This window comes from Methylobacterium mesophilicum SR1.6/6 (assembly GCF_000364445.2).
Lineage (GTDB): Bacteria > Pseudomonadota > Alphaproteobacteria > Rhizobiales > Beijerinckiaceae > Methylobacterium > Methylobacterium mesophilicum_A.
This window is the reverse complement of sequence record NZ_CP043538.1, coordinates 336,338-392,263: the sequence shown is the minus strand read 5'-3', so window position 1 is coordinate 392,263 and position 55,926 is coordinate 336,338. Positions and strand designations below refer to the sequence as shown.

The window sequence follows — 55,926 nt, the reverse complement described above, 5'->3', positions numbered from 1 at the left end:
TCGACCAGAACGGGACCCGGGTGGCGGTGGTCGAGACAGAATCGGACGGGCGCGCGGTGGCGCGGATGCGCCCGGTCACGATCTTCCGACAGACCCGCTCGGCCCTGGAGCTGCGCTCCGGCCTCACCGGGGACGAGCGGGTCGTGGTGGGGCCGCCGGCGTCCTTGCGCGACGGCGACCGGGTCGCGCCGCAGCCGGAGGGCAAGGCGGGGGCGTGAGGCCGCCGAGGCGGTGACGGAGCGAGACGAACCGGCACCTTCGCTCCAACCCGCTCCCATGCGGAGGGAGGCCTGGCCTCAGCCCTCCAGCCGCGCCCGGCCGTCGGTGCGGGCGAGGCGCGCCAGCAGGTACTCGACCTCGGCCTTCGCCTGTGCGGTCAGCGCCTGCGAGGGTTTGCGCTGCGCGTCCGATGAAAAAATCCCCCGGCGCATGAACACGTACTTGCGCACCGCGAGCCCCAGCGGACCCTGCTGCTGCTCGTAGCGGAGATAGGGGAGGTGGGCGTCGAACAGGTCATGGGCGGCGTCGCGCTCGCCCGCCCGGCCCAGGCGAACCACATCGACCAGCATCTCCGGGAAGGCGTAGCCGGTATTGGCCCCGTCGGCACCGCGCTCGGTCTCGAAATCGAGGAACAGGCCGCCGTTGCCGACCAGGATCGAGATGTGGCGCATGGATCCGTCACGCTCGAAGCCGCGCAGCGTCGAGATCTTCTCCAGGCCCGGCCAGTCCTCGTGCTTGAGCATCACGCAGGACGCGTTCTCGGACACGATCCGGCGGATCACCGCCGGACTCATCTGCACCGAGAAGGTGAGGGGATAATCCTGCAGCACGAACGGCACGTCCGGGCCCACCGCCTCGGCGGCATTCCGAAAATAGCCGACCACCTGATCGTCGGTGCGCAGGGTGTTGGGCGGGGCGATCATCACGCCGGCCGCGCCGAGATCCATCACCTCCCGGGCGAGGGAGCGCATGGCCGCGAAGCCCGGCGCCGTGACGCCGACGATCACCGGCAGCCGGGTGCGCCCGAGGACGCGCTTGGCCACCGCGATCCCCTCCGCGTGGTCGAGCTTTCCGGCTTCGCCGAGCTGGCCGAGGATCGTCAGCCCGTCGACCCCTGCGGCACCGAAGAAGTCGGTCATGCGGTCGAGGGAGGCCTCGTCGATCCGGCCGTCCGGGTGGAACGGCGTCGGGGCGATCGGCACGACGCCGCTTATGTCGCTGGTGAGGGGCATTCCGGTCTCTTCCTCCGTCGCAGGACGATGCGGGCGGGGACCATAGGCCGGGCTGACGGGAAAATCTTTAGGCTGTCACGCGATGGCAGGGCCACGGGCCGGGATGCCACGACGGGCACCGCGCGTCTTGGCCCCCCCGCTGAGCTACGGATCCACACATCTCGGCTTGGGGCTAACACATTGAAGGGTGGGCGCTTTTCCCCTCCTCCTTATGGGGATGGGATAGGGGTGGGGGTTGGTTCAGAAGGAACCACCGCGCCTCATCCGGCACCACCCCCACGCGGGATCTGCGATTCCCAAACTCCTCCCCACAAGGGTAGGAGAGCGCGCCCCGGCCAGAGATGTGTGAATCTTGTAGCCCGCAGATGGGGGAGGGTGGGTGCCTCGCAGATCGGGAGCGCCAGTCCTGGCAAACGGCCGCGGAAGGCTGCGCCTCAGGCCCGGACCTTCGTCGGGCGGACAGCCGGTGCGCTGGCGGCAGCCCGGCCCCGCCGGCCCGAGCGCCCGGCCAATGCCACCGAGCCCTGCTGGAGCGCGATGAAGGCGAAGAGCAGCAGGCCGGTGGCGATCTTGGTCCACCAGCTCGACAGGGTGCCGTCGAAGGTGATGGCCGTCTGGATCAGGCCGCCGATCATCACCCCCAGGAAGGTGCCCGGCAGGCCGCCCTGGCCGCCGGTCAGCAGCGTGCCGCCGATCACCACGGCCGCGATCGCATCGAGTTCCACCCCCACCGCCGAGAGCGGCGTGCCCGAGGCGGTGTCGAGGGAGAACACGATCCCGGCGAGCGCGGCGAGCAGGCTCGACAGGGCGTAAACCGCCACGATGTTGCGCCCGACCCGCACGCCCATGAGCACCGTCGTCTGGCGGCTGCCGCCGAGGGCGTAGACCCTCGCGCCGAAGCGGGTCGCGTGGAGCAGCACCCCGCCCGCCAGGAACACGGCCAGCATCACCCCCGCCGTCAGGGTCAGCCGGCCGCCGCCGGGCAGGTGCAAGGCGAGGTCGGAGACCGCGCCGTAGAGGGGCGCGTCGATCGGGACCGACTCGGTGGACATCAGGAAGCCGGCGCCCCGCGCTAGGAACATTCCGGCCAGCGTCACGATGAAAGGCGGCATGTCGAAGACGTGGATCAGCGCGCCCATCGCGGCTCCGAACAGGGCCGCCGCCAGGAGCACGATCCCGAAGGCGGCGAGCGGCGGGATCCCCCAGCGCTGGATGGCCTGCGCCAGGAACACCGTGGTGAACCCCACCACCGAGCCGACCGAGAGGTCGATGCCGCCCGCGATGATCACGAAGGTCGTGCCGACCGCCACGATGCCCAGGAAGGCGCTGTCGGTGAGCAGGTTGCCGACGACCCGGGTGGTCAGGAAGGCGGGGTACTGCGTCGCGCACAGGCCGTAGCCCGCCGCGAACAGGAGCGCGGCGACGAGGACCGGGAGATTGCGGCTCATCGCGGGCTCCGCAGCAGCAGGGTCAGGCCCGCGAGGCGCGGCGATTGCAGCAGGAGCACCGCCAGCACCACCGCGGCCTTGACCACGAGGTTGAGTTCCGGCGGCAGGCCGGAGAGCAGGATCCCGGTGTTCATCGCCTGGATCAGGAAGGCCCCGAGCACCGCCAGCCACAGGCTGAACCGGCCGCCGAGGAGCGACGAGCCCGCCACCACCACGGCCAGGATCGCGTCGAGTTCGAGCCACAGCCCGGCATTGTTGGCGTCCGCTCCCAGGATGTCGGCCGCCGCGACCACGCCCGCCAGCGCCGCGCAGAAGCCGCTCCAGACATAGACCGCCAGCGTCACCGCGCGTGTGTCGATGCCGGCGAGCGCGCTCGCCCGCGCGTTGCCGCCGGTCGCCTCGATCATCAGGCCGAAAGCCGTGCCGCGCACCAGCGCGAGGGTCACGAGCAGCATCCCGAGGGCCAGCACCACTGGCATCGGCACCCCCAAGAGCGCGCCGCCGCCGAGAAACGCGAGGTCGGGCGAGGCGAAGGTGACGATCCGCCCCTTGGTGATCAGCTGGGCGATGCCGCGGCCCGCGACCATCAGGATCAGGGTGGCGACGATCGGCTGGATGCGCAGCACCGCCACTAGGAGGCCGTTCCACAGCCCGCAGAGGAGCCCCGTGGCCAAAGCCGCCGCGAGCACCAGGGGCAGGGGCTGGCTGTCGGCGAGGCTCGCCGCCACGGCGCCCGCGATCGCCATCACGGCGCCCACCGACAGGTCGATGCCCCCGGTGGCCACCACCAGCACCATGCCGAGCGACAGGAGTGCCACCGGGGCGCCGCGGTTGAACACGTCGATCAGGCTGCCGAACAGGCGCCCGTCCTGCCAGTGCACGTCGAGGAATTGCGGTGCGACCAGCCGGTCGGCCAGCAGCACGGCCAGGAAGGCGAGGAGCTGGGGCGCCCCGGCGCGCAGCGCGCGCATCAGACGGACTCCGCCATGACCGCAGGCGCTTCCGCCGCGATGGCCCGGAGGATGGCGGTGACGTCGATCGCCCCGTCGGCGAGTTCGGCCACCTGGGCGCGGTCGCGCATCACGATCACCCGGTCGGAATAGGTCACGATCTCCTCCAGCTCGGACGAGATCACCAGCAGGGCGAGGCCGGCGTCGCACAGGCTCCGGATCAGCCGGATGATCTCCGCGTGCGCCCCGACATCGATGCCCCGGGTCGGCTCGTCGAGGATCAGCAGGCGCGGCTCGGTGGCGAGCCAGCGCGCCAGCAGCGCCTTCTGCTGGTTGCCCCCGGACAGGAGCCCGATCGGCCGCTCCGGATCGGGCGGGCGGATGTCGAGCTTGGCGATGAAGGCGCGGGCGATCCGGTCCTGCGCGGCCCGGCCGAGGGGCCGGAACGGGCCCTTCCGAGCCTGGAGAGCCAGCACGATGTTCTCCCGCACGGTCAGGTCGGCGACGAGGCCGTCGGTCTTGCGCTCCTCCGGGCAGTAGCCGAGGCGGTGGCGCAGCGCGTCCCGGGGGCCGGCGATCCGGGTGGGCTTCCCGTCGAGGAGGATGCGGCCCTGGTCCGGCCGCTCGGCGCCGAACAGCAGGCGGGCCGTCTCGGTCCGCCCGGAGCCGAGGAGGCCGGCGAGGCCCACCACCTCGCCGCCCGCCACCGACAGGTCGACGGGCCGGAGATAGCCGGCCTTGCCGAGTTTTTCCGCGCGCAGGACCGGCGGCCCGGCCTTAGTCCGCCGGCCCCCCGGCCCCGTCTCCACCCGCTCCTCTTCCTCGGCGAGGTCGCGCCCCAGCATCGTGTGCACGAGATCGAGGCGCGGGAAATCCGCGGTCTCGCGCTCGGTTACCAGCCGGCCGTTGCGCAGGACCGTGATCCGGTCGGTGATGGCGTAGACCTGCTCCAGGAAATGGGTCACGAACACGATGCCGATGCCTTGCGCGGCCAGCCGGCGCATCACGCCGAACAGCACCGCGACTTCGTGCGCGTCGAGGCTCGCGGTCGGCTCGTCGAGGATCAGCGCCCGGGCCGAGAGGTCCACCGCCCGGGCGATCGCCACGAGGTGCTGCACCGCCACCGGATAGCTGCCGAGCGGCGCCCCGACATCGATCGCGAGGCCGAACTCGGCCAGCCGCGCGGCCGCGCGCCGCCGCATCGCCCGGGCGCGGACGAGGCCGAACCGGGTCGGCTCGCGGCCGAGAAAGAGATTCTGCGCCACGGTGAGGTTCGGCAGCAGGCCGACCTCCTGGTAGACCGTGGCGATGCCGGCCCGGCCCGCTTCCTCGGCCGAGCGCGGCGCGATCGGCCCGCCGTCGAGCCGGACCTCGCCGGCATCGCGCCGGACGATTCCGGTCACGGTCTTGATGAAGGTCGATTTGCCGGCGCCGTTCTCGCCCAGCAGGGCGTGGATCTCCCCCCGGCGCAGGGTGAAGTCGACCCCCGCGAGGGCCTGGTGCCCGGCGAAGCTCTTGGAGAGCCCGCGGACGCTGAGAAGGGGCGTGTGGGACACGGGCCCGCTCGCAGGGATCACGGCGCCGGGCGCGTCAGTAGCCGAGGCCCTTCTTGCTCTCGTAGACCTTCAACGGGTCGTCGGCCGCCGTGTAGAGCCTCGACTCGGTCTGGATCCACTTCGGCGGGACGGTGCCCTTCTCCTTGTAGGCCTTGAGGGCGTCGAAGGCCGGGCCGGCCATGTCGGGAGTCAATTCGACGGTGGCGTTGGCCTCGCCCGCCGCCATCGCCTTGAAGATGTCGGGCACCGCGTCGATCGAGACCGTCAGGATCTCCCGGCCGGGCTTCAGGCCGGCCTCCTTCATCGCCTGGATGGCGCCGACCATCATGTCGTCGTTGTGGGCGTAGACCGCGCAGATCGCGCGGCCGCCCTCGGCCTTGATGACGCTCTCCATCACCTCCTTGCCCTTGGCGCGGGTGAAGTCGCCGGTCTGGCTGCGCACGAGCTTGAGGTTGGCGTGGGGCGCGAGGGCGGCGTCAAACCCCTTCTTGCGGTTGGTGGCGACACTGGCGCCGACCGTGTCCTGGAGCTCGACCACGTTGCAGGGCTTGTCGCCGACCGTCCTGGCCAGCCAGTTGCCGGCGACGCGGCCCTCCGCGACGCTGTCGGAGGTGACGGCGGTGAGGTAGAGGTCCTTGCCGGACGGGTCGATGTCGCGGTCGAGCAGGATCACCGGGATCTTGGCGTCCCGGGCCTCCTTGAGAACGGCGTCCCAGCCGGTGGCGACCACGGGGGCGAGCAGGATCGCGTCCACCCCCTGCGCCACGAAGGAGCGGATCGCCTTGATCTGGTTCTCCTGCTTCTGCTGCGCGTCGGCGATCTTGACGGTGATGCCGCGCGTCTTGGCCTCGGACTTGGTCACCGTGGTCTCGGCGGCGCGCCAGCCGGATTCCGAGCCGATCTGCGAGAACCCGACGGTCAGCGAGGCCGCTTGGGCCGCACCGCCGCAGGCTAGAATCAGACCCGCCAGCATGGCCCGGATGGAAACGGTTCCGCTCATGGACATCCCCCCTCGATTGCGGCCGTCGCCTCTTCAGAGCGATCGGCCGGCATATGTACGACATATGCGCGGGAGAACGGATAGCAGGGTGCGGCTTATCTGTCACCGCTGGAGCCGGCGGAAGCCGACGGCGCACCGGATCGGAACGGATCAAATTGTCTGATTTTTTGAGGCATGCCTGCGCGTGACGTGCGTCTCCCTCCCCTTCTGTGGGGGAGGGAGAAACGCTGAGTCGGTTGCGTGTCCGAGCTAGGCTCCCGCTCCCCCGTTCAGCCGAGCAGCTTATCCAGCGTGATCGGCATCTCGCGCACCCGCACGCCGGTGGCGTGCCAGATTGCGTTGGCGATGGCTCCCACCGTGCCGGTGATGCCGATCTCGCCGACGCCCTTCACGCCGAGGTTGTTCACCACCGCGTCGTCCTCGTGGACGAGAATCGCCTCCATGGCGGGGACGTCGGCGTTCACCGGCACGTGGTACTCGGCGAGGTTGTCGTTGAGGAAGCGGCCGGTGCGCGGGTCCATCTCGGCCCGCTCGTGGAGCGCGAAGGACAGGCCCCAGATCATCCCGCCGTAATACTGGCTCTGGACGAGGCGCGGGTTGATCACCCGGCCCGCCGCGAAGGCGCCGACGAGGCGGCTCACGCGGATCTGGCCGAGATCGGGGTCGACCTTCACCTCGGCGAAGACCGCCCCGTGGGCGTGCATCGCGTAGGCCGCCTGCGCGGCTGGGTCGGCCCCGGCCTTGCCCTGGCCCTCGATGCTCGACCGGCCCGCCCGCTTCAGGATGTCGGTGACGGATTCGCCCCGGCTCGGGTCATCGCGCCGGGTGAGCCGGCCGTCCGCGGCGGTCACGCCGGCATTGCCCGCGCCGTAGAGCGGGGAGGCGGGGTCGTTGGTGGCGAGATCCGTGAGCTGGCGTATCACGTCGGCCGCGGCCGCGTGGATCGCGCCGCCGGCGGTCGCGGTGTGGCCCGAGCCGCCCGCAATGCCGGCATTCGGCAGGTCCGAAGACCCCATCCGGAAGGTGAGGGCGTCCATCCCGATCCCGAGCCCGTCGGCGGCGATCTGCGCGAGCGCCGTCCAGGCGCCCTGGCCCATGTCGATCGCCCCGAGTTCCACCGTGCCGGTGCCGTCGGCACGGATCTCGGCCCGGGCCATGCCTTCGAAGATCAGCGCCGGGAAGGTCGCGGTGCCCATGCCGGTGCCGACCAGGAACCCGTCCCTGTCGCGGGTCTGGCGGGGCTGCAGCGGCCGCCCGGCCCAGCCGAACGCCTCGGCGCCGCGGCGGTAGCACTCCCGCAGGGCCTTGGAGGAGAACGGCTTGCCGGTGATCGGCTCGACCTCGGCGTAGTTGGCGAGGCGGAACGCCAGCGGGTCCAGGCCGAGTTCGTGGGCCATCTCGTCCAGCGCGCTCTCCAGGGCCACGCTGCCGGTGGCTTCGCCGGGCGCGCGCATGAACAGCGGCGTGCCGGTGTCGAGGCGCACCGCCTCGTGGCGGATCGAGAGGGCCGGGCTGGCGTAGAGGGTGCTGGTCGCCCGTCCCGCCGGCTCGAAGAAGTCGTCGAAGCTCGACGAGGCGGTCAGGATGTGGTGGTCGAGCGCCGTGAGCTTGCCGGCCGCGTCGGCGCCGAGGCGCAGGGTCTGCCGGGTCGGGCCGCGATGGCCCATCGGGCCGTACATCTGGGTCCGGGTCGGCACGAGCTTCACCGGCCGGCCGACCAGCTTGGCCGCCATGCAGGCCAGCACCTGCGGCCCGGCCGGCACGCCCTTCGAGCCGAAGCCGCCGCCGAGATAGGGGCTCTCGATGTGGATGTCCTCGGGATTGATACCGAACAGCCCGGCGAGCCGGCCCTGCGACATGGCGAGCGCCTGGGTCGGCATGAAGAGCGTCAGACGGTTCCCGTCCCAGCTGGCCACGGCGGCGTGCGGCTCCATGGCGTTGTGGTACTGGGCCGGCGTCTCGTAGGTGGCGGCGATCCTCTTGGACGCGGCCGCCAGCCCGGCCTCGACATCGCCCTCGGTCTCCACCGGCGGGGCGCCGACGCCGACCGAATCCGGCGTGAAGGCCTCGCCCGCGTCGAGCCCGATCCGCGGCGTCTCGGCCGCGTAGGTCGGGGCGAGCAGCCGGGCGCCTTCCGTGGCCGCCTCCAGGGTCTCGGCGATCACCACGGCGATCGGCTGGTTGGCGTAGCGGACCGTGTCGTTCTGCAGGAGGTCGAGGCGGAACGTGAACGGCCCGTCCTTGGCGTCCGGGTCCTTGGCGAGCTTCGGGGCGTTCCGCGGTGTCATCACCGCCACGACGCCCGGATGGGCCTCGGCGGCGGCCACGTCGAGGCCGGTGACGCGGCCCTTCCCGATCCGGGCGACGCAGAGCGCCGCGTGGAGGGTTCGGGGGGGCAGGTTGTCGGCGGAGAAGCGGGCCTGGCCCGTCACCTTGAGGGGCCCGTCCCGCCGGGTCAGCGGCTGGCCGATGCTGGAGCCGTGGCGGATCGCACCGGCGGGAAGGTTCGAGGCGGGCGTGGAGGTCGCGGTCATGCGGGACTCCTCAAGACGGGTTCCGGTTGGAGCTTCCGGTCAACGTGGCTCCCGCGGTCATCGCGAGCGGAGCGAAGTGACCCAGGGCAGCGCGACATCGCAGGTCGTGACGCCGACTGGGCTGCTTCGCTCCGCTCGCAGGGACGGCGGTGCCAAGCCATCGACCGCGTGTCAGACGATGCCGAACGGAGAGGCGGGGAGCGCCGGAATCCGGGCGGGCGTCCCGGCGGCGGCCTGGGTCAGCGCGCGGATCGCCACCCGTCGGGCGAGCTCGACCTTGAAGGCGTTGGCCTCGCCGGTGGGCTTGGCACCCGCCAGCGCCGCGTCGGCAGCCTTCGCGTAGGCCTCAGGGGAGGGCGCCTGTCCGGCGAGCGCCGCCTCGGCCTCCGCCACCCGCCAGGGCTTGAGCGCCAGCCCGCCGAGGGCGAGCCGCGCTCGGTCGATCGTGCCCCCCTCGAGCGTCAGGGCGGCCGCCGCCGAGACCACCGCGAAGGCGTAGGAAGTGCGGTCACGGACCTTGAGATAGCGGGCGTGGCCCCGGAAGGACGCCGCCTCGGGGGGCAGCCGCAGGGCGGTAATCAGCTCGCCCGGTTGCAGCGCCGTCTCCCGCTCCGGGTGGTCGCCGGGAAGGTGGTGGAATTCCGCGAGCGGAACCTCCCGGGCGCCGTCCGGCCCGGCGATCTCGACCACCGCGTCGAGGGCGGCGAGCGGCACGCAGAAGTCGGACGGGTGGGTGGCGATGCAGTGCTCGCTCCAGCCCTGGACCGCGTGGATGCGGGTGGCGTGCCCGAGCGCCGCGCAGCCGGAGCCGGGCGCGCGCTTGTTGCAGGGTGAGACGGCGTCGGTGAAGAACTGGCAGCGGGTGCGCTGCATCAGGTTGCCGCCGACCGTGGCGGCGTTGCGCAGCTGGGCCGAGGCGCCGGCCAGCAGGGCCTCGGCCACCATCGGGTAGGCCTTGGCGAAGGCCGGGTCGTAGGCGAGGTCGCTGTTGCGCACCAGGGCGCCGACCCGGGTGGCGCCGTCCGGCAGCCGCTCGATGGCCGACAGGCCGGGCAGGCGGGTGATGTCGACGACCCGCTCCGGAGTGGCGACGCCGCCCTTCATCAGGTCGACCAAGTTGGTGCCGGCGGCGAGGTAGGCGGTGCCCGGAACCTGCCCGGCCGCCACGGCCTCCGGCACGTTCGCAGGGCGGATGTAGTCGAAGGTCCTCACGCCGCGTCCTCCCGCTGCTCCGTCGTCCGGGCGGCCGCGTCCTGAACCGCGTCCAGGATGCCCGCGTAGGCGCCGCAACGGCAGAGATTGCCGCTCATGCCCTCGCGGATGCGCTCGGGATCGGTTCCGGCATGGCCCTCGCGGATCAGGCCGACCGCGCTCATGATCTGCCCGGGGGTGCAGAAGCCGCACTGGAAGCCGTCATGGGCGATGAAGGCCGCCTGGACCGGGTGCAGCCGGTCGCCCTCGGCCAGGCCCTCGATGGTCAGCACCTCGGCGCCGTCGAGGCTCGCGGCGAGCGTGAGGCAGCTGTTGATGCGCCGCCCGTCCACCAGCACCGTGCAGGCGCCGCACTGGCCGCGGTCGCAGCCCTTCTTGGCGCCCGTCAGGCCGAGGCGCTCGCGCAGGAGGTCGAGGAGGGTGACGCGCGGATCGTCGAGGGCGATCTCGCGCTTCTGCCCGTTCAGGGTAAGCCTGAGGGGAATGGTCATGCGGGGGTCCCGGCTTTCTAAGGCTGGAACCGTTACAGATAGCCGGAGCCCCGACCTCGGCGAGACCAAAACACAAGGCGATGTGCGCAACATCACGGCATGTGCAGGTTGCGCCCTTATGCGGACTTGACCGTGACCTCCGCGGCCGACTTGAGGACGGTCTTGCCCTTGGCGGTCTTGATCTCGACGGCGGGCTCGCTCTTCGAAGCCGCGCGCTTGACCGTGTTCCCCTTGATCGTCTTCTTGACGTCCTGGGTATGGACCTTGGTCACCTCCCCCGAGACCGTGCCCTTGCCCCACGTGTAGGTGACATCGTCTCCGGTCTTCACCTTGGCGGTCATCACAACCCTCCGTCTGTGGTGCGGTGACAAGCGGCCCAGGGAGGGCGCGTTCCCGGGTTTCCACGGCCGGAATGCCGCAGCCGCGCATCTCCGAGTCTTTCCACGTCCATTCCAAATCGAGGTGATGCGCGCGCTCGGAAACTGCCCGCGGGATCGTGGCGAGCCCCTGCCAGTGCCGGGGACCCGCGGCGATGCCGGGGAACGCCGGGCCGCCCCGGACCAGATCGGCGACACGACCATGCGCAGCGTCCCGTTCCGCGACCAAGTCGCCTCATTCCCGGCTGCGCGACGATGGCTCGAGGGTGGGGGCGACATCCTCCCCGCCTCGCGACGTGCCGGAACGCTTCGCGCTCCCGGACGATAGGGGAGGCTTCAGCGCCCGACTTCGCGGCGCAGCGCCGCGACCATCGCCTCCACCGTGGCCTGCGCAGTCTCGCCCAGATCGATGCCGGTCTCGCCGGCGGTGACGAGGCCGCGCGCCTCCAGCTCCTTCACACCCTCCGGATCGGCCTCGTGGCCGGCACCGTCCCTGCGGATCACCGAGGTGACCCGCTCGCCGCTGACGAGACGGTGATAGGCCGCGAAGGCGAAGATCGAGAGAGCCTTGTCGGAGAGTCCGTTCACGGCGTCGGCCATCGGTGCAGTCCTCGCGTGCAGGGTTCGTGGCGGGTTCGTGTGACGAACGCCGCGCGGGGAGCCACGGCTCCCGAAAACCCGTCCGGGTGCGACGACGGGTGCGACCCGCCCGCCGGCGCCGCGTCGCGCCGGGCCCGCCTTCCTGCTAGTCTCGCCATCTCCATGACCGCCTCCATGACAGCACAGACCGACCAGACCGAAGTGGAACCCAGCCCGGAGCCGGCCCGCGGGCCCATGCCCCCCGACCTCGACTATCGCCTGCGTCAGCAGGCGATCCTGTCGGAATTCGGCGTCGAGGCCCTGCGCGGCACCGATGTCGACCACCTGCTGCAGCGGGCCGCGGAACTGTGCGCGCAGGGCATGGGCGCCGAATTCTGCAAGGCGCTGGAATACCGTCCCGGCGCCGACACGCTGCTGGTGCGGGCCGGCGTCGGCTGGGGACCGGACGTGATCGGCAGGGCTTGGATCGGGGCCGACCTCGCCTCCCCGGCGGGCTTCGCCCTCAAGACCGGCCGGCCGGTGATCTCGAACCACCTCGCCGAGGAGACCCGGTTCCGCACGCCGCAGCTCATGGCCGACCACGGCATCCGCCGGGCGATCAACGTGCTGATCGAGAACCGGGACGGTGCGTTCGGGGTGCTGGAGGTGGACGACACCCGCGAAGGCATGTTCGCGGAGGCCGACATCGCCTTCATGCAGGGCTTCGCCAACCTGTTGGGCGGCGCCATCGAGCGCCAGCGCACCGAGAGCCTGCTGCGCGCGGCGCTGGCCCGACAGGACCTGCTTGCCCGCGAGATGAGCCACCGGGTCAAGAACAGCCTCGCCATCGTGGCGAGCCTGCTGGCCCTCCAGGCGCGCGCCGCCGACGAGCCCGCCGTGCAGACGGCCCTGACGGATGCGCGCAGCCGGGTCGAGGCGATCGCGGGCGTCCACGACCAGCTCTGGCGGCAGGGTGACGGGACCGGAGACAAATCGGCCGATGATGGGGAGGGGGTGCCGGGCGAACTCGATCTCGCGCCGTTCCTGGAGAAGCTGGTGGCCAACCTCGCCAGCGGCGCCCCGGATCGACGGCTCGCCTGCACGGCCGCGCCGCATCGGATCTCGGCCGACCGGGCGATCCCGATCGGACTCCTGGTCAACGAACTCGTCACCAACGCGCTTAAATACGCCTATCCGCCCGAGACCCACCCGCAGGGCGGCGAGATCCGCGTCAAGGCCGAGCACCAGCCCGGCGGGCTCGTGGTCGAGGTGTCCGACGACGGCGTCGGGCTGCCGGCGGACTTCGAGATCGGGCGCGCCTCGAAGAGCCTCGGCATGCGGGTGGTCGGCAGCCTGACGCGCCAGCTCGGAGGCAGCCTCACGACACCGGCCCGAGGACAGGGCGCCTGCTTCCGACTGGACGTACCGTTGACCGAGTGAGCGCGCGGGACGCGCCGCTCATCGAAGCCAGGACTGGACAAAATGTCCCGCGCCATCGCGATCTGCGCGACGGGCTCGACGAGACAGAGCGGATGCAGTGACTGAGACCAGGGATGCGGCGACGATCCTCGCCGAGCGGCTCCACGCCTTTCGGAGCCTGGGCGACAATTGCGAGTTCGGGTTCGTGCAGCGCTACGGCGGAGTCGAGCCCTCCGGCCTGTTGCGCTTCTCCTACACGCCCCTGGAGGACCTGATCCGCGGGCTGCGCTGCGGCTTCTCGGATTTCGGCGTACCGGGCGACCTGCGCCTCTCCGTCAGCGCGGGCGGCACCTATTACTGTCACAGCCTCGCCTACAACATCTGGGCCAATACCGGGCACCCGGACGGCTCGATCGAGCCGGAGGCGTTGCTGGAGCGGGAATACGGCCGGCTCGCCTATCTCAAGCGCAAGTTCCTGGACGATCTCACTGACGGCGCGAAGATCCTGGTGCGCAAGACCGGCCCCGAGACCTCCGAGACCGACTTCGCGCGGCTCGCCGCGGCGGTCCGGGCGCACGGCCCCTCGACGCTGCTGCGCGTGACGGAAGCGGGGCCGGGCTGGCATCCTGAACCGGTCCGGCGCGTCGGCGACCACCTGATCGCCGGGACGGTGCGCCGGTTCGCTCCGGTGGAGCAGGCCTGGGAGGTCGATCTAGAGCCCTGGATGCACCTCGTGGACAGCGCCTACGCGCTGGACCGCGGCGCGGTGCCGACCCGTCTCGACGCCGCCACCTTCCCGGAGGCGCTGCCGCTGCGGGGCGGTCTGCGCCACCATGTCGGCCGGCACCGCGAGACGGCGCTGAGCGCCTATACCCGGGCGGTCGACCCGGCGGGCTTCCGCCGCGACGCGGTCCACGTCTTCTCGAGCTGGGTCTGGATCCCGGAGGATTTTTCCGGGACGCGCATCTTCGCGGCGGCGGGCTACGCGCGGCTCGGTTGGCAGGACGCCGACCTGTCGCGGCGCGGCTGCTGGCAGCGGGTCTGGGCCGCGGGGCGGCTGCGGGCCGAGGCGGCGCAGGAGCCCGTCGGGCTCGGCATGATCGGCACGCGCCGGGACGGCTTCTGGTCGGTGGGCGCGCGCTTCGCCGAGGGACAGATCCCGGGGGAGGAACCCGCGCCGACGCTGCCGATGCCGCCGCGCCGGTTCCCGGGCCGGGCTCTCCTCGGCCGGTTGGTGCCGCGGTTCGCGTGAGCGGGCTCCCTCACGGGTGCTTGTGGATCGGATCGACCCAGTAGACCGTCTCGGGAGCCTCGGCGGCCGCGACGTCGGGCAGGTTGACCACCACCGCCTCGTTGTCGGAGCGCACCAGCACGCAGTGCAGGGGCTCGTCGGTCGAGGCGTTGATCTCCTGGTGGGGCACGTAGGGCGGCACGAAGATGAAGTCGCCGGGGCCGGCCTCCGCGACGTATTCCAGCCGCTCGCCCCAGCGCATCCGGGCGCGGCCCGAGACCACGTAGATCACGCTCTCCAGGTCACCGTGATGGTGCACGCCGGTCTTGGCATCGGGCTGGATCGCCACCGTGCCGGCCCAGATCTTCTGGGCGCCGACGCGCGCGGCGTTGATCGCCGCCTGCCGGAACATGCCGGGCGTCTGCGCGGTGTTGGCATCGAGCCGGTCGCCCGGGATCACCCGCACGCCGTCGTGTTTCCAGCGCTCCGCTGCGCCGGGCGCGTCGCCGGGCGGGGGTTCGTGGGTATGGGTGTGATCATCATCGCTGTCGTGCATGTCGGATCCTCCGGCGCCATCATGACACGGCGGCGCCGGTTTGCGAGGCGCCCGCCGGCCGCCCGGCCTCTGACGAGACGATGATTCGCCTGGGAAAGATGAGCGTCAGTAGAACTCGTGTTCACTTTGGATCACGGGCAGAACACCGATCTTCATCCCCAGGAAAATCGAACACTTCGTTTCCTTGAACGGCATCCGGTCGGTCAGTAAGACCCGTCGCGTGTCCTCCGCCAACAGGCCATCGAACACGCCCATGACCGCTCCGTCCCGTCGCGTCGTCCTGGCCGGATTCTTGGCTGGATCCCTGGCCGAACTCCTGATCCTCGCGGCCGGTGGGCGCGCGGGTGCGGCCGGACAGGCTCTGCGCGTCGTGGCATCATCGGTCCCGCACGCGGAGATCCTGCACTTCGTCAGCGAGACGCTGGCGCCCGACATCCCGCTCAAGGTCATCGAGATCAGCGGCGACCTGAGACCGAACGCGCTCCTGCGCGACGGCGACGCCGATGCCAACTTCTTCCAGCACGTGCCCTTCCTGCGAGCCGAGGAGGCTGCGCTGGGGACCCGCTTCGCGGTCGTGGCGACGGTGCATGTCGAGCCCCTCGGGCTCTACAGCCGGCGCGCCAGAGCCCTCGCCGAGCTGCCGAAGGGCGGCCTCGTCGCCATCCCGAACAACGTCACCAACGCGAGCCGGAGCCTGACGCTGCTCCAGGAGAACGGGTTGATCCGCCTGCGGCCGGGCGGGGAGGGGGCCTTCGCGAGCGTCGACGACGTCGCCGAGAACCCGAAGGGGTTCCGCTTCGTCGAGATCGTGCCGCCGCAATTGCCGCGCTCCCTCGACGACGTGGCGCTCGCGGTGATCAACGGCAACTACGCCCTGGAGGCCGGGCTGGAGCCCGCGCGGGACGCCCTGGCGCTGGAGCGCGCGGAGGGCAACCCCTACGCGAACGTCCTCGTCACCACCGAGGCGCTGGCGCAGGATCCCCGAATCCTGCGGCTGGCCGCGCTCCTGACCTCGGCCGAGGTCGCGGCGTTCATCCGGACCCGCTACCGCGGCTCCGTGGTGCCGGTGCGGGCCTGAGCGGTCGGGAACCGATCCGGAGCCCCGGTCTTGCCTACCGGGCAGCACGGGAAGGCGCCCTTCGCGAGGGGCCTCCGCAATGCCCGACCTTCTGCCCGACCGCCGATCCCTTCTCCTCACCCTGGCCACGACCTCGGTGCTCCTGTCGGCGCGGGGCGCGGATGCCGTCGGGGCGCCGGAGCGGATCCCGCTCTGGCCGGGGGAGCCGCCGGGCGGCGGCGGTCCGCAGGGCCCGCTGGTCCGCGACGACAGCGGTGCGGTCAAGAACGTCGCCACGCCCGTGCTGGAGGTCTACGCCCCGGAGACTCCCACCGGCGTGGCGGTCCTCGTGGCCGGCGGCGGCGGCTACGCCCGGATCGGGATGGTCAAGGAGGCCCTGCCGGCCGCGCTCTGGCTCGCCGCGCAGGGCATCACGGCCTTCGTGCTCACCTATCGCCTGCCGCGCGAGGGCTGGGGGGCGGGCCCCCTCGCGCCGCTCCAGGACGGGCAGCGGGCCCTGCGCCTGATCCGCGCCGAGGCCGGGCGCTTCCGGATCGACCCGGCTCGCATCGGCGTGCTCGGCTTCTCGGCCGGCGGCCATCTCGGCGGGATGATCGCGGCGCGCTCCGCGTTCCGGGCGTACGACCCCGTCGACGCGGCCGACGACCTGTCGGCCCGGCCCGACTTCGCGACGCTGATCTACCCGGTGGTGAGCCTGGAGCCGCCCTACGACCGCACGACCACCCGGCATTCCCTGGTCGGCGAGGCTCCGAGCCCGGAGGCGAGCCGGGACTGGTCGCTCCACACGCACATCCGGTCCGGCTGCCCCACGCTGTTCCTGGTGCAGGCCGACGACGATGCCGTCATCAGCCCCGAGCACAGCCGCGTGCTCGACGAGGCATGCCGCGCCGCGCGGGTGCCGGTCGAGTACCACCGTTTCGCCGTCGGCGGCCACGGCTTCGGGATCGGTCGCTCGGAGGCGCCGGTCGCCCTCTGGCCGAGGCTCTGCCGGCTCTGGCTGACGAGCGTCGCGGTGATGCGCTGAGCTTGCCGATCAGCGGATGAATCGGCGGCCTTCGGTCCGGCGTCAGCGGACGCAGTGTATCAAGGACTTAAGGTCATTCCCGATTGCACGTCGATCGAGAGCGCTCCTAACCTGCGCGGTGACCGGCCCCGTTCAACGATGGGCCGCGCGGGAGAGAACGCACATGGCACCCACACCCTCGTCCTCCTGGTCACGCCGCTCGGTCATCGGAGCGGGCCTCGGCGCCGGCGCGGCGCTGCTGGCCCGGCCCGCGCTGGCGCAGACCTACCCGACGCGTCCGATCCGCTTCGTCGTCGGCTACGCCCCGGGCGGGACCACCGACGTGCTGGCCCGCCTCATCGCCGAGCCCCTCGGCCGGCGCCTGGGCCAGCAGGTCCTCGTCGAGAACCGGCCGGGGGCGGCCAACAACATCGGCACCGACGCCGTCGTCCGCGCCGAGCCGGACGGCTACACGATCCTGCTGGCGAACCCGGCCAACGGCATCAATGACAGCCTGTACAAGAAGCTGAATTTCAACTTCCAGCGGGATATCGCCCCCGTGGCGGCGATCACGCGCTCACCCAACATCATGGAGATCAGCCCGAAGCTGCCGGTGAAGTCGGTGGCGGAGTTCATTGCCTACTGCAAGGCGAACCCCGACAAGGTGAACATGGCCTCCTCGGGGGTCGGCACGTCGGTTCACATGTCGGGCGAGCTGTTCAAGGCGATGACGGGCGTGTCGATGGTGCACGTGCCCTACCGGGGCGCCGGACCGGCGATCACCGACCTGCTGGCCGGCAACGCCGACGTGCTGTCGGTCGCCGAGACGGTGCCGGGCTACGAGGCGAGCGCGTGGTTCGGGATCGGCGCCCCCCGCAAGACCCCGCCGGAGCTGATCGCGCACCTCAACCGGGAGGTGAACGAGGTTCTGGCCGACCCGGCAATGGCCAAGAAGCTCGCGGATCTCGGCGGCGCCCCCCTGCAGCTCACCCCCGAGGCGTTCGGCGCGCTGATCGCCCAGGAGGTGGAGAAGTGGCGCAAGGTCGTGGCGTTCTCGGGCGCGACGGTCGACTGACCAACCGGACGGGCGCGTCCGCGCCAGACCTCAGGTCGGGCCGCCCGTCAACGATCCGGACGCCTCCGGGGCGGTCGCGGTCCGTGCTTTGCGCCGGGACAGCACGCGGATGAGTTGCCAGACCACCATCGCGGCGATCAGCGCGAGCAGGCCCCCCGCGATCGGCCGTGTGATGAACACCGTGAGGCTGCCGCGGCTCAGGAGCATGGCGCGGCGGAAGTTCTCCTCGAGCATCGGGCCGAGGATGAAGCCGAGCATCAGCGGGGCCGGATCCAGGGCGAGGCGCATCATCACGTAGCCCAGGAAGCCGAAGGCCGCCGTGATATAGATGTCGTCCAGGTTGTTGTTCACGCTGAACGTGCCGATGCAGCAGAAGAACAGGATCGACGGGAACAGCACCGCGTAGGGGATCTTGAAGACCGACAGCCAGAACCGCACCAGCGGCACGTTGATGATCAGCAGGAAGCAGTTGCCGATCCACATGCTGGCGACAAGACCCCAGAACAGGTCCGGGTGCTTGGCGATCATGTTGGGGCCGGGCTGGATGCCCTTGATGATGAAGGCCGCCATCATCAGCGCCATCACGGCGTTCTCCGGGATGCCGATGCTCATGAGCGGGATGAAGCTCGTGCGGGCGGCCGCCTCATCGGCCGCCGCCTGACCCGCCACGCCCTCGATCGACCCGGAGCCGATCTCGTGGCGGTACTTGCTCACCTTCTTGTCGACGGCGTAGGCGGCGAATTGCGCGATGGTGGGGCCGCCGCCGGGCAGGATGCCGAGCAGGGAGCCGACAGCGCTGCCGCGCAGCGCGCTCGGGAGGATGCGCTTGAATTCCGGCCAGGTCGGCATGAGGTTGATCCGGCCATTGAAGGGCGTGCGCTCCGAGCCGCTGTCGAGATTCTTTGTGATCTCGGCGATGCCGAAGCAGCCGAGCGCCACGCTGACGAGGCTGATCCCGTCGACCAGGAAGGGCAGGTCGAAGGTGAAGCGCGGCGTCCCGGTCTCCAGGTCGGTGCCGACTTGGCCGAGCAGCACGCCGATGAGGCACATGGACAGGCCGCGCAGGAGGCTGCCGCTGCTGACGACGCTGACGCAGACGAAGCCGAGCAGCATCAGCGCGCAGTAATCGGCGGGTCCGAACAGAAGCGCCACCTCCCCCAGGCTCGGCGCGAGCCCGGCCAGCACTACGATCGCCACGGTGCCGCCGATGAAGCTCGACACGCCCGCGGTGAACAGCGCCAGGCCGGTCTTGCCCTTCAGCGTCATCTGGTACCCGTCAATGCAGGCCACGATGCTGCTCGCGTGCGGGATCCGCATGGTGATGGCGCTGACGCTGTCGCCGTACTGCGCGCCGTAATAGATGCCCGCCAGCATGATGAGCGCGCCGCCCGGCGGGATGGAGTAGGTGAGGGGCAGGAGCAGGCTGATCGTGGCCAGCGGCCCCAGGCCCGGCAGCAGCCCGACCAGCGTGCCGATGACGCAGCCCAGCGCGCAATAGAGCAGGTTTTCGAGGGTGAGGGCGTGCTCGAAGCCGAAGGCGAGGTTCTGGAGGATCTCCATCAGACCAGCCTCAGGTTCAGCCCGAGGAAGCGCTGGAACAGGAAGGCGATCACCGCCAGCCCGGCCGAGATCCCGAGACTGCGCCGCCACGACGGCGCCGTGCCGGCATACGACACGACGAAGACCAGCACGAGGATCGCCGGCAGCATGCTGACGTATCGGGCGACGACGACGAAGCCGCCGAGCCCCAGCATCACGAGGGCGATCTTGCCGACGTTGAACTGAAGCGGCTCCCGGGCGGCGAGACGGGACTGCACGAGCATGAGCAGGCCGAGCACGAGGAGCAGCCCGCTCACGATCACCGGGAACAGGCCTGGTCCGGTCCGCGCCAGCGTGCCGATGGGGTAGCGCAGCGCCCCCAGACCGAAGAACAGGGCGACCGCCACGACGAACGCGCCTCTCGCGAGGTTCTGGTCCGGCATCCTTCTCCTCCACCGTGTCCCGGCCGCCGGTCTGACGCCGGCGTACGGGCGGAGCTTAAGATATTTTCGCCGCGGTGAAGGCCGCTCCGGCGGGAAAAGGCTGTCATGGACAGGCATTTGGAGCGTTTTTCGCGGACCCGGACACGGCACCCGGACAGGGATGCGCACGCGTGGAGGGACGGTCCTCCCATCCACGCTTGCTCCCGAGGGACCGCCGCGCGGCACAGGCCTCGGAAGGAGCCCTTCGGACAGCGCGGCGATGCCTGGAGCGGGGTCGGGCAGCACGCGCCGTCGCGATCGCAACACGCCTCATGCGGTTGCTTCGCGACCTCTTGTGCTGGAACCAGGTCGCGTTCCGCTGCCGCTCCATGCGTCCGGGAAAGCGGCCGGCGCGGTAACGGCTTCGTCCGGCGCCCTCCGACCCGCCGAAAGCCTTGGGGCTGTTGCTTGAACCGGAGCCGGGCAGGGGACTTCGCCCGCCCTCGCCCGGTCAAGCCGCGAAGCCGCGGGCTGCCTGCCGGTCACCGCCACGGGTCGACCCTGCGCGGCTGGCCTGCACGGCCCGGGATGCTCCGCTTCGCTCTCGCGAGGACGACCGCACGTGCCGCGGGGAGGGGACTGCACCGCCCTCGCCCGATCGAAGACGCGGCACGGATCCGCGCCGTTGCAGCCGCTCCCGCCCAAGCCGGACGATCCCACCGACCGGATCACCCGGAACCTAAGACCTGCAGACGCTTCGCATCCAGGCGGTCGGCGAATCGCGCGCCAAACGCAGATCGCGAGCCACTCGCGGAGCCGTCCCGGACCCATGGCCGGCGTTCGCATAAGATATATTATGGAACTCAACGCTGAACCCTAATCGGGTGAGGGGGGGGTTGGCATGCCAGACGGACGACTGCGGCAGTGGGTCCGGGCCGTTCCCTGCCCATGCCCGCTGACGGGACGGTCGCATGCGTTTCTGCCTGCGCGGGCCACGCGCGTCCATTCAGATCTCCCACGGTCGATCTCGGCTCGCCGTGATCGCGCCACTGGATCGGGCGAGGGCGGTCCGAGGCCCCTCCCCGCGACGGCCTTGCAGAAAGATCCCGCGGAGATCTAGCGAAGATCCCGACCGGTCTCCGGCGGTTTCACGCGGCGCACCCGGACAGACGGCGCACGTCGCCCAGGATCCGGCCGTCCGCTGTCCGGCAGGCGATCTGCTCCGACAGCCGGCCCGGCTGGATCCGGATCGCCGCCGGCCGGCTGAGGGCGTCGACACCCTCCAGGAACCCGGCCGCGTCCATCGGGGCGTCCCGGCCGCCCCCGAGGCCGCGCCACCACGCGACCGCCTTCTCCCGCTCGTAGCCGCGGCCCTCGGGCCGCAGGCGCACGCGCCACGCCACCTCGGTGGCGCCGTCCCGCCAGCCGAGCACGAGGTCGAGTCCGTCCGGCGCGGGCTCCAGGCTCAGGGCCGTCACCGGGTGCCAAGGCGCATCCGGGGACGGGGCTTCGGGATCAGGGCCGGTCGGCCCGAGGCCGCCGGCAGAACCGTTGGGCAAGGGATCGCCGGAGTCGGCCGAGAGGATCTGCAGCTCATCGTCCGCCGTGGCCTCGTGCGGGGCGTCCCGGTCCGCATCCACCTCCGGCTCGGTCCAGCAGGCCTCGCAGGTTGAGGCGTTCAGCGCGATCAGAGCGCCGCAGCCGGGGCAGGGCTTGGCGCGCGAGGCCCCTGCCCCACCCAGGCCCTGCGTGGCGCTCCGGACCGTTACGGCGTCCACCGGCCCATGCATCCGCACCAGCCCGGCATAATCGAGGATCAGCGCGTCGGCCTTGCCGGGGGCGCAGCGGAGCGCCCGGCCGACCTGCTGCACGTAGAGCCCGGTGCTGCGGGTCGGGCGAAGCAGCGCCACCAGATCGACCTCCGGCACGTTGAAGCCGGTACCGAGCACGCCGACCGAGGTCAGGCAACGGATGTGTCCGGCCCGGAACGCCGCCACGATCCGGTCCCGCTCCCGGCGGGATGTCTCCCCCGAGACGCTCTCGCAGGTATAGCCCTCCGCCCGCACGGCGTCGCGCACCGCATCGGCATGGGCAAGGCCCGCGCAGAAGGCGAGCCACGCCCGGCGCCGACGCCCGTAGTCCGCGAGTTCCGACACGGCGGCGCGGGTGATCCAGTCGCGGTTCACCGCGGCCTCCAGCTCCCCCGGGATGTAGTCGCCCCCACGCCGACCGACACCGGAGACGTCCAGTTGCGTAAGCGTCGCCTTCGAGACGAGGGGGGCCAGGAAGCCGCGCCGGATCAGCGTGAACGTGTCCGCCTCGTAGGCGATGCCGGCGAAGAGCCGGTGCGCACCTTCGTCGAGGCGGCCCGAATCGAAGCGGTAGGGGGTCGCGGTAAAGCCCGCCACGCGCAGCCCGGGGGTCATCGCCCGCAGGCCGGCCAGGAACCGGCCGTAGCGGGTGTCGGCGGCGCGGGGGATCAGATGCGCCTCGTCGACGATGACGAGGTCGCGCGGGCCCACAGCGTCGAGACGGTCGGCCACCGACTGGATGCCGCAGACCAACACCTGCGCGTTGGCCTCCCGCCGCCCGAGCCCGGCGGAGAAGATCCCGGCCGGCGCCTCCGGCCAGAAGTCCGTCAGCTCGCAAAAGTTCTGGGCGACCAGCTCGCGGCTGTGGGTGACGATCGCCACCCGGGCGAGGGGGTTCTCCTCCAGGGTCTCCCGGGCCAGCGCCGCGATCACGAGCGCCTTGCCGGCGCCGGTGGGCAGCACGATCAGGTGGCCGGGCGCCGCCTCGTCCGCCCCTCCCCGCGCCCAGGCGGCCGAGAGCGCGTCGAGGCTGGCGCGCTGGTAGTCCCGCAGGCGCAGCATGGCGGCGGTCTAGCCGGCTGCGCCGGCCCTGTCCGTGGCGGCGGGGTCACGGCGCAGCAGGTAGATATCCATGATCCAGCCATGGCGGACGCGCGCCTCTGCCCGGATCCGGCGGATCTCGTCGCCCACATCGCCCAGCCGGCCGGAAACCAGAATCTCGTCCGGACCGCCGAGATGGGCGCCCCAGTAGATGGTCAGGTCCGGGTCAAGATGGCCGAAGGCCGGGTCGCCGTCGAGCATCACCACGACGCTCTCCGCCTCCGCCGGCCATCCCGCGGCGAGGCGCCGGCCGGTGGTGATCAGCACCGACCCGCCGATGCCGTTCAGCGGTACCCCGTGGCGGGCGGCGAGCACCTGCACGCTGGACAGGCCTGGGATCACCGTGCGGGTGAAGGCGACCTGCCCGCGGGCGGCGATGCGGTCGAGGATGCGCAGCACGCTGTCGTAGAGGGCCGGATCGCCCCAGGCCAGGATCGCCCCCACCGCCCCCGGCGCCAGATGGGTCGCGAAGGCCGCTTCCAGCCGCTCGGCCCGGGCCGCGTGCCAGGCCGCGACGGTGCTGCCGTAATCGACCGGGCGGCGCTCCCGGGGCGGATCCTCCACGGCGATCACCAGATGGGGTTTCCGGATATGGGCCGCGCAGATCCGCCGACGAATCTCGACGAGGTCGGCGGTCTCGGCGCGCTTGTCGAGGACGAACACCGCGTCGACGTCGGCGAGCGCCCGTACCGCCTGGAGGGTCAGGTGCTCGGGATCGCCCGTGCCGATGCCGATGACCCGGATCTGCCTATCCTGCATGCCGTCCTCCGCCGGGGCGGGGAGGGCCGGCGCCGGCCCTCCCCTACAAGCGCGCGTCGGCTTTGGCGAGGATCGCCCGGGCGATGGTCAGGTCCTGCAGGGCGATACCGGAGGAATCGAACACGGTGATCTGGTCCCGGTCCGTCCGGCCCCCCTCCCCGAGCCGCAGCACGTCGCCGAGCGCCGTGAGGCCTCCTTGAGCCAGCGCGGAGGCGTGCTGGAACTCGCCGATGGTGCGCGACTGCTCCGGCAGGTCGCAGAACAGGGTTGCACGCTCCAGCAGGGCCGGGGGCAGTTCCTGTTTGCCCTTGGCATCCGCCCCCATGGCGGCGACGTGGGTACCGGGGCGGACCCAGCCGACCTCGAAGAGCGGCGCGCGGGCCGGCGTCGCCGTGACGATCACGTCGGCGGCCGCGCAGGCCTCCTGGGCGGAGGCCGCCCGCACTGCGATCCCCGAGGCCCCCTGCCCTGCCAAACGCGCGGCGAACCCCGCGACCTTGGCGGCGTCCCGGGCGACCACCAGCACGGTATCGATCGGCAGGACCCGGGCGAGCGCCGCGCACTCGAACTCGGCCTGGTTGCCGGCCCCGAACACCGCCAGCACCGCCGAATCCGGCCGCGCCAGGACGCTCGCCGCCACCGCGTCGGCGGCGGCGGTCCGGTAGGCGTTGACGCGGCCCGCCTCGATCACCGTATCGACGCGGCCGACATCCTGATCGAACAGCAGGATCACCGAATTGTGCCGCGGCAGGCCCCGGTCCGGATTGCCGGGCCAGAACGAGCCGACCTTCAGGCCGGCATAGTCGGCGGTCGAGCCCGACTTGATCGAGAACCGGTTGGCCGGCTCCGAGCCGTGGCCGAGCACCGCCGGGAACAGGGTCGTGCCCGGCGCCACCGCGGCGATCAGCGCCTCGCGGGCCGCGTCGAACGCCATGGCGTGATCGACCAACGCGGCCGATTCCTCCTCCGAAATGAAGCGCATGGCGTGAAGATCTCCAAAGTCATGGTTTCAAAAGGTCGAGACCTTTTGCGGGTGCAGGGCAGAGCCCTGCTCTCGGGCGAGGCCCGAGCGTCGGGGCCCTGCCCCGATATCCCGCCGAGGGGCCGGGGCCCCTCGGAAACCCCTACAGGGTCATACCGCGGGCGGTCACCGGCCAGATCGCCTCGACGCGGCCGTTCCGCACGCCGACATACCAGTCGTAGACGTTGACCGTCGGGTCGCAATGGCCGGGGATCAGCTTCAGGCGCTCGTTGAGCTTCAGCACGTTGCCGGGATCGCTGATCACCCCGTGCTCGTCCGAGCACTTGACGTACTCGACGTCGTCCCGGCCGAAGACCACCGGCAGGCCGCTGTCGATGCTCTGCGCCTTGAGGCCGGCATCGCAGATAGCGACATCCGCCTTCGCCTTGCTCATGATCGCCGTGTAGATGAACAGGCTGTTCTCGAACTCCGCGATCGGCCGCCCGTCCGCGTCCTTCACCCGCTGGTAGTCGGCGTCCATGAAGACGTAGGAGCCGCATTGCAGCTCGTTGTAGACGCCGCTGCCGCCCTCCATGGCGAAGCTGCCGGTGCCGGCCCCCGCCACGATGGCGCAGTCGAGCCCCTCGGCCTTGAGCAGGTCGACGGTGCGCTTCGTCTCGTCGATCGCCGTCTGGATCAGGGCCTTCCGCTCGCCGAAATCGCGCACGTGCTGGGCCTTGCCCTGATAGGCCTGCAGGCCCGCGAAGCGCAGGCCCGGCGCCGCCGCGATCTTCTTCGCGATCGCCAGAGCGGGCTCGCCCGGCGCGACGCCGCAGCGGCCGGCGCCGACGTCGATCTCCACAAGGCACTCGAGGGTGACGCCGTACCGGACCGCCGCCGCCGAGAGGTCGTCGACGTTGCCGAGGTCGTCGACGCAGACCAGCACCCGCGCGCGGGTGGCGAGCGCCGCGAGGCGCTCGATCTTCTTCGGCGCCACCACCTGGTTGGAGACCAGCACGTCGCGGATGCCGGCGCTCACCAGCGCCTCGGCCTCGCTGACCTTCTGGCAGCAGACGCCGCAGGCCCCGCCCCGCTCGATCTGCAGGACCGTGATGTCGGACGACTTGTGGGTCTTGGCATGCGCCCGGTGGCGCAGGCCGTGCTCCTTCATGAAGCGGCCGAGCGTATCGACGTTGCGCTCGAGGGCGTCGAGGTCGACCAGCAGGCAGGGGGTATCCACCTCCTCGACCGGCATCCCGACGGTGGCGGGGATGTTGTTGCGCATGGTGTATCCTCCTGATCGCGTGCGGATCTCGTGGCGGGGGCCCCGGATTACGGAGCGAGGCCCAGAAGCTCGGCGATGCGCGGCGTCGCCTTGATGCCGGTGCCGGTGAGCACCACCACGGTGGTCTCACCAGGCCGGATCGCGCCGCGCGCGGTGAGGTCGGTGAGCGCCGCCGCCGCCATGGCGCAGGTGGGCTCGACGTAGAGGCCCGACCGGGCGAGCTCCATCAGGGCCGCCTCGATGGATTCCTCGGAGACCGCCACGGTGCCGCCACCGGACCGGCGGAGCGCCGCCAGCACCTCCCGGCCGCGGACCGGCTGGGCGATCGAGGCGCCCTCCGCGAGGGTCGGGCGGGGCGTCACCGGCACGAAATCCTCCGCGCCGGCCTCGAAACCCGCGTGCAGGGGGGCGCAGTGGGCCGGCTGGACCGCGTAGAGCCGCGGCAGGCGGGCGATCTCCCCCCGGCGCAGCAGCTCCGAGAAGCCGATGTCGCAACCGAGGATGTTGCTGCCCGCCCCGCACGGGATGATCACGGCGTCGGGCGCGGCGAAGCCCAGATCCTCCCACAGCTCGTAGGCGAGCGTCTTGGTCCCCTGGAGGAAGTGGGCCTGCCAATTGTGGCTGGCGTAGAAGATCGACGCCGCTTGGCCGACCGCGGCGTCGGCCGTGTCCTGGCGGGTGCCGGGGATCAGCTCGACCTCGGCGCCGGCGGCCCGCATCTGGACGGTCTTGGCCGGCGAGGTCGAGGCCGGGACCAGGATCTTGGCCCGCATCCCGGCGGCGGCCGCGTAGGTCGCCACCGCGGCGCCGCCGTTCCCGGAGGAATCCTCAAGCACGGCGTCGATCCCCTGCTGGCGCAGGATCGACAGCATCACGGCGGCGCCCCGGTCCTTGAAGCTGCCGGAGGGCGCGAACCACTCGAGCTTGAAATGGGCGTGGCCGCCTTGCCAGGGCCGGCGCACCAGCGGGGTGCAGCCCTCCCCGAGCGTGACGGGGTCGGCCACCGGCACCGGCAGCGCGGCGGCGTAGCGCCAGAGGGAGCGCCGGCCCGTGTCGATCTCCCCGCGCCCGATCCCCGGCAGGTCGGTGATCATCAGCGGACCACCCGTCTCCGAGCGCCAGCGGGGCGTCTCGATCGGGTAGGTCGCGCCGGTGGCGGGGTCGAGATAGGCGACGGACGGGGGCATAGCGGCTCGGTTCCGGGGCGGCTCGGGAGGATAATACAAAATAATCTTGGTCGGCGCGCCTCCCTTTCCGGGGAGAGGACGGCGCGCCGCAATCCGGGCCGATGCGGGTCGAGATGGGCGGCGCCCTTCGAAACCCGGGAGGCTCAGGCCGCGAGCGGCAGGACCGTCGACTCCGGGGCGTGCTCGGCGGCGATCGCCCCGGCGACGAGTTCGGCGGTGGCGCCCGAGAGGGTCCAGCCGAGATGGCCGTGACCGGTGTTGTAGAAGACGCCAGGCCGGCTGCCACGGCCAACCTTGGGCAGCATGTTCGGCAGCATCGGGCGCAGGCCGCTCCAGGCGACCACCCGGTCGGTGTCGACCAGGGGGAACTGCTCCCGGGTCCAGTCGACCAGCGGCTGGATCCGGTCGTGGCGGATGTCGCGGTTGAAGCCGTTGAACTCGGCGGTGCCGGCGACACGCAGGCGCTCGTCGCCGAGGCGGCTGGTGACGATCTTGGCCGCCTCGTCGAGGATGCTCACCTCGGGCGCCGCCCGCTGCGCTTCCGGGGTCAGCAGGTTCACGGTGATCGAGTAGCCCTTCACCGGATAGACGTTGACCCGGTCGCCCAACATGGCGGCGAAGCGCCGGCTGGCGCAGCCCGCGCAGATCACCACCGCGTCGGCCCGCAGGATCTCCGCGTCGCCGGCCGGCTGACCCGCTCCACGCCACCTGACGGCGTAGTCCCCCTCCTCCGGCGCGATCGTCGCGACGTCGGCGTCCTGGATGAAGCGGACGCCCTTGCGCGCGCACGCGGCCGCGAGGCCGCGGGTGAATTTGTGGATGTCGCCGGTGGCGTCCGACGGCGTGAAGTAGCCGCCGTGATAGGTGCCGGCGAGCGTCGGCTCGATGGCGCGGATCTCCTCCGGGGTCACGGCATAGCGCTCGAGACCTCCCTCCCGCAGCAGGGCGTTGACCGCCGTGGCCTTCTCGAAGCTCGCCCGGTCGCGGTAGAAGTGCAGGATGCCGCGGGACTTCAGGTCGAAGTCGATCCCCTCGGCCTCCGCCATGGCGAACAGGGCCTCCCGGGCCTTCAGCGCCAGCCGCACGGTCTGCACGGTGTTCTCGCGGTAGTGAACGATCTCGCGGACGAACTCCGCCATCCAGGACAGCTTGTGCCAGGAGGGCTTGGGATTCATCAGCAGCGGCGCGTCGCGGCGCAGCATCCAGCGCAGGCCCTGCATCACCGTGGAGAGCTTGTTCCACACCTCGGCGTTGCAGGCCGAGAGCTGGCCGCCATTGGCGAAGGAGGTCTCCATGGCGGCGTAGCGCTGCCGGTCGAGGACGGTGACGCGGTAGCCGCGCTGGGCGAGCGCGTAGGCGGTCGTCACGCCGGTGATGCCGGCGCCGATCACGGCGATGTGGGTCATGGGTGGGACTCCGGAACGTCTGGACGCGGGAAGGCCGTCCTCGAGCGGTCGGCCGGTTGCGCGCCCCATCTGTCCCGGTGCCTGAGAGCTTGATCCGGCTCGGCCCTGGCGAGGCGAAGCGCGGACGTCCCCTTCGGCGGGTGCCCACGGGCTCGCCCGCTGCACCACTCTCCAGATCGCCCTGACGACACGGTTCCGGTGCCTGAGAGTTTCCGGGGCGGTTGCTCCGTCGGCGCCGGGCCTCCCTCTGGTGGGGATGATCCCGGTCTCTCCCGCATCGTCGCGATGGGCTGTCCCCTGGATACGCCGATTCGGCCGCGGCCGAGAAGCCCGGATTCCCGGCACCCTGCCCGTTCCGCGGACAGCCTGTGCGCGCTGTCACCGGTCCGGCGAAATCCCTGGGCGGCGTTTCCCGGCGCCATCACCCGGCCGAGGCCGCCCGGCCCGGCGGGCCCGGAGCGGGACCATGCGGGACCATGCGGGCACGTGCGGGCCTGCGCCCCCCTCGTCCCCGTCTTGCCCGCGCGCGCGCCGATCACGATAAGCATCCGGGCCGATGCGACCGGCTCCCGTCACGCCGTTGTTTCCGGAGGATCCGCGATGGATTGGACCGCGTTCGCGCAGGATTGGTGCGAGGCCTGGAATGCGCACGACGTGGAGCGCGTGCTCCTGCATTTCCACGACGACGCCGTCTTCACGTCACCGGGCGCCCTGAGGCTGCAGCCTGGCTCCGCCGGCATCGTGCGGGGGAAGCCGGCCCTGCGCCGTTACTGGTCGGAAGCCCTGTCGGTGATCCCGGACCTGCACTTCACGATCGACCATGTCTTCGCCGGGATCGATACCCTGGTCATCCAGTACAGGAATCAGAAGGACGTCAGGGTCAGCGAGGTGCTGATCTTCGAGGACGGCAAGGTGCGCTCCGGCCACGGAACGTATCCGATCGGCATCGCGAATCCCGTCGGTGCGGTCACGGCGTGAGCGCCCGAGAACGCCGGGACCGATCCGCTCGGATTTTACTATTGATAAACCAGAATTTAGCCTGAAACCCGCCTCAATGCGCGAATTCAGGCGCGACGGATAGTATACAAAATCTGTATTAAGCCTCATCACGCAGGATCTGCCGACAAGACACCTTCCTCGATAGCGGGCAGGCGGCGCGATGGCGAAGTGGATACCCGGCGCGGCGGTGTTCGGATTGCTGTGTCTGATGATCATCCCGGCGCCCGGGATCTGGGGTGTGCTGATCGGGGCCGTCTGCGTGCTGGCGATCGTCGGCAGCCTGTGCATGCTGCTCCTGGACCGGACGGCGACCGCCCTCCTCGCCTGGCGCCAGCGCGCCCGTCAGGTGCGCCGGAACCGGGCGGTGGTGCATGCCGGGTCCGGGACGGCGCGGAAGGCCTGACCGCCCGGCAGCGGGGCTGGATTCGGCACGGCATCGGTGCAAGGTCGCGCGGCGCCGCGATCACGGCGTTACGCCCAACCGGGACGGTCCGATGAAGCTCCTCTACTCCCCCGCCTCCCCCTACGCCCGCAAGGTGCTGGTCGTCGCCCACGAGACCGGGCTGATCGACCGGATCGCCGTGACCGCGGCCGGGGCCTCCCCGACCGGGCCCGCCCCGGAGGTCGCCGCCCACAACCCGCTGGGCAAGATCCCCGCGCTGGTGCTGGAGGACGGCACCGCCCTCTACGACAGCCGGGTGATCTGCGAGTATCTCGACGGCCTCTCGGCCGGTCCGCGCCTGTTCCCCGAGGGGGCCGCCCGCTGGGACGCGCTGACCCGGCAGGCGCTGGCCGACGGCCTGCTCGATGCGGCGCTGCTGACCCGCTACGAGCGCGTCCTGCGCCCGGAGGAGCGGCGCTGGGACGCCTGGGAGGCCGGCCAGGTCGGCAAGATCCGGTCGGCGCTCGACCGGTTCGAGGCCCTGGTGGCCGGCGGGCCGGCCCTCGACATCGGCACCGTCGCGATGGCCTGCGCGCTGGGCTACCTCGACCTGCGCTTCCCCGACCTCGCGTGGCGGGAGGGACGGCCGGCCCTCGCTGCGTGGTTCGCGGAGTTCGAGCGCCGACCCTCCATGGCAGCCACCGTGCCGAAGGGCTGAGATCCCACCGCCGGGTCCGGCTACGGCCGGGCCCGGTCGACGGCCGCGTAAGGGTTGGTCGAGCCGAGCGGGTCGGCGAGGAAGTCCTGGACCGTCCCGGCGCCGGTGCCGAAGGTGATGAGCAGGAAGCCCCCCGCCAGCGCGAAGTTCTTCAAGAAGTCCCAGAACAGCTCGCGGCCCTTGCCGCCGGCCCAGAAGTCGCCCGGCGCCCAGAACTGCTTCCACAGGAGCGCGGTCACGCCGCAATAGCCGGCCAGCACGAAGGCGGCGGCCCGGTCGGCGGTGCCGGTCAGGATGCAGAGCGACATCCCGATCTCGACGGCGAGCCCGACCAGGATCAGCGCCGTGGCGGGGGCGGTCGCGTGCACGGCCTGCCGCGCCTGCCCGACCGCGCCCCGGAAGTTCAGGATCTTGTCCAGCGCGCTGAACGGCAGGAACAGCAGCACCAGGAGCAGGCGGACGCCGAACGCGATCGCGACGCTGAGGCTGGCCATGCGGTAACGACGACTCCGACCCGGCCCCGACGGCCCATCCCGCATCTAGGGCGGGTTTCCGCTCGCGGACATGGGGTTCCCAGAGGGCCGAGACCCTTTGGCGGGGTGCCGGGGCGGAGCCCCGGCCTCGCGCCTCGCGCGACACCGGGCAAGGCCCGGCCGCAGGGCTCCGCCCTGCACCCGCGAAAGGTCCCGACCTTTCGAATCCGGGTTCTCAGCCCCGGCAGTCCCGGATCAGCCGCCGCACGAAGCCCGCGCAGGCTTCCAGTTCGTCCCGGGTGACGTACTCGTCGGCCCTGTGGGCGCGGGCGATGGAGCCGGGGCCGATCACCACGGCGGGGACGCCGCCGAGCCGCTCGAACAGGCCGCCCTCGGTGCCGTACGAGACCTTGGCGTGCCCGTTCCGGCCGGCGAGCCGCTTGGCCAGGGTCACGATCGGCGCCTCCGGGTCGGTGTCGAGGCCCGGATAGTCGATCAGCGGCTCGACATCGACGCCGCAGGCCGGATCGACCGCCCGCATCAGCGGCGCAAGCGTATCGGTGGCGTAGGCGATCGCCGCCGCCGCCAGCGCCCCGGCATCGTCCGCGCCGATCGCCCGGTACTCGAACGCGACGCTGCAGGTGTCGGGCACGATGTTGAGCGCCGTGCCGCCCTGGACCACGCTCGACAGGCCCGTGGTGTGGGGCACGTCGTAGAGCGGGTCGCGGGCGCCGTCCCGGACGAGCGCCTCGGCGGACAGCCGGACGTGCTCGATGAACCGGGCGGCGTACTCCACCGCGTTGACGCCCTGGGGCGCCAGGGCCGAGTGGCTGGCCTTGCCCCGGAAGGTGAGCCGGGCGGCCGACTTGCCCTTGTGGCCGACCACCACCTCCATCCCGGTGGGCTCGCCCACGAAGCAGCCCAGCGGGCGCGGGACGCGCTCCAGCATCCGGGCGATGAGCGGACGCACCCCCAGGCAGCCCACCTCCTCGTCGTACGAGATCGCGATGTGGATCGGGGTGGCGCGCGCGCCCGCGACCATCTCGGGCAGGAGCGCGAGGCAGACCGCCAGGAACCCCTTCATGTCGGAGGTGCCCCGCCCGTAGAGCCGGCCGCCCGCCTCCCGCAGGCTGAACGGGTCGGACGTCCAGGGCTGGCCCTCGGCCGGCACCACGTCGCTGTGGCCGGAGAGCACGTAGCCGGGGCGGGTCTCGAAGGGGCCGACGCTCACCAGCAGCGCCGCCTTCCGGCCGGTCGCGTCCGGGACCCGCTCCACCGCGGCGCCGTGGCGGCGGCAATACGCCTCCGCCCAGTCGATCAGCGGCAGGTTCGAGCGGGCGCTCACCGTGTCGAAGGCGATGAGCGTCTCCAGGAGCGCCACCGGGTCGGATGCGGGGGCGGGCCGGTCGGGCACTGACTCTGGCATGGGCCGTTCGCGCTCGCGTCGTCTCGGGTGCGGGTGTCAGGCCTTCTACGGGGTTTTGGGCGGTCTGGGGATCCCGGGGGTCCGGGAATCCCAAGGCGCGCAGGTGCGCCGCGGCGGTCTGCGGAACCGGAGGGCCCGTCCCGGCGTAGCTGCCGGTGCAGGCCCCTCCCGACAAGCCCGAACCATGCGCGCCGGTCCCAAGCCGATCCGAGGGATCCTCCGAGAAACGCTCCGAGGCGCTCGCCACGCGGCCCTGATCCTTCCGGTCGCGCTGCTGGCGGCTTCTTCGGTTGAGGCACGGCCCCATCCCGGACGGCATCACCCGCGGGCCGCGTCCGACATGGACCGGACCCTGGCCCGCATGGCCGGGGAGGCGCGGCGGGACTGGCGGGTCTGGCAGGCGCCGGGGCCCCTCGCCCAGGTCTTCGCCCCGGCCACGCGGGAACGGGTCGCGGCGCCGCCCTTCACGGGCTGGGGGTACGGCGGCACGATCCCGGGGGCGTGGCCCGGCTTCTGACGCCGGACGGGTCCGGTGCAGGCTGCCGGTACCCTGCCGGGCTTGGGGGTTCACACATCGGGATCGTTGTCCGGTCGACAGGTCTGGCGGTCCAGGCATGGCACGCGCCCTCCCCCCTCTGCGGGGGAGGGTGGCCCCTGCGTCAGCAGGGGTCGGGCCGGGACGCAGTCCCGCAAGGGGGGAACCCGGCTTCCGGAAGGGGCGCGCGTTTCATGAAGGCCAGCGTTCAATCCTGCACCGTCGCGCTCCCCTCTCCCGACGCCCTTCGGGGGCCACCCTCCCCCGCAGAGGGGGGGGGGGGGAGGGCGCGCTGCGGAGCCGTTCGGTCCTTCTCCGATGGGGACGTGAGACCATCGTAGCTCTGCCGCGACGGGCTCCGGCGCGCTGATTCGAGGCCGACCGCGTGCATATTTGCAACTCTCGATAGTAATAGTGCGGCGCCGAGGCCCGATACTGGCTTGCTGAGGTCTGCCGTGCGTGCTCAGAAGGTGTCCCGGCAGAGCTTGGCGGTGCGAAGTCCGTCGGCTGGCACAGGCTGGATCCGCGGGAGGTCGGATGCAGGCGATCGCGCGATCCGACTCTCCTTCTGCGGCGCCCCCGGCGGCCGCGCAGGCCGATCCCGCGCGCCGGGCCGGTCTGCGCCGCCGGGCGCCGCCGCGGCTGCGCGTCGTGCTGGCGCTGGGTTTCGGCACCCTCGGCTTCCTGGCCACCCTGGCGCTCGCCGCCCTGGTGAGCCGCGAGGCGACGCGCCGCCTCGAGGCGGAGGTCGGCGGCCAGCTCGCCGAGATCGCCGGCCAGATGGCGCGGAGCCTCGACCTCGGCATGTTCGAGCGCTGGCGCGACATCCAGATCGCCGCCGCCTCGGACAGCCTGCGCGATCCGGGGGCCGGCACGGCCGCCAAGCGCGCCCTCATGGAACGGATGCAGGCGACCTACCCGGCCTACTCGATCATCGGGCTGATCGACGCGGACGGGCGCGTCGCGGTGACCAGCACCGGCGCGCTGGAGGGCGCGGACGTGTCCGGCCGGGACTATTTCCGCGCGGGCCGCGCGGCGCCCTTCGTGGGGGACGTGCATCCGGCCAAGCTCCTGCAGGCGGTGCTGACCCCGCGTGGACCGGGATCGAACGAGGCGGCCCCGCGCGAGCCCCTGCGCCTCGTCGACGTCGCGGCCCCGGTCCGGGCGGCGGACGGACGCCTCGTCGGCGTGCTGGCCGCGCATCTCGACTGGACCTGGGCGCGCGACATGGCCCGCACCCTCGAAGGCTCGCTCCGGGGCCACCGCGAGGGCGCGGAGATCCTGATCCTGTCCCGGGACGGCGCCGTCCTCCTGGGGCCGCCGGGCCTGCAGGGGGATTCCCTGCCTTCGCCCCAGCCCCGGTCCTTGACCCAGCCCCTGCCCCAGGCCGTGCCGGCCGGCGGGCGTCCCCTCGATCGGCAGGGCACCAGCCGGGTCGGCCCCTGGCCGGACGGGGCCGCCTATCTGAGCGCGCAGGCGCGCACGGCCGGCTACCGCGACTATCCCGGCCTCGGCTGGCAGGTGGTGGTGCGCCAGTCGGCCGACCGGGCCCTGGCCTCGGCGACGGCGCTGCGCGCAAACATCCTGGTGGCGGGCAGCGCGGTGGCGCTCGCGGCGGCTTTGCTCGCGTGGCTGCTCGCCGGCCTGATCGCCCGGCCGCTGCGGGAGCTGGCGGGCGCGGCCGGCGCGCTGGGCCGCGGCCAGCCGCTGCCGGTGCTGCCCCGCTCCCTCGTGCGCGAGGGCACGATGATCGCCGAGGCCCTGGAGGCGGCCGCCGACGAGCTGGCCCGGCGCGCGCAGGCCCACCGGCTCCTGATCGACGAACTCAACCATCGGGTGAAGAACACCCTCGCCACCGTGCAGTCGATGGCCGCGCAGAGCCTGAAGAACCTCGGCGGCGGCGCCGCGGCCGGGCGGGACGCCTTCGAGGCGCGGCTGCTCGCCCTGTCGCGCGCCCACGACGTCCTCACCCGCGAGAGCTGGACCAGCGCGGGCCTGCGCGGCATCGCCGATCAGGCCCTGCGCCCGTTCCTGGGTGAGACCGCCCTGGGTGAGACCGCCCTGGGTGAGACCGCCCTGGGCGAGACCGCCCTGGGCGAGACCGCCCTGGGCGAGACCGCCGACGACGCGACGCCGCGCATCACCCTGGCGGGCCCCGACCTGCGGCTGCCGCCCGAGGGGGCGCTGGCGCTGACGATGATCCTGCACGAGCTGTGCACCAACGCGGTCAAGCACGGCGCCCTCTCGGTTCCGGGCGGCCGCGCGGCGCTGTCCTGGGTGCGGGAGACCGATGCCGGCGCCCCGACCCTGCGGATCACGTGGCGCGAGCGCGGCGGCCCGCCCGTGGCGCCGCCCGCGCGGAGCGGCTTCGGCACCCGCCTGCTGGAACGCGGCCTGGCCGGACGCAACACCGCCAGCCTCGCCTACGAGGCGGCGGGATTCGTCTACGTGGCGGCGTGCCCCCTGCCCGCCCCGCCCGCGGAGGCCGACGCGACCCCGCCGCGGCCGCGCCCGGCCTGAGGGATCCGACGGGCCTCCGCGGCCGGCCGGCAGGCTCCGCGGCCGCCCGCGGCCGCCCGCAGCCGCCCGCAGCCACGCTGTGATCGACCCGCCCCCGGCCTCCGGCCCGAACCCGTCCGGTGGCCGGCCTCGGCGCCGCCGTCTCCGCGCGCGGCCACATGATCTGGACGGCGCCGTATCGCCTCCCATTCCTTCGCCTGCCCCATGATGACGGACCCGCGTCGCAGCAGGCCTTCGCGCTGACAGCGCCGAATCCGCTTTAATCCCGTCGTCGACGGCGTGCGGTGTCCATGGTGTGCGTCCACGCACCAAGTAATACCAAGATAAAGGATTAAAATTTTTGTCGTTTTACTGTGCTGAAGCGCACATACTCTTCGAAAGACGACGCTTATGTTCGGATCATCGGCTCGGGATGCGGTGTCCTCGGCCAGACGACGAACATGCGAGGTAACGCGATGACCACACCACGGCACCTCCCGACCGGCTCCCGTTTCGGCTTCACCCGCGGCCTTGCCCTGGGGCTCCTGGCCGGCGCCCTCGTCCTGCCGATCTCCGCCCAGGCGGGCGAGGGCGGCGACGGCAGCCGCCAGGTCGCCGGCGGCGGCCACATGAGCTCCTACGTGAACGATCCCCATCACGACCCGCGCTCGCTCCACTCGCAGCGCCTGGGGACCGGGCAGCTCCTCGGGGCGCCGATGCTCCACGACCGGGCCGGACCCGCGATCGCGCGCCGCAACCTCGTCGATCCCCACTGGGCGTCCGGGACCGCGCAGCGCCGCCGGATCGCGCGCTGAGGCGGCGCCGGGGGCCCCCGGCAGCCTCCGGCCCCCCACCCGGGCCTCGGGCCCGGTCGATCACACGGACACGCCGTCCGAGACACCGCCGGCCCCCGCGAACGGGCCGGCGGCGCGCCGCGGCGCAGGCCGATCTCCCCACTCCGTCCAGCACCAGGGACCCTTCATGGACAGCATCATCCAGGGCATCGCCAGCTTCCAGGGCAGCGTCTTCCCCGGCCAGCGGCAGATGTACCAGCAGCTGGTGCGCGACGGTCAGCACCCGAGCGCGCTGATCATCGCCTGCGCGGATTCCCGCGTCGCCCCCGAGCACATCACCCGGGCGGGGCCGGGCGACCTGTTCGTCTGCCGCAACGCCGGCAACATCGTGCCCCCGGCCTCCGACGTGATCGGCGGCGTCTCCTCGGCGATCGAGTACGCCGTGGTGGCGCTGGGCGTGCGCGACATCGTGGTCTGCGGCCATTCCGATTGCGGGGCCATGAAGGGGCTGATGAACCGGGACCTGCTCAAGCGGATGCCCAGCGTCGCGGCCTGGCTGCGCCACGCCGAGGCCGCCGAGCGGATCGTCTGCGAGGCCTATCCCGAGGGGATGGACGCGCAGGCCCGCCACCACGCCCTGGCGCTGGAGAACGTGGTGGTCCAGCTCGCCAACCTGCGCACCCATCCGAGCGTCGCCGCCGCCCTCGCCAAGGGCTCCCTGCGCCTGCACGGCTGGTTCTTCGAGATCGAGACCGGCGCCCTCCTGGCCTATGACGGCGCGAGCGGTCGCTTCCGGCCGATCGGCGAGGCCGACATCCCGGTGGCGCAGGACGCCGCCGCCGCTGGCCGCCTGCAGGCCGCCTGACCATGCGCATCCCCTCCGGCCTGACAGCCGCCCTCGCACCGGGGGGAGCCGTCCGCGCGCGCCTCGCCCGGGACCTGCCCGCCTCCGTGGTGGTCTTCCTCGTGGCGCTGCCCCTGTGCATGGGCATCGCCATCGCGTCCGGCGTGCCGCCCGAGCGCGGGCTGATCACCGGCATCGTCGGCGGCATCGTCGTCGGGCTCATCGCGGGCTCGCCGCTCCAGGTCAGCGGACCGGCGGCGGGCCTCGCGGTGATCGTGTACGGCTTCGTGCAGGCGCACGGGCTCGACGCGCTCGGCCCCGTCCTGGTGGCGGCGGGCCTCCTCCAGCTCGCCGCGGGCGCCCTGCGGGTCGGCGGCTGGTTCCGGGCGATCTCGCCGGCCGTGGTGCACGGGATGCTCGCCGGCATCGGCATCCTGATCGTGCTCGCCCAGATCCACGTCCTCACCGACGCCCTCCCCCGGGCGAGCGGCCTCGACAACCTCGTGGCGATCCCGGCGGCGTTCTTCAACTTCGTCAGCGGCGCCGGCGACCGCACCGGCGCCGTCGTGGTGGGCGGGCTCACCATCGCCGCCATGATCGCCTGGGAGCGCCTGCGCCCGGCCCGGCTGCGGCTCCTGCCCGGGGCGCTGGTCGGCGTCCTGGCGGGCAGCCTGGTCGCCGGGCTCGGGGACTTCGCGGTCAAGCGCGTGGTGGTGCCGGAGGCGATCCTCTCCGGCCTCGCCCTGCCGGACGCGGCGGCCTGGGCGCGGCTCGCCGAGGCCGAGATCCTGATCATGGCCCTCGTCATCGCGGTGATCGCCAGCGCCGAGAGCCTGCTCTCGGCGGCGGCGGTCGACCGCATGCACGACGGCCCGCGCACCCGCTTCGACCGGGAGCTCGGCGCGCAGGGCGTCGGCAACCTGATCTGCGGGCTCCTCGGCGCCCTGCCGATGACCGGGGTGATCGTGCGCTCCTCGGCCAACGTCCAGGCCGGCGCGGTGAGCCGGGCCGCCACGGTGATGCACGGGACCTGGATCCTGGCCTTCCTGGTCGCCCTCCCCTGGCTGCTGGCCCTGGTGCCGACCGCGAGCCTCGCCGGCATCCTGGTGGTCACCGGCTGGCGGCTGGCGAGCCCCGCCCACGCCCTGCACCTGGGGGCCCGCTACGGCTGGCTCACGGCTGCGATCTGGCTCGCCACGATGGCGACCGTCGTGGCGGTGGACCTGCTCACCGGCGTGCTGACCGGCCTGGCGCTCAGCCTCCTCCAGGCCCTGCCGAGCCTGCGCAAGGGCCGGCTGCGGATCGAGCACGCCGCGGCCCGCGAGGTGCCCGGCGTGCCGGAGCTGCGCCTGTCCGGGGCGGCGACGTTCCTGCAGCTGCCGAGCCTCACGGCGGCGCTGGAGCGCACCCCCACGGGCGGCGAGGTCCGCCTCGCCACCGACAACCTCGCGGCCATCGACCACACCTGCCTGGAGATGATCGGCGACTGGGCGAGCCGGCGCAGCGCCGCCGGGACCCGGGTCGCGGTGGTCGGCGGGTCCGGCGTGCCCCACGACCGCCTCGCCGCCGCGGTGGCGGCGCCGGAGCGGTAGGGCCGCCGCGGCGGGGACGGGGCCCGGACGCGGAAACCCGCGGGCGCCGTCCCCGCCAGCCCCCGCCAGCTTATGCCGGCCCGCGCCGGCACACGCCGGCGGCTCCGAGCCGTGCCCGGTCGCGTCGCACACGGTGCCGAAGGCCGGGACGCCCCGGGTCGGCGGTCCAACGCGTCCCCTCATCCTGAGGTGCCGGAGCGCAGGCCTCGAAGGCGGCCTCCAGCCAGCCGCGCGATCCCCGGAGCCCTCCTTCGAGGCGGCTGCGCCGCACCTCGGGATGAGGGGGCAGGATGGACTTGAGCAGAACACCGACCCGGCGGGTCTATCGTGTCCCGCACCGAACCGGAATCCACCGCGGCGGAGAGCGCTCCAGCGCTGTCGGCGTGGGACGATTGGCCGTCGCACCGAAGTCGTGAGCCCGCCGGCACCGGGCCGGCCGCGCGCGACGCGGCCCGGATGGCCTGCCCCGGCTGAACCGGAATCCTTCCGGAGATGCGCGTCGAGATCCGGATGGTGAGATAGATTTAAATCTCATCACATCATCATCCGATTATCGGCTATCTTCGGAAAATATTAATCCTGAATGTTTGTGCGCCCTTAACGGCCGGCTGTCACACTGGAGGAGACGGCCGGTCCGAGCGATCGGTCGGCGGAATCGTTCTCGACACGGAGCTTCCCCGATGCTCAAGGTCCTCGCGCTTCCGGCCGCCTGCCTGATCCTGTGCGGAACTGCCATCGCGCAGGACGGGCCCGGACTGGCGCCCTTGAATCCGCCCGACCGCGCGCAGCCGGTCCCGGTGAACGAGCCGGAGCAGACGTCCAGCACCGCACCCACCACCGTGCCCAGCGGCGCCGTCGGGGTGCGCGGCCCGGACGGGGAGCGCGCGGAGGTCGCCGGCCCCGCCCTGCGCGGTTCCGATCCCGCCGCGGCCCGGACCGTCGCCGCCCTGAAGGGGCCCTCCGGCGGGCCGCGGCCCTGGTGCGCGCAGGAGCGCCGGGTCGGAACCGGGGCGGGCTTCTGCCTGATCAATTGAGCCGGCCGCGCCCCTCCCCTCAGGACGCCGCGTAGACCGAGACCTCGTCGAAGATCTCGTCCGCGCCCGGCGCGGAGTCGAGGGAGGCCACGAGCAGGACCAGCACGGCCGCCGCGACGGCGGTCGCGGCGAGCAGGCGCGTGACCATCTCCGCATGCGCCCGCGCGGCGTGGATCACCGCGCAGCCCAGCACGAAGGCCAGGGCCTGGGCCGCCGGCGCGGCGAGGACGGCCGTCATCGGGCCCGCGCCGGGATCCGGTCACCGGAACCCGCCCGGTCCGCACCCGTCTCGACCATCCCGTCGCGCCTCGTCCCGTCGCGCCCCATGCCGTCATGCCCTCTGCCGCCGCGCCCTCGTTCGCCCGGGACCGCGCCGCCGTCAGGATGCAGGTTTCGCGGCCCGCGACGACCCCGAAATGGAGGAGGCGCGGGCCCGGGCGCCGTCACGCTTTCGTGACGGGTCCGCTCAGGCCGGCGGCGCGAGCGCGTAGGTCGCCTCGCCGACGCGGCGCAGGGGCCCGTCGGGGCCGGCCCGCTTCCACAGGCGGGTGTTGAGGGCGGCCACGGGATCCCGGCCCGGCACGGTGAAGCCCCGGCCGGCGAGCACCGCCAGGATCTCGGCCGCGTGCAGGGGCCGGCCCGCCTCCGCGAGCGCCGCGCAGGCGGCCCCCACCAGGGCGCGGCCGTAGCGGCGGGCGCCGGCCGCGTCCTCCGCGAAGGGAATGGCCGGCGGGATCGCGCCCAGCGCCCCGGATCCTTCGGCCCTTCCGGTCCCTTCGGCAGACCCGTCGCGAGGTCTTTCTGCAGCGACTTCTGCAGTGTCTTCTGCAGCGTCTTCGGCAGCGTCCTCGACTTGCGGCGCGGAGCGGAGCTCGGCCCGCGGCCGGGCCGGGGCCGCGGGGACCCGGCGCGGCGACGAGACGACGTCGGGCGGTGGGTCGCCCCACCCGGCAGGCGGCCCGTCCGGACCCCGTGGTCGCGGATCGCGGGACGCGCCCGGGGCGATCTTCAGGCGAGTCTCCGGGCGCGTCTCCGGGCGCGTCTCCGTCTCGCCGGCATCGGTCCCGGTGCCGGCGAGACGGCGCCCGAGTTCGAGGTAGAGCACGAGATCGGCGATCTCCCGGTCGAGGGCCTCGCGCCGCCCCCGCAGGAGGGCGAGGCGCGCCTCGATCTCGGCTTCCGACAGGCCCACGCGATATTCCCTCCGTACAAAGGGAATGGGTAGCCGCTTTCAGGGCCTGAGGGAAGATGCCGGCGGCATCTTCCCTCAGGCCCTGGAATATTCCATGTTCCCTAGCGGCGGGCCCGCGTTCCCTTAGCGGCCGGGCGCGGCGGCACCAGCAGCGTCCCCGGATCGGCCGGGTGCAGGGTCAGGCCGCCGTCGTCGAGCACCAGGGGCAGCCGCGGAAAGACCTCGCGCAGATGCGCCAGATCCGCCTTGAACGCCTGCCGGAAGCTGCGGATCGATGCGTTCTCGGCCCCGAACTGCGCGTGCAGGTTGGCCCAGGTCAGGCGCAGCGGGCGCTGGAGCGACCGCAGCCGGTAGCCGGTCCAGAACAGCAGGTCGAGCTTGCGCGCCGAGCCCGAGAAGGCCCGGGCCGCCCGGACGTCCACCGGCAGGGCGTGGCGGATCAGGGTCTCGTAGAAGTCCGGATCGAAGCGCACGGTGCGCCCGGCCTCGTCGTCGCCCTCCCCGGCCCGGGGGCGCCACAGTTCGAGGCTGCGGAACGGCGGGACGTTGAGGGTGGTGGCGCTGTCGCGCCCGTCCCACAGGCCGATCTGCATGGAGCAGGCGGCGAGCCGGTTCAGCTGCTCCTTGAACTGGCGGATGGTGCCGCGCTCGCCGCCCGTGACCGCGAAGCCCATCTCGCGCATGAAGCCCGACAGGGTCTCGGCGACCTTCACGGTGGGGCTGCGCTGGCGCACCGCCTCGGTGCAGAGGTGGAGCAGGACCAGCCGGGCCTTCGGCCCGTAGGGCAGGCCCTGGGGCGTGAAGGCGCCGGTCGCGGGGTCCTTGATCCGGCCGGCGATGAGGTTGAGCGAGTTGCGCCCGTAGGTGCGGGAGAACTCGCGCACCGGGCCGGGATCGCGGTAGGGCAGGCCGCACAGCGCCAGCACCGAGTGGATGTGCTGCAGGCTCGACGGCAGCGCCGGCTCGCTCTCGATCACCAGCCGGACCGCGTCGCGGCGGCGCTGGTCGCGGGAGAGCCCGGCGCGGCGGACCTCCTCCTCGCCCAGGACCGCCGCCTGCGCGTCCCGCTCGCGCTGGCGGTGCAGGACGTGCTCGACGATCTGGGCGAACAGGAAGCCGCCGCGCGCCGCCTCGACCTCGGCCCGCAGGTCCGGATCGTGGATCCCGGCGATCTTCTCCTCGATGCCCATCGCCCTCGGCCCGCGTCGCAGGGGCGCGTCTCCGCCGGCCGGGGGAGGCGCGCCCGACCCTGCCATGCCACGATTCGCCCGTGGGAATCCCGGCCCGGAGCCGGCTTGTCCCGGCAATCCCCGCTTCTCAGGGGCGGCGCAGGGATCACGCAGGGGCCGCGCAGGCGTCGTTCAGAGGCCGTGCCCGCCGGGCCGTGCTGCCGGGGGCGGCGCGCAGACCTGCATACGGGCCGGACCGCCGCGCCCGCCCGACGCAGAGTCCGATACGGTCCCGGCCCGCATTCCGTCCCCGTTATCCACCGGCCCGGGCGCGAATCCGCGCCGAATCCGATACGCGGCCGCGCAGACTCCGATACGGCGCTCCGCCGAACCGGCGCAGAATCGCATGCACGCCCACGCAGAGTTCGATGCGCAGCCACGCAGAGTGGGATACGGGATGATGCCTCAAGTCTCTGGCAGATCAGGAGGATCCGGTACCGCATATAACCTGCCGAACTGACTCTCTGAGAGTCTCTTCTTGATAATCTTCCTAGTGTCGTGGATCCCGTTCTTTCTGACGAACACCGGGTTCTTCGATCGGTCTTGAACAGGGAATGAAGGGAATGAACCATCCTTGTCCACATCGCTCCGGCCCGGCGCCCAACCGCCATCCCCGGCCGGTGCTGTGCCGCCTTGAGGCCGCGACGCCGCGGCCCCCGCGGCGCCGGCTTGACGCGGGCCATGCCGCCCGGTTTCTCGGACCGACTCCGCCGGAACCCTCTGAGAAGGCCGCACCGATGCCCCGCTATCCGGACGCGCTCCGATGACGGACCGCCGCAACGACGGACGCCCGCCGGGATCCGGTCCGCCGAAAGCCCGCCCGCCGGGTTTCCGCCGCCCGGGCTTCCGGCCCGGCCACCGCCCCGCCCCCGCCGGGCTCCCTCGGGAGCCCGCCGCCGAGGGGGCCGTCGTGCTCTACGGCTGGCACCCGGTGGTGCAGGCCCTGGGCAACGGCGCGCGCGGCCTGCACCGGCTCCTCGCCACCGAGAACGCGGCCGCCCGGCTGGAGGCCGAGTTCGGCGGAGCCCTGCGGATCGCGCCCGAGCTGGTGCGGCCGAGCGAGATCGGCCGTCTGCTCGGCCCGGACGCGGTCCACCAGGGCCTGTACCTCGAAGCCGAACCCCTGCCCGCCCCCGGCCTCGACGACCTGCCCGCCGACGCGCTCCTGCTGGCGCTGGACCAGATCACCGATCCGCACAATGTCGGGGCGATCGTGCGCACCGCCGCGGCCTTCGGCGTCGCCGGGATCGTCACCACGGCCCGCCACGCGCCGGGCGCCACCGGCGTCCTGGCGAAATCCGCCTCCGGCGGCCTGGAGCACGTGCCGTTCGTGACCGTCCGGAACCTCGCCGAGGCGCTGATCGCCTTGGGGGAGCGGGGCTTCACCCGGGTCGGGCTCGATTCCGACGCGCCCGAGAGCCTCGACGCGCTGACGGTCGCCCGGCCGCTGGTGATCGTCCTGGGGGCGGAGGGCAAGGGCCTGCGCGAGCGCACCCGGGGCTGCTGCGACGTGCTCGCCCGGATCCCGTTCTCGGGCGCGATCCGCAGCCTCAACGTCTCGAACGCGGCCGCCATCACGCTCTACGCGCTCGGCCGGATCCCGGAGAGGCCCTGACGCACCGGACCGGACAGGCTCGAAATCATGTCTTCGCAGACACGGCGTCGCAAATCCGTCTTCGCAGGCATGTCCGGACTCCCGGAACCGGCATTCCGGCACCGATCCGGCCTAGGCGGTTCATGCAATCTGCCGTAGAATGTGTGACGAGGGGGGCGTCGGCCGAAAGCGTGCGCCTGATGCTGGACGATACCTTTACCTACGGGGGCTGGGCGCTCGGCCTGACCGCCGTGGGCGTGTGGCTGTGGCTCGCGCGGCGGGCCTTCCCGAGCTTCGACGCCTTCGTGCGCGGGTTCGACGACGAGCTCGGCCTGAGCGCCACGGCCGAGGAGCGGGCTTATTGCGCCCGCTGGCACCAGGTCCGTCAGGCCGCCGTGGCCCTGACCGCCGTCGCGGCCCTGTCCCTGTCGATCGGCTTCGCCATCCCCGACTGAGCCGTCCGGTCCCGCCGCCCTGTTCCCGCGGCCGGCGGTGATGTACCGGAGCCGCCGGACCGCGCCGGAACCGTCCGGGCCGCGGAGGACGGGAGTCAGCCTTGCCAGCCGCCGAAACCCCGATCGCGACGCGCCCCGACGGCGCGCGGCCGGCAATCCCCGACATCGCCGCCCGCCTGGAGCGGCTGCCCATGTCGGGCTACCAGCGCAGGATCTTCGCGGTCATCGCCTCGGCGTGGCTCGTCGACCAGATCGACGTGGCGCTCCTGACCTTCCTGCTCGGCTCGATCGTGGTGGCATTCGGCCTGAGCCCCACCGAGGCCGGCCAGCTCGCCGCCATGACCTTCGCGGGCCAGCTCGTGGGCAACATCCTGGCCGGCACCGCCTCGGACCGGTTCGGCCGCAAGGCGGTGTTCCAGGTGACCATGGTGGTCTGGGGCCTGGCGAGCCTCGCGGCGGCGGCGTCCTGGAGCCTGCCCGTGCTGATGGCCTGCCGCTTCCTGATCGGGGTCGGGGTCGGCGGCGAGGCCCCGGTGGCGCAGGCGATGGTCTCGGAGATCGTCCCGGCCTCCGTGCGGGGCAAGTACATCGCCATCATGGAGGGGTTCTGGGCGGTGGGCTACGTCCTGTCGGGGGCGATCAGCTTCTTCGTGCTGCCCTATCTCGGCTGGCGCTGGGCCTTCGTGGTGGTCGGCCTGCTGTCGCTGGTGGTGCTGGCGGTGCGCCGGTCCATGCCGGAATCGCCCCGCTGGCTCGCCGAGGTCGGACGGACCGCGGAGGCGGAGTCGGTGATGGCCGCGATGGAGCGCGCCGTGGAGAAGGCGACCGGCCGTCCCCTGCCCCCGGTGGCGCCGGCCGTGGCGGCGGCGGCGGCCCCCGGGCCGCGGCGCGGCCCCGTCGCGACCCTGTTCGCCCCCGAATACCGGTGGCGCACCGTGATGGCCTTCGGCCTGTGGTTCTTCGCGCTGATCGGCTTCTTCGGGCTCAATTCCTGGATCGCCGTGCTGCTCAAGGAGCGCGGCTTCTCGATCGTCGGCTCGGTGGGCTTCGTGACCCTGATCACGCTCGGCGGCATCCCGGGCTTCGCGACGGCGGCCCTGCTCCTCGAGCGGGCCGGCCGGAAGCCGACCACCGCGCTGTTCCTCGTCTGCGCGGCGGCGGCCGCCTACCTGTACGGCAACGCCGCCGGCGAGACGGCCTTGTTCGTGTCGGGGTTCGTCATGCAGTTCTTCATGTTCGGCATGTGGAGCTGCCTCTACGCCTACACGCCGGAACTGTACCCGACCCGGGCCCGGGCCACCGGCGCCGGCTTCGCCTCGGCCTTCGGGCGGATCGGCGCCATCCTGGGGCCGATGATCGTGCCCGTGCTGGTGCGCGATCACGGCCCGGCCACGGCGTTCCAGGTCGGCGCGGGCGGCTTCCTGATCGCCGCCCTGCTGGTGCTGACCCTCGGCGTCGAGACCCGCGGCCGGGTGCTGGAGGCCGTCTCGCACTGAGGCGATCCGGAACCTGACCCGTCAGGGCTCCCCCCTGACGACCCGCCAAAGGGCTCAAGCCCTTTGGAAACCCGACCGATCCGCCGATCACACTGGGGAGTCACAAAACAATGCCCGTCGTGGACATGCGCAGCCGGCCGACCTTCCTGCACCGGTTCTTCGGCGCCGAGCCGGACACGCCGGAATTCGGCGTCGCGCGCTGGCTGAACGCCCGGGTCGGCAGCCGGGAGGTGGAGCACTTCACCCGCGGCGCGACGATCGCGGGCTTTTGCGCCGAGATGGACGGGGCCGGCATCGACGTCGCCGTCATGGTCGCCCGCTCGGTCCCGGGGGTGCGGGTCTCGAACGACGCCCTGGCGGAGGCCGCCCGGCACGACCCGAAGCGCCTGATCGGCATCGCCTCGGTCGACCCGGTGAAGCTCGGCCGCAAGGCCGCCCTGGCCGAGGCCCGGCGCGCCGTGACCGAGCTCGGCTTCAAGGGGATCAACCTCGATGCCGGCTTCTACCGCGAGGCCATGGCGGCCGACGACGACCGCCTGATGCCGCTCTACGAGCTGTGCGAGGACCTCAAGGTCCCGGCCTTCGTGATGTCGGGGCCGACCACGCCGGACCTGCGCCTCAACGACCCGCTCGCGGTGGACCGGGTCGCCAAGGCCTTCCCGAAGCTGCCGATCGTCTGCTGCCACGGGTTCTACCCGAACGTGGCCGCCATGGTGACGGTGGCGTTCCGCAACGCCAACGTCTTCGTCTCGCCCGACATGTACACCTTCGCGCCCGGCGGCGGCCTTTACGTGGAGGCGGCGAACGGCTTCATGAGGGACCAGTTCCTGTTCGGCTCCTCGTTCCCGTTCCGCCCCATGGGCCAGGGCGTCGCCGACTTCCGCGGCCTCGGCCTGTCCGAGGAGGCCCTGGACGCCGCCCTCTGGCGCAACGCCGACCGGCTCCTCGGGCTGGGACTGGCGTAGCGCGACGCGAGTCCCGGTTTCGAAAGGTCGAGACCTTTCGCGGGTGTCGGGGCGGAGCCCGCGCTCGGGCGCAGCCCGACGTCGGGGCGCCGCCCCGACACCCCGCCAAAGGGCTTGCCCTTTGGGATCCCCGTCCTCAGGCGGCGCGGACCTGGGCCAGGAAGTGCTCCACCGCGCCGCGCAGGTCGCCCGCCTGCCGGGACAGGTCGCCCGCCGCCTGCAGCACCTGGGCGGAGCCCTGGCTCGCCGTGCCGGCCGCTTGGCCGACCCCCGCCATGTGGCCCGACACGCCGCGCGTGTCCTGCGAGGTCTGCGCGGTGGTCCGGGCGATCTCGGCGGTGGCCGCGCCCTGCTGCTCGACCATGGCGGCGATCTCGGCGCCGATCCGGGCGAGAGTGCGGATCACCTCGGTGATGCCGCCGATGGCGCGGACCGAGGCCTCCGTCGATCCGGTGATCTCCGCGACCTTGGCGGCGATCTCCTCGGTGGCCCGGGCCGTCTGCTCGGCGAGGTGCTTGACCTCGGCGGCCACCACGGCGAAGCCCCGGCCGGCCTCGCCGGCGCGCGCCGCCTCGATCGTGGCGTTGAGCGCCAGCAGGTTGGTCTGCCCGGCGATCTGCGAGATCATCGCGACGATCTCCCCGATGCTGCCCGCCGCCTGGGCGAGGCGGCGCACCTCCCCGGCCATCCCGTCCGCGTCCCGGGTCGCGCCGGCCGCGAGGTCGGCCGAGGCTCCGACCTGCACGCCGATCTCCCGCACCGAGGCGGTGAGTTCCTCGGTGGCCGCCGCCACCGTGTCGGCCGAGCGCGCGGCCGAATCCGCCGACCCGGCCACCGCGCGGCTCAGGTCGGTCGTGTCCTGGGCGGCCCGGGCCATGCCGTGCGCGGAGGCCTCCAGCCGGGCGGCGGCCGCCGAGACCGCCGCGACGATGCCGCCGACCTGGCGCTCGAAGCTGTCGGCGAGGCCCAGGGCGGCATTCCGCTGGGCGGCGCTGGCCTCGGCGGCGAGCCGCTCCTGCGCGAGCCGGGCCACCCGGCGCTCAGCGACGCTGTCGCGGAAGGCCACCGCGGCGGCGGCGATCGCCCGGACCTCGCGGGGGCCGCCCGACGGGATCGCCGGATCCTCCGTCCCGTCGTTGCGGCCGATCGCGGTCAGCACCCGCGCCATCCGGGTCAGCGGCCGGGCGATCGCCGTGCCGAGCCAGATCGCGAGGCCGGCCGAGAGCGCGAACAGGGCGAGCCCGCCGACGATCCAGAGGGCCAGCATCCGGTCGGTCCGGGCCCGCACGGCGCCGGCGGCGGCCACGAGATCGGCGGTGAGCCGGTCCTCCACCGCCTTCAGGGCGTCGATCCGCTGCGTGGCGAGGCGGAACCAGGCCGGCGCGTCGCGGAAGGCGAGGACCGCCCCCGGCATCGTCGCCTGGGTGGATTCGCGCAGGCGCGCCACCTCCCGGGCCGGCTCGGCAGCCTCCGCGGCGTCGAGCAGGGCCGCCTGCGCCGGCTCGGCCCCGGCCCGGAACAGGCCCGCGTAGGTCGCCTGGTCGGCCGCCAGCGTGGCGAGCCGCCGGGCGGCCGCGAGGTCCAGGCTGCCGGAGGCGAAGGCCGCCGAGGCGGCGGCCCGCTCCTGCCCGGCGGCCTCCTTGAGCGACAGGAACGCCGCGTAGGTGTTCGCCCGCGCGGCGAGGCCGGCCTCGTCGATCACCCCGCCCATCGCCCGCACGAGCCCCAGCCCTTCGCCGATCAGCCCGGTGTAGAAGACGGCCGCCTGCGGCGCGCCCGGGACGAGGGCGTCGATCGCCCGGCGCTGGTCCGCGAGCCCGGCCAGGGCCCGCGCGAAGCCCGTCCCGCGCGCCGCGAAATCCGGGCCGAAGCCCGTGGCGGCCGCCACGGCCTGGGGCAGCCCGGCGAGCGCCGCGTCGGTGCGCCCGCGCTGGGCCGCCAGTTCCGGCCCGAACTGCGCGCCCTTCGCGCCCAGGAACAGGCTGGAGGCGCCCCGCTCGCGCTGGGCCTCGTGCACGAAGGCGCTGACCCGCGAGGCGAGGCCGACGAGGCCCTCCACCCGGTCCATCTCGGCGCGGCGCGCCCATTGGTCCGACGCCACGAGGCCCGCCGCCCCCGCGAAGGCGAGGCACGGGGCGAGCGCCACCGCCAGGATGCGGGCGCGGAGCGAGGCGAGGAGCGGCATCGGAAGATCTGGAATGGTCCGGCAGGAGATGTTTCAGCATCCCGCCAAGTCTTAAAGATCCAGTTATGGATTCCTCAACCGGTGCGGCATGATCTGCTCAATCAAGCAGCGTTCTGGACGGTCGTTGCCTGATCGGCGTGCACATCGCCCCAGGTCTTCAGGGCGCGGATGACCGGCTCAAGGGAGCGCCCGCGCTCGGTCAGGCTGTACTCCACCTTGGGCGGGACTTGGGCGTAGACCGTCCGGGTGATCAGGCCGTCCGCCTCCATTTCGCGCAGCTGGTTCGTGAGCATGCGCTGCGTCACGCTCGTCAGCCGCCGCCGGATCTCGTTGAACCGCAGGGTCCCCTCCAGCAGGTGGTAGAGGATCACGCCCTTCCACTTGCCGTCGATGAACCGGAGGGTCGCCTCGACGGCGCAGCCGGGGCTGCAGGCGCCGACGTGATGGCGGGTGCGGGGCATGGGCTGTCTCCGACGGTATCATTTCCGGCACCAGGGGCGTTTTATGTGCGTACTTGCGGTTCGTGAAGGCGGGCGGCATCTCCCGCGGCGACAGCCCGAGGAGACCACGATGCGCGCCGTCGGCTACCGCACGTCCCTGCCGATCACCGATCCCGAAGCCCTGGTCGCTCTCGACCTGCCGCAGCCCGAGCCCGGCCCGCACGACCTGCTGGTGAAGGTCGAGGCGGTCTCGGTGAACCCGGTCGACACCAAGGTCCGGCGGCGGGCGCAGCCGGAGGATGGCGGCGTCAAGGTGCTGGGCTGGGACGCGGCCGGCACCGTCGTCGCGGCGGGCGCGGAGGTCCAGGGCTTCGCGGCGGGCGACGCGGTGTTCTACGCGGGCGACCTGACCCGGCCGGGGACGAACGCGGAATACCATTGCGTCGACGCCCGCATCGTCGGGCACAAACCCAGAAGCCTCGACTGGGCGCAGGCCGCCGCCCTGCCGCTCACCGCGATCACCGCCTGGGAGACCCTGTTCGACCGGCTCGACACGGGACGGCCGGTGCCGGGCGCCGCCCCAGCGATCCTGATCGTCGGCGGGGCCGGCGGCGTCGGCTCGGTGGCGATCCAGCTCGCCCGGCAGTTGACGGACCTGACTGTGATCGCCACCGCGTCGCGGCCCGAGACGGCGCACTGGTGCCGGGACCTCGGCGCCCACCACGTGGTCGACCATTCCAAACCGCTGGCGGACGCGGTGGCGGCGCTCGGCCTCGGGGCGCCGGGCCTCGTCTTCTCCACCACCGGCACCGACGCCCACTTGGCCGCGATCGTCGCGCTGATCGCCCCGCAGGGCCGGCTCGCCCTGATCGACGATCCCGATCAGCTCGATGTCGGGCTCCTCAAGCGCAAGAGCCTGTCGCTGCACTGGGAGTTCATGTTCACGCGCTCGATGTTCGCCACCGCCGACATCGCCGCCCAGGGGGCCCTCCTCGACGAACTGTCTCGCCTCGTTGACGCGGGGCGCCTGCGCACCACCCTGGGTGAGCATTACGGGCGGATCGACGCCGCGAACCTGCGGCGCGCCCACGCGCTCATCGAGAGCGGGCGCGCCAGGGGCAAGATCGTGCTCGAAGGTTTTTCCAGTTAGGGAGGACGCGATGGCGGAGACGGCGGGAACCGGCATCTTCGACGTGGCGGCGCTGGCGGCGTCCCTGCCCGACAGCGCAACGACCCTCCTGGTCGACACCTACCTGACCGACCGGGAGGCGGCGAGCGCCCGGGTGTTCCGGGTCTACCGCCCGACCCCGCCGCACTACCACGCCACCTGCGACGAGTACCTCTACTGCCTCTCGGGCCGGGGCACGTTCTGGATGGGCGACCCCGCCGCCGTGACGGCGTTCGGCCCGGGCCAGCTCCTGTTCTTCGAGAAGGGCACGGTCCACGCCATGCCGGAGATCGAGCCCGGGACGCCGGTGGTGTTCCTGTCGATCGACACGCCCCGCCGGGCGCCCACCGACATCGTCTTCGTGAACCCGGAGGACGGGACGCCGGCCAGCTTCATGGCCCGCAACGCGGAGGGGTGACGATCAGGAAGCGCGGGCATCGGCACCTGTCGAGGATGAGAATCCGAGGGTTGGGATCTGGCGACGTGGGATCTCAGCGCCCGCGATGCGGCACCGGAGATGGGCCGACGTCATCGCGCGCGCAGCGAAGCGACCCAGGGCGGCGCGACATCGCGGAGCGTGGCGCCCTCTGGATGGCTTCGCCGCGCTCGCCAAGACGGTTGCGCATCCACGGAGCGGTTGCCGCCGTACGCGTTTCGTTCTAGCAAGGGCGGCGCATGACGGGCCTGCGTCCCGCCGGCCGCATCTTGCCGTGGGCCTCGTGGGCTCGACATGAGCGGGAGCGGCGGCTGGCCCGCGCGCGAATCCGACTCTGACCGCGTCGACGCCTCGAAAGACCGCCGCCCTCATGGCCAAAGCCCAAGCTGGAAGTCGTGTCGCAAGCCGCGCCGGCGCCGCCCAAGCCGCTCCCAAGATGCCCGCCAAGGAAGCCCCGACGAAGGCGGCCTCGACGAAGGCAGGCTCGACCAAGGCAGCCCGGCCCAAGTCGGCCGGCCCGAAGGGCGAAGCGTCCGCGGCCCGGACCGAGGCGGCCGTCGACGCCAAGCTGGCCGCCCTGTTCGACGCCGCCCCGGCAGCGCCAGAGGACCGGCGGGTCATCGCGATCCGCGGCGCCCGGGAGCACAATCTCAAGAACGTCGACCTGACCATCCCCCGGGACAGGCTCGTGGTCTTCACCGGGCTCTCGGGCTCGGGCAAGTCGTCGCTCGCCTTCGACACGATCTACGCCGAGGGGCAGCGCCGCTACGTCGAGTCGCTCTCGGCCTATGCCCGCCAGTTCCTGGAGATGATGTCGAAGCCCGACGTCGACCAGATCGACGGGCTGTCGCCGGCGATCTCCATCGAGCAGAAGACCACCTCGAAGAACCCCCGCTCCACCGTCGGGACGGTCACCGAGATCTACGACTACATGCGCCTGCTCTGGGCGCGGGTCGGCATCCCCTACTCGCCCGCCACCGGCCTGCCGATCGAGAGCCAGACCGTCCAGCAGATGGTCGACCGGGTGCTGGAGCTGCCCGAGAAGACCCGGCTCTACCTGCTGGCGCCCGTGGTCCGCGGGCGGAAAGGCGAGTACCGCAAGGAGATCGCCGAATATCAGAAGAAGGGCTTCCAGCGCCTGCGCGTGAACGGCGAATACTACGCCATCGACGACGTGCCCAAGCTCGACAAGAAGTTCAAGCACGACATCGACGTGGTGGTCGACCGGATCGTGGTCCGCGCCGATATCGGCGCGCGGCTGGCGGATTCCTTCGAGACCGCGCTGGAACTCGCCGACGGCATCGCGGAGGTCGTGTTCGCCGACGCCCCCGAGGGGGAAGAGCCCCGGACCATCACCTTCTCGTCCCGCTTCGCCTGTCCGGTCTCGGGCTTCACCATCGCGGAGATCGAGCCGCGGCTGTTCTCGTTCAACAACCCGTTCGGAGCCTGCCCGACCTGCGGCGGCATCGGGCACGAGATGCGGATCGACCCCGAGCTGGTGATCTCCGACCCGGGCCTCAGCCTGAAGCGCGGCGCGGTCGGACCCTGGGCGAAGTCGACCTCGCCCTATTACGGCCAGACCCTCGACGCGCTGGCCGAGCATTTCGGCTTCAAGACCGGCGTCCCCTGGCAGAGCCTGTCGGAGACGGCCCGTGCCATCGTGCTGTACGGCTCGGGCAAGCAGGCGGTCCGCTTCGCCTACGACGACGGCTTGCGCAAGTACACGGTCAACAAGCCCTTCGAGGGCGTGATCCCGAACCTGGAGCGCCGCTACAAGGAGAGCGATTCCGACGCGGTGCGCGAGGAGATCGGGCGCTTCATGAGCGAGACGCCCTGCGCCGCCTGCGGCGGCAAGCGGCTGAAGCCGGAGGCGCTCGCCGTGAAGGTCGCCATGGCGGACATCGCCGACGTGACCGCCCTCTCGGTCTCCGAGGCCCACCGCTGGTTCTCGGAGCTGCCGGACAAGCTCACGGCGAAGCAGAACGAGATCGCGGTCCGAATCCTGAAAGAAATCCGCGACCGGCTGACCTTCCTGGTGGATGTCGGCCTCGAATACCTGACGCTCGCCCGCGGCTCCGGCTCACTCTCGGGCGGCGAGAGTCAGCGCATCCGGCTGGCCTCGCAGATCGGCTCGGGGCTGACCGGCGTGCTCTACGTGCTGGACGAGCCCTCGATCGGCCTGCACCAGCGCGACAACGAGCGGCTGCTCGGCACGCTCAAGCGCCTGCGCGACCTCGGCAACTCGGTGATCGTGGTCGAGCACGACGAGGACGCGATCCTGCAGGCCGATTACGTGGTCGATGTCGGCCCGGGCGCCGGCATCCACGGCGGCGAGATCATCGCGCAGGGCACCCCCGCGGAGGTGCTAGCCAATCCCGCTTCGCTCACCGCCAAGTATCTGACTGGCGAAATGTCAGTCCGAACCCCGACCGCGCGTCGCAAGGGCCGGAAGGGCAGGCTCGGGCTGTTCGGCGCACGGGGCAACAACCTCAAGGACGTCGACGTCGAGATTCCGCTCGGCACCTTCACCTGCATCACCGGCGTCTCGGGCGGCGGCAAGTCCACCCTGGTGATCGACACGCTCTACAAGGCGGTGGCCAAAAAACTGAACGGCGCCCTGGAGCACCCGGCCCCCTACGGCCGGCTGGAGGGGCTGGAGCATCTCGACAAGGTCATCGACATCGACCAGTCGCCGATCGGGCGCACGCCGCGCTCGAACCCCGCCACCTATATCGGCGCCTTCACGCCGATCCGCGACTGGTTCGCGGGCCTCCCCGAGGCCAAGGCCCGCGGCTACCAGCCGGGGCGCTTCTCGTTCAACGTGAAGGGCGGGCGCTGCGAGGCCTGCTCGGGCGACGGCGTCATCAAGATCGAGATGCACTTCCTGCCCGACGTCTACGTCACCTGCGACGTCTGCAAGGGCAAGCGCTACGACCGCGAGACCCTGGAGGTGAAGTACCGGGGCAAGTCCATCGCCGACGTGCTCGATTCCACCGTCGAGGAGGCGGCCGAGCTGTTCAAGGCGGTGCCGGCGATCCGCGACAAGCTCGAGACCCTGAAGCGGGTCGGCCTGCACTACGTCCATGTCGGCCAGCAGGCCACCACCCTGTCGGGGGGCGAGGCGCAGCGCGTGAAGCTCTCGAAGGAGCTGTCGAAGCGCGCCACCGGCCGCACCCTCTACATCCTCGACGAGCCGACCACCGGCCTGCACTTCCACGACGTCGCCAAGCTCATGGAGGTGCTCCACGAGCTGGTCGACCAGGGCAACACCGTGGTGGTGATTGAGCACAACCTCGAAGTGATCAAGACCGCCGACTGGGTGATCGACATGGGCCCCGAGGGCGGCGACGGCGGCGGGAAGGTCGTGGCGCAGGGCACGCCGGAGCAGATCGCCCGCGCGACCGCGAGCCATACCGGCCGGTTCCTGCGCGAGGTGCTGGAGCGGCGCCCCGCTCCGCAGGCCGACCGGCAGGTCGACAGGACGGTCGACAGGCAGGTCACCCCGCACCCGGCCCGCCGCAGCGCCGCCGGGTAGCGCCGCGCGTCGAATCCGAGTCGGCCGGCACCCGGCAGAATTTGCCGGGTGCCGGCCGGCGGACCCTTGCCGCGGGCGGTGATTCGAGCTGCCGGACGAGGAATGTATCCCAGATCGGCCCCGGATCGGGCCGGTGCCGGCCCGATCCGGGGCCGCGGGCCGGCGCCGGTGGCCTACGCGATCGCCAAGCCCGACTTGCCGGATCCTCCCGCGATCGCGGGCGGCAACAGCTTGACCGTTCAGCGATATTTTGCCGAAACGACCCTCGATCTCCTGCCTGGGGATAGTGTTGCATCGCCGCAAAAATGCGGCTTTTGCGCAACGGTTGAGCCGGTTTTGGCCTTTCGGCGAGCATTCCACTGTCTTTCCGGAGGTCTCTGTAGAATAGTCGCAGACGTTGAGACGGGCAGGCTCCGTGGGGGCGCTCGGCACATCCGAAGCCGGCAGCCGCGACAGGCGAGCAGACCGGCAGGGACGTGCCGAATGCGGGACGGATGCCTTGGGACCTTGGGAAGGAATGAGAAAATGATGAAGAACTGGCTCGCGGCCGGTACGGTCGCGCTTACGGTTGGCATGGCCTCGACCATCGCTCAGGCACAGACCACCACCGTACCGGGCGAGCAGGTCGGCCTCGCCGTCGGCGCTCCGCTGCCTGAGGGCGTCTACGCGATCAACACGTTCCTCTACCGCCAGACCGCGCCGTCGGTGCCGGTGGACGTCGGCGTCAACATCCCGGTCCTCGTCTGGTCGACCCCGCTCGTCCTGGCCGGTGGCCGCTTCGAGCTGGCCCTCGCCCCGCCGACCGTGTTCGCCTTCGGCAAGAACCGCGGCAACGCCAGCATCCGCGACGTGTCGGTCAACGTCGGCACCTTCGTCGGCGGCATCTGGGCCTTCGACCTCGGCAGCAACTTCGGCGTCAGCCTGCTCGGCGGTGTCTACCTGAACGAGCTGGACGGCGACCGCGGCGTCCTGGTCGGCCGGAATGGCGTCGCCCTCGGCGGCCCGCCGCTGCTGCCGCAGCTCGCCTCGAACACCTACCGCTTCGGCATCGCCGGCAGCTACACCGGCAACGGCTGGAACCTGACCGCCAACCTGACGGCCAACATCTACGACTCGCCGGCGAAGTTCCCGGGCTTCAACACGGTCGGCTTCGGCAACACCCGCGGCCCGTTCATCATCTCCGACTCGCTGAACCTCGACCTCACGGCGACCAAGAAGTTCGGCAACTTCGAGATCGGTGCCATCGGCTACGGCACGTACAACTTCGACATCAGCGCGGCGAGCCTCGCGGCCGGCAACCGCGGCCGGTTCGCGGTCGGCGGCCTGATCGGCTACGACTTCGGCAAGTTCACCGCGCAGTTCTACGCCGCCCGCGACGTGGTCACGGCCGTGCCGCGCACCGCGTCCACCGAGCTGTGGGGCCGCATCGTGGTGCCGCTCTACTCGCCGACCCCGGTGGTCGCCCCGGCGCCCGCTCCGCTGGTCCGCAAGTACTGAGACCCCGGTTCCCCGCCGACCGGCGGGGAATCCCGGACCTCCGACAGGCCGTCCTCCGGGACGGCGCACCGCCCGGCACCGCGCCGGGCGGTGTTTTCGTGCGTGCGGCGGGTGCGCCGCGGCCGCGACGGTCCCGCGGGTGTTGCCGGCGGCCCGAACATCCTATGGTGAGCCGAATGCACGCGCGCGGCACCGGACGGCGCGCGGCCGGACGAGCCGAAGGACG

50 protein-coding genes and 2 riboswitches (1 of these 52 running past the window's edge) are annotated in these 55,926 nt (G+C 72.2%); of the genes, 23 read left to right on the top strand and 27 right to left on the bottom strand.

The features are described from left to right. Window positions 1–218, top strand: partial view of an efflux RND transporter periplasmic adaptor subunit gene (locus MMSR116_RS01870; protein ID WP_039894473.1) — the 3' portion only. It extends 1,054 nt beyond the left edge of the window; 218 of the gene's 1,272 nt are visible here — the last part of the coding sequence; the start codon falls outside the window, past its left edge; its stop codon occupies window positions 216–218. 78 nt (window positions 219–296) lie between these two features. On the opposite strand, the gene MMSR116_RS01865 is transcribed toward MMSR116_RS01870, so the two are convergent. The 10 genes from MMSR116_RS01865 to MMSR116_RS01820 form a co-directional block, all read right to left on the bottom strand. Then, the gene (locus MMSR116_RS01865; protein ID WP_010686422.1) at window positions 297–1,232 is read right to left on the bottom strand and encodes a dihydrodipicolinate synthase family protein; all 936 of its coding nucleotides are present in this window, start codon (window positions 1,230–1,232) and stop codon (window positions 297–299) included. A gap of 434 nt (window positions 1,233–1,666) precedes the next feature. Continuing rightward, complete coding sequence (yjfF, locus tag MMSR116_RS01860; RefSeq protein ID WP_010686421.1) at window positions 1,667–2,680, bottom strand: galactofuranose ABC transporter, permease protein YjfF; 1,014 nt, start codon at window positions 2,678–2,680, stop codon at window positions 1,667–1,669. Next, window positions 2,677–3,651 carry an ABC transporter permease gene (locus tag MMSR116_RS01855; protein WP_010686420.1) on the bottom strand — a complete coding sequence of 325 codons (975 nt, stop codon included), beginning with the start codon at window positions 3,649–3,651 and terminating at the stop codon, window positions 2,677–2,679. The genes yjfF and MMSR116_RS01855 overlap by 4 nt, the downstream gene beginning before the upstream one ends. After that, the gene (locus tag MMSR116_RS01850) at window positions 3,651–5,186 is read right to left on the bottom strand and encodes a sugar ABC transporter ATP-binding protein (protein WP_010686419.1); all 1,536 of its coding nucleotides are present in this window, start codon (window positions 5,184–5,186) and stop codon (window positions 3,651–3,653) included. Before MMSR116_RS01850 ends, MMSR116_RS01855 begins: the two co-directional genes overlap by 1 nt. Window positions 5,187–5,220: 34 nt before the next feature. Then, window positions 5,221–6,186 carry a galactofuranose ABC transporter, galactofuranose-binding protein YtfQ gene (gene ytfQ, locus MMSR116_RS01845; protein ID WP_010686418.1) on the bottom strand — a complete coding sequence of 322 codons (966 nt, stop codon included), beginning with the start codon at window positions 6,184–6,186 and terminating at the stop codon, window positions 5,221–5,223. A gap of 269 nt (window positions 6,187–6,455) precedes the next feature. Continuing rightward, window positions 6,456–8,720 carry a xanthine dehydrogenase family protein molybdopterin-binding subunit gene (locus MMSR116_RS01840; RefSeq protein ID WP_010686417.1) on the bottom strand — a complete coding sequence of 755 codons (2,265 nt, stop codon included), beginning with the start codon at window positions 8,718–8,720 and terminating at the stop codon, window positions 6,456–6,458. A gap of 171 nt (window positions 8,721–8,891) precedes the next feature. Continuing rightward, the gene (locus MMSR116_RS01835; protein WP_010686416.1) at window positions 8,892–9,932 is read right to left on the bottom strand and encodes an FAD binding domain-containing protein; all 1,041 of its coding nucleotides are present in this window, start codon (window positions 9,930–9,932) and stop codon (window positions 8,892–8,894) included. Further along, window positions 9,929–10,423 (bottom strand): (2Fe-2S)-binding protein, encoded by a 495-nt coding sequence (locus tag MMSR116_RS01830; protein WP_010686415.1) that lies wholly within the window; start codon window positions 10,421–10,423, stop codon window positions 9,929–9,931. Before MMSR116_RS01830 ends, MMSR116_RS01835 begins: the two co-directional genes overlap by 4 nt. A 116-nt stretch (window positions 10,424–10,539) precedes the next feature. After that, window positions 10,540–10,764, bottom strand: a complete 225-nt coding sequence (locus tag MMSR116_RS01825) for a DUF2945 domain-containing protein (RefSeq protein ID WP_010686414.1) — start codon at window positions 10,762–10,764, stop codon at window positions 10,540–10,542. Window positions 10,765–11,136: 372 nt separating this feature from the next. Continuing rightward, complete coding sequence (locus MMSR116_RS01820) at window positions 11,137–11,400, bottom strand: hypothetical protein (protein ID WP_010686413.1); 264 nt, start codon at window positions 11,398–11,400, stop codon at window positions 11,137–11,139. Window positions 11,401–11,634: 234 nt separating this feature from the next. Between MMSR116_RS01820 and MMSR116_RS01815 the strand changes: the two genes are divergently transcribed. Beyond that, window positions 11,635–12,819 (top strand): sensor histidine kinase, encoded by a 1,185-nt coding sequence (locus tag MMSR116_RS01815; protein ID WP_039894438.1) that lies wholly within the window; start codon window positions 11,635–11,637, stop codon window positions 12,817–12,819. 97 nt (window positions 12,820–12,916) lie between these two features. Then, a complete protein-coding gene (locus MMSR116_RS01810; RefSeq protein WP_010686411.1) occupies window positions 12,917–14,050 on the top strand; it encodes a hypothetical protein in 1,134 nt (377 codons plus the stop codon). 10 nt (window positions 14,051–14,060) lie between these two features. Here MMSR116_RS01810 and MMSR116_RS01805 read toward each other — a convergent pair whose 3' ends face one another. Continuing rightward, entirely contained in the window at window positions 14,061–14,585 is a 525-nt protein-coding gene (locus tag MMSR116_RS01805) for a cupin domain-containing protein (RefSeq protein WP_010686410.1), read from the bottom strand. A gap of 105 nt (window positions 14,586–14,690) precedes the next feature. After that, window positions 14,691–14,840, bottom strand: a complete 150-nt coding sequence (locus MMSR116_RS01800) for a hypothetical protein (RefSeq protein WP_010686409.1) — start codon at window positions 14,838–14,840, stop codon at window positions 14,691–14,693. Here MMSR116_RS01800 and MMSR116_RS01795 point away from each other — a divergent pair. The 3 genes from MMSR116_RS01795 to MMSR116_RS01785 all read left to right on the top strand — a co-directional run bounded on the left by MMSR116_RS01795 (window position 14,839) and on the right by MMSR116_RS01785 (window position 17,741). After that, a complete protein-coding gene (locus MMSR116_RS01795) occupies window positions 14,839–15,663 on the top strand; it encodes a MetQ/NlpA family ABC transporter substrate-binding protein (protein WP_010686408.1) in 825 nt (274 codons plus the stop codon). The genes MMSR116_RS01800 and MMSR116_RS01795 overlap by 2 nt on opposite strands. 79 nt (window positions 15,664–15,742) lie before the next feature. Next, the gene (locus tag MMSR116_RS01790; RefSeq protein WP_010686407.1) at window positions 15,743–16,687 is read left to right on the top strand and encodes an alpha/beta hydrolase; all 945 of its coding nucleotides are present in this window, start codon (window positions 15,743–15,745) and stop codon (window positions 16,685–16,687) included. 163 nt (window positions 16,688–16,850) lie between these two features. Continuing rightward, window positions 16,851–17,741 carry a tripartite tricarboxylate transporter substrate binding protein gene (locus tag MMSR116_RS01785; protein WP_010686406.1) on the top strand — a complete coding sequence of 297 codons (891 nt, stop codon included), beginning with the start codon at window positions 16,851–16,853 and terminating at the stop codon, window positions 17,739–17,741. A 30-nt stretch (window positions 17,742–17,771) separates the two neighbouring features. Here MMSR116_RS01785 and MMSR116_RS01780 read toward each other — a convergent pair whose 3' ends face one another. The 8 genes from MMSR116_RS01780 to MMSR116_RS01745 all read right to left on the bottom strand — a co-directional run bounded on the left by MMSR116_RS01780 (window position 17,772) and on the right by MMSR116_RS01745 (window position 28,212). Further along, entirely contained in the window at window positions 17,772–19,301 is a 1,530-nt protein-coding gene (locus MMSR116_RS01780) for a tripartite tricarboxylate transporter permease (RefSeq protein ID WP_010686405.1), read from the bottom strand. Continuing rightward, on the bottom strand, window positions 19,301–19,723 hold the full coding sequence (locus tag MMSR116_RS01775; RefSeq protein ID WP_010686404.1) for a tripartite tricarboxylate transporter TctB family protein: 423 nt from the start codon (window positions 19,721–19,723) through the stop codon (window positions 19,301–19,303). The genes MMSR116_RS01780 and MMSR116_RS01775 overlap by 1 nt, the downstream gene beginning before the upstream one ends. A 1,127-nt stretch (window positions 19,724–20,850) precedes the next feature. Beyond that, window positions 20,851–22,575, bottom strand: a complete 1,725-nt coding sequence (locus MMSR116_RS01770; protein WP_010686402.1) for a DEAD/DEAH box helicase — start codon at window positions 22,573–22,575, stop codon at window positions 20,851–20,853. A 9-nt stretch (window positions 22,576–22,584) separates the two neighbouring features. Further along, window positions 22,585–23,373, bottom strand: a complete 789-nt coding sequence (gene cobF, locus MMSR116_RS01765) for a precorrin-6A synthase (deacetylating) (RefSeq protein ID WP_010686401.1) — start codon at window positions 23,371–23,373, stop codon at window positions 22,585–22,587. Window positions 23,374–23,416: 43 nt separating this feature from the next. Beyond that, window positions 23,417–24,355, bottom strand: coding sequence for an ornithine cyclodeaminase family protein (locus tag MMSR116_RS01760; protein WP_010686400.1), 939 nt, complete (start codon window positions 24,353–24,355; stop codon window positions 23,417–23,419). 142 nt (window positions 24,356–24,497) lie between these two features. Next, a complete protein-coding gene (locus MMSR116_RS01755) occupies window positions 24,498–25,619 on the bottom strand; it encodes a DSD1 family PLP-dependent enzyme (protein ID WP_010686399.1) in 1,122 nt (373 codons plus the stop codon). A gap of 47 nt (window positions 25,620–25,666) precedes the next feature. Then, complete coding sequence (locus MMSR116_RS01750; protein ID WP_010686398.1) at window positions 25,667–26,806, bottom strand: pyridoxal-phosphate dependent enzyme; 1,140 nt, start codon at window positions 26,804–26,806, stop codon at window positions 25,667–25,669. A 143-nt stretch (window positions 26,807–26,949) separates the two neighbouring features. Next, entirely contained in the window at window positions 26,950–28,212 is a 1,263-nt protein-coding gene (locus tag MMSR116_RS01745) for a D-amino acid dehydrogenase (protein WP_010686397.1), read from the bottom strand. A gap of 67 nt (window positions 28,213–28,279) precedes the next feature. After that, window positions 28,280–28,389: riboswitch (glycine riboswitch) on the bottom strand. Between the two features lie 3 nt (window positions 28,390–28,392). Continuing rightward, window positions 28,393–28,497: riboswitch (glycine riboswitch) on the bottom strand. 315 nt (window positions 28,498–28,812) lie between these two features. Here MMSR116_RS01745 and MMSR116_RS01740 point away from each other — a divergent pair. From MMSR116_RS01740 to MMSR116_RS01730, 3 genes are all read left to right on the top strand, one after another. Next, complete coding sequence (locus MMSR116_RS01740) at window positions 28,813–29,190, top strand: nuclear transport factor 2 family protein (RefSeq protein ID WP_010686396.1); 378 nt, start codon at window positions 28,813–28,815, stop codon at window positions 29,188–29,190. 181 nt (window positions 29,191–29,371) lie between these two features. After that, window positions 29,372–29,614: a hypothetical protein gene (locus tag MMSR116_RS01735; protein ID WP_010686395.1), complete on the top strand. Its 243-nt coding sequence runs from the start codon at window positions 29,372–29,374 to the stop codon at window positions 29,612–29,614. 91 nt (window positions 29,615–29,705) lie between these two features. Beyond that, complete coding sequence (locus MMSR116_RS01730; RefSeq protein WP_010686394.1) at window positions 29,706–30,311, top strand: glutathione S-transferase; 606 nt, start codon at window positions 29,706–29,708, stop codon at window positions 30,309–30,311. Window positions 30,312–30,331: 20 nt separating this feature from the next. Here MMSR116_RS01730 and MMSR116_RS01725 read toward each other — a convergent pair whose 3' ends face one another. Both MMSR116_RS01725 and argE read right to left on the bottom strand, forming a co-directional pair. Next, a complete protein-coding gene (locus tag MMSR116_RS01725; protein ID WP_039894435.1) occupies window positions 30,332–30,805 on the bottom strand; it encodes a DoxX family membrane protein in 474 nt (157 codons plus the stop codon). A 214-nt stretch (window positions 30,806–31,019) separates the two neighbouring features. Next, entirely contained in the window at window positions 31,020–32,210 is a 1,191-nt protein-coding gene (gene argE / locus MMSR116_RS01720; RefSeq protein ID WP_010686392.1) for an acetylornithine deacetylase, read from the bottom strand. A 340-nt stretch (window positions 32,211–32,550) separates the two neighbouring features. Here argE and MMSR116_RS31655 point away from each other — a divergent pair, with 340 nt between their 5' ends. From MMSR116_RS31655 to MMSR116_RS01690, 6 genes are all read left to right on the top strand, one after another. Continuing rightward, window positions 32,551–32,727 carry a hypothetical protein gene (locus MMSR116_RS31655; protein ID WP_244625589.1) on the top strand — a complete coding sequence of 59 codons (177 nt, stop codon included), beginning with the start codon at window positions 32,551–32,553 and terminating at the stop codon, window positions 32,725–32,727. A 555-nt stretch (window positions 32,728–33,282) separates the two neighbouring features. Further along, window positions 33,283–35,265, top strand: coding sequence for a sensor histidine kinase (locus tag MMSR116_RS01710; RefSeq protein ID WP_010687362.1), 1,983 nt, complete (start codon window positions 33,283–33,285; stop codon window positions 35,263–35,265). A gap of 455 nt (window positions 35,266–35,720) precedes the next feature. After that, a complete protein-coding gene (locus tag MMSR116_RS01705; protein WP_010687363.1) occupies window positions 35,721–36,059 on the top strand; it encodes a hypothetical protein in 339 nt (112 codons plus the stop codon). Window positions 36,060–36,225: 166 nt separating this feature from the next. Next, on the top strand, window positions 36,226–36,903 hold the full coding sequence (locus MMSR116_RS01700) for a carbonic anhydrase (protein WP_010687364.1): 678 nt from the start codon (window positions 36,226–36,228) through the stop codon (window positions 36,901–36,903). 2 nt (window positions 36,904–36,905) lie between these two features. Beyond that, complete coding sequence (locus MMSR116_RS01695; RefSeq protein ID WP_010687365.1) at window positions 36,906–38,474, top strand: SulP family inorganic anion transporter; 1,569 nt, start codon at window positions 36,906–36,908, stop codon at window positions 38,472–38,474. Window positions 38,475–39,154: 680 nt separating this feature from the next. Next, window positions 39,155–39,508, top strand: coding sequence for a hypothetical protein (locus MMSR116_RS01690; RefSeq protein ID WP_010687366.1), 354 nt, complete (start codon window positions 39,155–39,157; stop codon window positions 39,506–39,508). 19 nt (window positions 39,509–39,527) lie between these two features. Here the strand turns inward: MMSR116_RS01690 and MMSR116_RS01685 are convergent, their stop codons facing one another. The 3 genes from MMSR116_RS01685 to MMSR116_RS01675 form a co-directional block, all read right to left on the bottom strand. Then, the gene (locus tag MMSR116_RS01685) at window positions 39,528–39,746 is read right to left on the bottom strand and encodes a hypothetical protein (protein ID WP_010687367.1); all 219 of its coding nucleotides are present in this window, start codon (window positions 39,744–39,746) and stop codon (window positions 39,528–39,530) included. 228 nt (window positions 39,747–39,974) lie between these two features. After that, window positions 39,975–40,700, bottom strand: coding sequence for a hypothetical protein (locus tag MMSR116_RS01680; RefSeq protein WP_010687368.1), 726 nt, complete (start codon window positions 40,698–40,700; stop codon window positions 39,975–39,977). Window positions 40,701–40,801: 101 nt separating this feature from the next. Then, window positions 40,802–41,890 (bottom strand): replication protein RepA, encoded by a 1,089-nt coding sequence (locus MMSR116_RS01675; RefSeq protein WP_010687369.1) that lies wholly within the window; start codon window positions 41,888–41,890, stop codon window positions 40,802–40,804. Window positions 41,891–42,692: 802 nt separating this feature from the next. On the opposite strand from MMSR116_RS01675, the gene MMSR116_RS01670 reads away from it, so the two are divergent. The 4 genes from MMSR116_RS01670 to MMSR116_RS01655 all read left to right on the top strand — a co-directional run bounded on the left by MMSR116_RS01670 (window position 42,693) and on the right by MMSR116_RS01655 (window position 46,439). Then, on the top strand, window positions 42,693–43,544 hold the full coding sequence (locus tag MMSR116_RS01670; protein WP_010687370.1) for a TrmH family RNA methyltransferase: 852 nt from the start codon (window positions 42,693–42,695) through the stop codon (window positions 43,542–43,544). A gap of 179 nt (window positions 43,545–43,723) precedes the next feature. Then, window positions 43,724–43,978, top strand: a complete 255-nt coding sequence (locus tag MMSR116_RS01665) for a hypothetical protein (protein ID WP_039894885.1) — start codon at window positions 43,724–43,726, stop codon at window positions 43,976–43,978. A gap of 101 nt (window positions 43,979–44,079) precedes the next feature. Beyond that, the gene (locus tag MMSR116_RS01660) at window positions 44,080–45,474 is read left to right on the top strand and encodes an MFS transporter (RefSeq protein ID WP_010687372.1); all 1,395 of its coding nucleotides are present in this window, start codon (window positions 44,080–44,082) and stop codon (window positions 45,472–45,474) included. A 110-nt stretch (window positions 45,475–45,584) separates the two neighbouring features. Further along, window positions 45,585–46,439, top strand: coding sequence for an amidohydrolase family protein (locus MMSR116_RS01655; protein WP_010687373.1), 855 nt, complete (start codon window positions 45,585–45,587; stop codon window positions 46,437–46,439). 136 nt (window positions 46,440–46,575) lie between these two features. Here the strand turns inward: MMSR116_RS01655 and MMSR116_RS01650 are convergent, their stop codons facing one another. After that, window positions 46,576–48,624 carry a methyl-accepting chemotaxis protein gene (locus MMSR116_RS01650; protein WP_010687374.1) on the bottom strand — a complete coding sequence of 683 codons (2,049 nt, stop codon included), beginning with the start codon at window positions 48,622–48,624 and terminating at the stop codon, window positions 46,576–46,578. Between the two features lie 101 nt (window positions 48,625–48,725). Then, window positions 48,726–49,085 (bottom strand): winged helix-turn-helix transcriptional regulator, encoded by a 360-nt coding sequence (locus tag MMSR116_RS01645; protein WP_010687375.1) that lies wholly within the window; start codon window positions 49,083–49,085, stop codon window positions 48,726–48,728. Between the two features lie 109 nt (window positions 49,086–49,194). On the opposite strand from MMSR116_RS01645, the gene MMSR116_RS01640 reads away from it, so the two are divergent. The 4 genes from MMSR116_RS01640 (at window position 49,195) to MMSR116_RS01625 (ending at window position 55,700) form a co-directional block, all read left to right on the top strand. Further along, window positions 49,195–50,214 (top strand): zinc-binding alcohol dehydrogenase family protein, encoded by a 1,020-nt coding sequence (locus MMSR116_RS01640; protein ID WP_010687376.1) that lies wholly within the window; start codon window positions 49,195–49,197, stop codon window positions 50,212–50,214. Between the two features lie 10 nt (window positions 50,215–50,224). After that, window positions 50,225–50,650 carry a cupin domain-containing protein gene (locus MMSR116_RS01635; RefSeq protein WP_010687377.1) on the top strand — a complete coding sequence of 142 codons (426 nt, stop codon included), beginning with the start codon at window positions 50,225–50,227 and terminating at the stop codon, window positions 50,648–50,650. Between the two features lie 388 nt (window positions 50,651–51,038). Further along, window positions 51,039–54,203 carry an excinuclease ABC subunit UvrA gene (gene uvrA / locus MMSR116_RS01630; RefSeq protein WP_010687378.1) on the top strand — a complete coding sequence of 1,055 codons (3,165 nt, stop codon included), beginning with the start codon at window positions 51,039–51,041 and terminating at the stop codon, window positions 54,201–54,203. Window positions 54,204–54,728: 525 nt separating this feature from the next. Next, window positions 54,729–55,700: a transporter gene (locus tag MMSR116_RS01625; protein WP_010687379.1), complete on the top strand. Its 972-nt coding sequence runs from the start codon at window positions 54,729–54,731 to the stop codon at window positions 55,698–55,700. Window positions 55,701–55,926: the final 226 nt, after the last annotated feature.

Coding starts and splice junctions, on each gene's coding strand:
- MMSR116_RS01865 (WP_010686422.1), bottom strand. CDS start 1,232: ATGCCCCTCACCAGCGACATAAGCGGCGTCGTGCCGATCGCCCCGACG.
- yjfF (WP_010686421.1), bottom strand. CDS start 2,680: ATGAGCCGCAATCTCCCGGTCCTCGTCGCCGCGCTCCTGTTCGCGGCG.
- MMSR116_RS01855 (WP_010686420.1), bottom strand. CDS start 3,651: ATGCGCGCGCTGCGCGCCGGGGCGCCCCAGCTCCTCGCCTTCCTGGCC.
- ytfQ (WP_010686418.1), bottom strand. CDS start 6,186: ATGAGCGGAACCGTTTCCATCCGGGCCATGCTGGCGGGTCTGATTCTA.
- MMSR116_RS01840 (WP_010686417.1), bottom strand. CDS start 8,720: ATGACCGCGACCTCCACGCCCGCCTCGAACCTTCCCGCCGGTGCGATC.
- MMSR116_RS01830 (WP_010686415.1), bottom strand. CDS start 10,423: ATGACCATTCCCCTCAGGCTTACCCTGAACGGGCAGAAGCGCGAGATC.
- MMSR116_RS01825 (WP_010686414.1), bottom strand. CDS start 10,764: ATGACCGCCAAGGTGAAGACCGGAGACGATGTCACCTACACGTGGGGC.
- MMSR116_RS01820 (WP_010686413.1), bottom strand. CDS start 11,400: ATGGCCGACGCCGTGAACGGACTCTCCGACAAGGCTCTCTCGATCTTC.
- MMSR116_RS01815 (WP_039894438.1), top strand. CDS start 11,635: ATGCCCCCCGACCTCGACTATCGCCTGCGTCAGCAGGCGATCCTGTCG.
- MMSR116_RS01805 (WP_010686410.1), bottom strand. CDS start 14,585: ATGCACGACAGCGATGATGATCACACCCATACCCACGAACCCCCGCCC.
- MMSR116_RS01795 (WP_010686408.1), top strand. CDS start 14,839: ATGACCGCTCCGTCCCGTCGCGTCGTCCTGGCCGGATTCTTGGCTGGA.
- MMSR116_RS01800 (WP_010686409.1), bottom strand. CDS start 14,840: ATGGGCGTGTTCGATGGCCTGTTGGCGGAGGACACGCGACGGGTCTTA.
- MMSR116_RS01790 (WP_010686407.1), top strand. CDS start 15,743: ATGCCCGACCTTCTGCCCGACCGCCGATCCCTTCTCCTCACCCTGGCC.
- MMSR116_RS01785 (WP_010686406.1), top strand. CDS start 16,851: ATGGCACCCACACCCTCGTCCTCCTGGTCACGCCGCTCGGTCATCGGA.
- MMSR116_RS01780 (WP_010686405.1), bottom strand. CDS start 19,301: ATGGAGATCCTCCAGAACCTCGCCTTCGGCTTCGAGCACGCCCTCACC.
- MMSR116_RS01775 (WP_010686404.1), bottom strand. CDS start 19,723: ATGCCGGACCAGAACCTCGCGAGAGGCGCGTTCGTCGTGGCGGTCGCC.
- MMSR116_RS01770 (WP_010686402.1), bottom strand. CDS start 22,575: ATGCTGCGCCTGCGGGACTACCAGCGCGCCAGCCTCGACGCGCTCTCG.
- cobF (WP_010686401.1), bottom strand. CDS start 23,373: ATGCAGGATAGGCAGATCCGGGTCATCGGCATCGGCACGGGCGATCCC.
- MMSR116_RS01760 (WP_010686400.1), bottom strand. CDS start 24,355: ATGCGCTTCATTTCGGAGGAGGAATCGGCCGCGTTGGTCGATCACGCC.
- MMSR116_RS01755 (WP_010686399.1), bottom strand. CDS start 25,619: ATGCGCAACAACATCCCCGCCACCGTCGGGATGCCGGTCGAGGAGGTG.
- MMSR116_RS01750 (WP_010686398.1), bottom strand. CDS start 26,806: ATGCCCCCGTCCGTCGCCTATCTCGACCCCGCCACCGGCGCGACCTAC.
- MMSR116_RS01745 (WP_010686397.1), bottom strand. CDS start 28,212: ATGACCCACATCGCCGTGATCGGCGCCGGCATCACCGGCGTGACGACC.
- MMSR116_RS01740 (WP_010686396.1), top strand. CDS start 28,813: ATGGATTGGACCGCGTTCGCGCAGGATTGGTGCGAGGCCTGGAATGCG.
- MMSR116_RS01735 (WP_010686395.1), top strand. CDS start 29,372: ATGGCGAAGTGGATACCCGGCGCGGCGGTGTTCGGATTGCTGTGTCTG.
- MMSR116_RS01730 (WP_010686394.1), top strand. CDS start 29,706: ATGAAGCTCCTCTACTCCCCCGCCTCCCCCTACGCCCGCAAGGTGCTG.
- MMSR116_RS01725 (WP_039894435.1), bottom strand. CDS start 30,805: ATGGCCAGCCTCAGCGTCGCGATCGCGTTCGGCGTCCGCCTGCTCCTG.
- argE (WP_010686392.1), bottom strand. CDS start 32,210: ATGCCAGAGTCAGTGCCCGACCGGCCCGCCCCCGCATCCGACCCGGTG.
- MMSR116_RS31655 (WP_244625589.1), top strand. CDS start 32,551: ATGGACCGGACCCTGGCCCGCATGGCCGGGGAGGCGCGGCGGGACTGG.
- MMSR116_RS01710 (WP_010687362.1), top strand. CDS start 33,283: ATGCAGGCGATCGCGCGATCCGACTCTCCTTCTGCGGCGCCCCCGGCG.
- MMSR116_RS01705 (WP_010687363.1), top strand. CDS start 35,721: ATGACCACACCACGGCACCTCCCGACCGGCTCCCGTTTCGGCTTCACC.
- MMSR116_RS01700 (WP_010687364.1), top strand. CDS start 36,226: ATGGACAGCATCATCCAGGGCATCGCCAGCTTCCAGGGCAGCGTCTTC.
- MMSR116_RS01695 (WP_010687365.1), top strand. CDS start 36,906: ATGCGCATCCCCTCCGGCCTGACAGCCGCCCTCGCACCGGGGGGAGCC.
- MMSR116_RS01690 (WP_010687366.1), top strand. CDS start 39,155: ATGCTCAAGGTCCTCGCGCTTCCGGCCGCCTGCCTGATCCTGTGCGGA.
- MMSR116_RS01685 (WP_010687367.1), bottom strand. CDS start 39,746: ATGACGGCCGTCCTCGCCGCGCCGGCGGCCCAGGCCCTGGCCTTCGTG.
- MMSR116_RS01675 (WP_010687369.1), bottom strand. CDS start 41,890: ATGGGCATCGAGGAGAAGATCGCCGGGATCCACGATCCGGACCTGCGG.
- MMSR116_RS01670 (WP_010687370.1), top strand. CDS start 42,693: ATGACGGACCGCCGCAACGACGGACGCCCGCCGGGATCCGGTCCGCCG.
- MMSR116_RS01665 (WP_039894885.1), top strand. CDS start 43,724: ATGCTGGACGATACCTTTACCTACGGGGGCTGGGCGCTCGGCCTGACC.
- MMSR116_RS01655 (WP_010687373.1), top strand. CDS start 45,585: ATGCCCGTCGTGGACATGCGCAGCCGGCCGACCTTCCTGCACCGGTTC.
- MMSR116_RS01650 (WP_010687374.1), bottom strand. CDS start 48,624: ATGCCGCTCCTCGCCTCGCTCCGCGCCCGCATCCTGGCGGTGGCGCTC.
- MMSR116_RS01645 (WP_010687375.1), bottom strand. CDS start 49,085: ATGCCCCGCACCCGCCATCACGTCGGCGCCTGCAGCCCCGGCTGCGCC.
- MMSR116_RS01640 (WP_010687376.1), top strand. CDS start 49,195: ATGCGCGCCGTCGGCTACCGCACGTCCCTGCCGATCACCGATCCCGAA.
- MMSR116_RS01635 (WP_010687377.1), top strand. CDS start 50,225: ATGGCGGAGACGGCGGGAACCGGCATCTTCGACGTGGCGGCGCTGGCG.
- uvrA (WP_010687378.1), top strand. CDS start 51,039: ATGGCCAAAGCCCAAGCTGGAAGTCGTGTCGCAAGCCGCGCCGGCGCC.
- MMSR116_RS01625 (WP_010687379.1), top strand. CDS start 54,729: ATGATGAAGAACTGGCTCGCGGCCGGTACGGTCGCGCTTACGGTTGGC.